At 43.7% G+C, this 57,671-nt stretch carries 37 protein-coding genes (2 of these 37 cut by a window edge); 17 read left to right on the top strand and 20 right to left on the bottom strand.

Translation table 11 applies throughout. The annotated features are described in order from the left end of the window. The 3 genes from O3Q51_13590 to O3Q51_13580 all read right to left on the bottom strand — a co-directional run. A protein-coding gene (locus O3Q51_13590; protein ID MCZ4409848.1) for a cytochrome ubiquinol oxidase subunit I crosses the window boundary here: on the bottom strand, window positions 1–340 show its beginning. It extends 1,037 nt beyond the left edge of the window; only the first 340 of its 1,377 coding nucleotides appear in the window; its start codon is at window positions 338–340; its stop codon lies beyond the left edge, outside the window. 225 nt (window positions 341–565) lie between these two features. Beyond that, a complete protein-coding gene (locus O3Q51_13585) occupies window positions 566–1,831 on the bottom strand; it encodes an FAD/NAD(P)-binding oxidoreductase (protein MCZ4409847.1) in 1,266 nt (421 codons plus the stop codon). A 126-nt stretch (window positions 1,832–1,957) separates the two neighbouring features. Continuing rightward, window positions 1,958–3,802, bottom strand: a complete 1,845-nt coding sequence (locus O3Q51_13580) for a S9 family peptidase (GenBank protein MCZ4409846.1) — start codon at window positions 3,800–3,802, stop codon at window positions 1,958–1,960. Window positions 3,803–4,170: 368 nt separating this feature from the next. Here O3Q51_13580 and O3Q51_13575 point away from each other — a divergent pair, with 368 nt between their 5' ends. The 3 genes from O3Q51_13575 to O3Q51_13565 all read left to right on the top strand — a co-directional run bounded on the left by O3Q51_13575 (window position 4,171) and on the right by O3Q51_13565 (window position 5,877). After that, window positions 4,171–4,752, top strand: a complete 582-nt coding sequence (locus O3Q51_13575) for a hypothetical protein (protein MCZ4409845.1) — start codon at window positions 4,171–4,173, stop codon at window positions 4,750–4,752. A gap of 78 nt (window positions 4,753–4,830) precedes the next feature. Beyond that, entirely contained in the window at window positions 4,831–5,403 is a 573-nt protein-coding gene (locus O3Q51_13570; GenBank protein MCZ4409844.1) for a uracil-DNA glycosylase family protein, read from the top strand. A 21-nt stretch (window positions 5,404–5,424) separates the two neighbouring features. Further along, a complete protein-coding gene (locus O3Q51_13565) occupies window positions 5,425–5,877 on the top strand; it encodes a GreA/GreB family elongation factor (GenBank protein MCZ4409843.1) in 453 nt (150 codons plus the stop codon). A gap of 1 nt (window position 5,878) precedes the next feature. Here O3Q51_13565 and O3Q51_13560 read toward each other — a convergent pair whose 3' ends face one another. The 12 genes from O3Q51_13560 to O3Q51_13505 all read right to left on the bottom strand — a co-directional run bounded on the left by O3Q51_13560 (window position 5,879) and on the right by O3Q51_13505 (window position 23,832). Next, complete coding sequence (locus O3Q51_13560) at window positions 5,879–6,937, bottom strand: response regulator (protein ID MCZ4409842.1); 1,059 nt, start codon at window positions 6,935–6,937, stop codon at window positions 5,879–5,881. A gap of 22 nt (window positions 6,938–6,959) precedes the next feature. Then, window positions 6,960–7,373: a response regulator gene (locus tag O3Q51_13555; GenBank protein ID MCZ4409841.1), complete on the bottom strand. Its 414-nt coding sequence runs from the start codon at window positions 7,371–7,373 to the stop codon at window positions 6,960–6,962. Then, window positions 7,354–9,696 (bottom strand): ATP-binding protein, encoded by a 2,343-nt coding sequence (locus O3Q51_13550; GenBank protein MCZ4409840.1) that lies wholly within the window; start codon window positions 9,694–9,696, stop codon window positions 7,354–7,356. The genes O3Q51_13555 and O3Q51_13550 overlap by 20 nt, the downstream gene beginning before the upstream one ends. A 295-nt stretch (window positions 9,697–9,991) precedes the next feature. Then, the gene (locus O3Q51_13545; protein ID MCZ4409839.1) at window positions 9,992–11,707 is read right to left on the bottom strand and encodes a T9SS type A sorting domain-containing protein; all 1,716 of its coding nucleotides are present in this window, start codon (window positions 11,705–11,707) and stop codon (window positions 9,992–9,994) included. Between the two features lie 24 nt (window positions 11,708–11,731). Beyond that, window positions 11,732–13,051 (bottom strand): hypothetical protein, encoded by a 1,320-nt coding sequence (locus O3Q51_13540; GenBank protein ID MCZ4409838.1) that lies wholly within the window; start codon window positions 13,049–13,051, stop codon window positions 11,732–11,734. Then, window positions 13,048–14,319, bottom strand: coding sequence for a hypothetical protein (locus O3Q51_13535; protein ID MCZ4409837.1), 1,272 nt, complete (start codon window positions 14,317–14,319; stop codon window positions 13,048–13,050). The genes O3Q51_13540 and O3Q51_13535 overlap by 4 nt, the downstream gene beginning before the upstream one ends. A gap of 181 nt (window positions 14,320–14,500) precedes the next feature. After that, window positions 14,501–15,436, bottom strand: a complete 936-nt coding sequence (locus O3Q51_13530; protein ID MCZ4409836.1) for a porin family protein — start codon at window positions 15,434–15,436, stop codon at window positions 14,501–14,503. A gap of 97 nt (window positions 15,437–15,533) precedes the next feature. Beyond that, complete coding sequence (locus tag O3Q51_13525) at window positions 15,534–18,581, bottom strand: hypothetical protein (protein ID MCZ4409835.1); 3,048 nt, start codon at window positions 18,579–18,581, stop codon at window positions 15,534–15,536. A gap of 108 nt (window positions 18,582–18,689) precedes the next feature. Continuing rightward, complete coding sequence (locus O3Q51_13520) at window positions 18,690–19,409, bottom strand: LytTR family DNA-binding domain-containing protein (GenBank protein MCZ4409834.1); 720 nt, start codon at window positions 19,407–19,409, stop codon at window positions 18,690–18,692. 153 nt (window positions 19,410–19,562) lie between these two features. Then, entirely contained in the window at window positions 19,563–21,278 is a 1,716-nt protein-coding gene (locus tag O3Q51_13515; GenBank protein MCZ4409833.1) for a T9SS type A sorting domain-containing protein, read from the bottom strand. An 11-nt stretch (window positions 21,279–21,289) separates the two neighbouring features. Beyond that, window positions 21,290–22,552, bottom strand: coding sequence for a hypothetical protein (locus O3Q51_13510; GenBank protein ID MCZ4409832.1), 1,263 nt, complete (start codon window positions 22,550–22,552; stop codon window positions 21,290–21,292). Window positions 22,553–22,557: 5 nt separating this feature from the next. Continuing rightward, window positions 22,558–23,832 (bottom strand): hypothetical protein, encoded by a 1,275-nt coding sequence (locus O3Q51_13505; protein MCZ4409831.1) that lies wholly within the window; start codon window positions 23,830–23,832, stop codon window positions 22,558–22,560. Between the two features lie 390 nt (window positions 23,833–24,222). Here O3Q51_13505 and O3Q51_13500 point away from each other — a divergent pair, with 390 nt between their 5' ends. Further along, window positions 24,223–25,164 carry a CPBP family intramembrane metalloprotease gene (locus O3Q51_13500; protein MCZ4409830.1) on the top strand — a complete coding sequence of 314 codons (942 nt, stop codon included), beginning with the start codon at window positions 24,223–24,225 and terminating at the stop codon, window positions 25,162–25,164. 89 nt (window positions 25,165–25,253) lie between these two features. Next, entirely contained in the window at window positions 25,254–25,991 is a 738-nt protein-coding gene (locus tag O3Q51_13495) for a hypothetical protein (protein MCZ4409829.1), read from the top strand. 26 nt (window positions 25,992–26,017) lie between these two features. On the opposite strand, the gene O3Q51_13490 is transcribed toward O3Q51_13495, so the two are convergent. Then, window positions 26,018–26,962: a T9SS type A sorting domain-containing protein gene (locus O3Q51_13490; GenBank protein ID MCZ4409828.1), complete on the bottom strand. Its 945-nt coding sequence runs from the start codon at window positions 26,960–26,962 to the stop codon at window positions 26,018–26,020. Window position 26,963: 1 nt separating this feature from the next. Then, window positions 26,964–27,851, bottom strand: a complete 888-nt coding sequence (locus O3Q51_13485) for a T9SS type A sorting domain-containing protein (protein MCZ4409827.1) — start codon at window positions 27,849–27,851, stop codon at window positions 26,964–26,966. 66 nt (window positions 27,852–27,917) lie between these two features. Here O3Q51_13485 and O3Q51_13480 point away from each other — a divergent pair, with 66 nt between their 5' ends. Genes O3Q51_13480 through O3Q51_13470 form a run of 3 tightly spaced genes read left to right on the top strand, consistent with a single transcriptional unit; the run spans window position 27,918 to window position 31,485 of the window. Continuing rightward, entirely contained in the window at window positions 27,918–28,343 is a 426-nt protein-coding gene (locus O3Q51_13480; protein MCZ4409826.1) for a PaaI family thioesterase, read from the top strand. Between the two features lie 11 nt (window positions 28,344–28,354). Continuing rightward, window positions 28,355–30,745 (top strand): DUF5686 family protein, encoded by a 2,391-nt coding sequence (locus O3Q51_13475; protein MCZ4409825.1) that lies wholly within the window; start codon window positions 28,355–28,357, stop codon window positions 30,743–30,745. Between the two features lie 29 nt (window positions 30,746–30,774). Continuing rightward, entirely contained in the window at window positions 30,775–31,485 is a 711-nt protein-coding gene (locus O3Q51_13470) for a Yip1 family protein (GenBank protein ID MCZ4409824.1), read from the top strand. Between the two features lie 66 nt (window positions 31,486–31,551). On the opposite strand, the gene O3Q51_13465 is transcribed toward O3Q51_13470, so the two are convergent. Beyond that, entirely contained in the window at window positions 31,552–32,574 is a 1,023-nt protein-coding gene (locus tag O3Q51_13465) for a DUF481 domain-containing protein (protein MCZ4409823.1), read from the bottom strand. Window positions 32,575–32,785: 211 nt separating this feature from the next. Between O3Q51_13465 and O3Q51_13460 the strand changes: the two genes are divergently transcribed. After that, the gene (locus tag O3Q51_13460; protein ID MCZ4409822.1) at window positions 32,786–33,289 is read left to right on the top strand and encodes an NAD(P)H-dependent oxidoreductase; all 504 of its coding nucleotides are present in this window, start codon (window positions 32,786–32,788) and stop codon (window positions 33,287–33,289) included. Here O3Q51_13460 and pulA read toward each other — a convergent pair. Then, window positions 33,286–35,190 carry a type I pullulanase gene (gene pulA, locus O3Q51_13455; protein ID MCZ4409821.1) on the bottom strand — a complete coding sequence of 635 codons (1,905 nt, stop codon included), beginning with the start codon at window positions 35,188–35,190 and terminating at the stop codon, window positions 33,286–33,288. The two genes, O3Q51_13460 and pulA, sit on opposite strands and share 4 nt — an antisense overlap. A gap of 471 nt (window positions 35,191–35,661) precedes the next feature. Here pulA and O3Q51_13450 point away from each other — a divergent pair, with 471 nt between their 5' ends. Beyond that, window positions 35,662–36,327 carry a BT1926 family outer membrane beta-barrel protein gene (locus O3Q51_13450; protein MCZ4409820.1) on the top strand — a complete coding sequence of 222 codons (666 nt, stop codon included), beginning with the start codon at window positions 35,662–35,664 and terminating at the stop codon, window positions 36,325–36,327. A gap of 44 nt (window positions 36,328–36,371) precedes the next feature. Continuing rightward, window positions 36,372–37,286: a hypothetical protein gene (locus O3Q51_13445; protein MCZ4409819.1), complete on the top strand. Its 915-nt coding sequence runs from the start codon at window positions 36,372–36,374 to the stop codon at window positions 37,284–37,286. 44 nt (window positions 37,287–37,330) lie between these two features. Here the strand turns inward: O3Q51_13445 and O3Q51_13440 are convergent, their stop codons facing one another. Next, the gene (locus tag O3Q51_13440; protein MCZ4409818.1) at window positions 37,331–38,392 is read right to left on the bottom strand and encodes a PA0069 family radical SAM protein; all 1,062 of its coding nucleotides are present in this window, start codon (window positions 38,390–38,392) and stop codon (window positions 37,331–37,333) included. Between the two features lie 90 nt (window positions 38,393–38,482). Here O3Q51_13440 and O3Q51_13435 point away from each other — a divergent pair, with 90 nt between their 5' ends. The 6 genes from O3Q51_13435 to O3Q51_13410 form a co-directional block, all read left to right on the top strand. Continuing rightward, complete coding sequence (locus O3Q51_13435; protein ID MCZ4409817.1) at window positions 38,483–40,321, top strand: tetratricopeptide repeat protein; 1,839 nt, start codon at window positions 38,483–38,485, stop codon at window positions 40,319–40,321. Further along, complete coding sequence (locus O3Q51_13430; GenBank protein ID MCZ4409816.1) at window positions 40,297–40,911, top strand: response regulator transcription factor; 615 nt, start codon at window positions 40,297–40,299, stop codon at window positions 40,909–40,911. The genes O3Q51_13435 and O3Q51_13430 overlap by 25 nt, the downstream gene beginning before the upstream one ends. Before the next feature lie 421 nt (window positions 40,912–41,332). Beyond that, a complete protein-coding gene (locus O3Q51_13425) occupies window positions 41,333–44,224 on the top strand; it encodes a T9SS type A sorting domain-containing protein (protein ID MCZ4409815.1) in 2,892 nt (963 codons plus the stop codon). A 146-nt stretch (window positions 44,225–44,370) separates the two neighbouring features. Further along, a complete protein-coding gene (locus O3Q51_13420; GenBank protein MCZ4409814.1) occupies window positions 44,371–44,874 on the top strand; it encodes a DUF4399 domain-containing protein in 504 nt (167 codons plus the stop codon). Window positions 44,875–45,166: 292 nt separating this feature from the next. After that, window positions 45,167–53,965 (top strand): autotransporter-associated beta strand repeat-containing protein, encoded by an 8,799-nt coding sequence (locus O3Q51_13415; GenBank protein ID MCZ4409813.1) that lies wholly within the window; start codon window positions 45,167–45,169, stop codon window positions 53,963–53,965. A 651-nt stretch (window positions 53,966–54,616) separates the two neighbouring features. Continuing rightward, window positions 54,617–57,671, top strand: the 5' portion of a protein-coding gene (locus O3Q51_13410) for a T9SS type A sorting domain-containing protein (GenBank protein ID MCZ4409812.1). The gene runs 1,523 nt beyond the window's last position; only the first 3,055 of its 4,578 coding nucleotides appear in the window; the start codon lies at window positions 54,617–54,619; its stop codon lies off the right edge, out of view.

The raw sequence follows: 57,671 nt of genomic DNA, 5'->3' as shown, positions 1-57,671 counted from the left end.
GAAGAATGCCCAAAAATCCCGACTCCAATGCAAATGCAAAAATCCCTTCGGCAGCCAGAGCCGAGCCGAATACATCACCAACATACCTGGAGTAGACGGCCCAATTTGTTCCGAATTCAAACTCCATCACAATTCCCGTAGCGACGCCAATACCGAAAGTCAAGGCAAATATCTTTACCCAAAAACGGGTCATATTCTCATACACCTTCTTACCCGTACGCAGGTACATACCCTCCATAAACACCATAACCAATGCAATACCAATACTCAATGGAGGGTAGATGTAATGGAACGCTACCGTAAAGGCAAACTGAATTCGAGCTAATATTTCAACATCCATAGATTTTGCTAAAAAAAAACGCCCGAATGATCGGGCGTTTAAATGATTTCAGAATTATTTGAAAAAAGGAAGTTGGTTTCGCTACCAAGCGATAAACGTCCTCTGTCGATCTCTGTTTTGTTTCTCTCAACACATATGATTCACGGCTTCAAAGGTACAAGACATCTCTTTCTCAATTGTGATTTCAATCACTGTTTTTTGGGAAAGAAAAAACTTAAAAGAATATTACATTTTCCCCTTCATCATCTGATTCCAATAGAGATAAGGAAGTCCGTATTTTTTGAGGATCCACATACTGTATTGCTCTTTGGTAGTATCCACAAACTTGCTGAGGAATGGATCGCTATCGCGCACGTTTCCATACTTGAATTCGGCCAATACCATTTTTCCATAACCCGTTACCAATGGACAGGAACTATATCCTTCGTATTTCTCCTGCGGCTTGCTGTCGTGGTTCATGATATGGATGATATTACCTACTACAACAGGTGCTTGCTTTCGAATAGCTGCTCCTGTTTTTGCTGTGGGCAATGCCGCCGAATCGCCCAAACCAAATACATTGGGATAATCAGGGTTCTGCAAGGTGTTTATATCTACATTCATCCAGCCTTTATTCGCACCTTCTTTAAATGAAAAAGGAGAGTCCTTAATGAAATCGGGGGCTGACTGAGGCGGAGCCAAATGGAGCATATCGTAAGGCATCGCAATCACGGTTTCACCTTCGAGTCGCTCATTAATCAAATTTCCTTCGTTTATCACACAGCCATTCTCTCCTGGCTCTGAGTAATGAAAGTAGATGGTCTTATTCGGTCCATCTATCCTCGATGGCGCATAGTAAGGCTTGAATATGATATCCCTTTCCAGAATGATCTTATTCAATGTTTTCGCAAATTCTTTCACTCCGAAAATCACAGAGCCCGGCGTAGCAAATATAACGTTGGACATATCTCGGAGGCCATTCTTACGCAAATAGTGCTCCGCCAAATACATGATTTTTTGAGGTGCACCACCGCACTTTATTGGAGTAGCAGGTTGCGTGAATACGGCATTTCCTCCAGCAAATTTCTTGAGTACTTCCCAAGTATAATTTGGATCTGTGTAATTACTGCAAACCCCATCTTTTCCCAGTGCTTCTTTCAGACCTGGAAGGGCGTCCAAGTCCATTTGAATTCCCGGGGTCAGAACTAAATAATCATAGGTGAAATCTCCGGATGACTTGGTGCTTACTTTATTGTTTTCAGGATCAAAAGTCGTTGCGAAGTCTTTTATCCACTCTACCCCCTTCGGAATTTGATCTTTCTCGGGTCTTATTGTCGCATCGTAATCGAAAGTTCCCGCTCCTACTAGCGTCCACGCCGGCTGATAGACGTGATCTTTTGCCGGTTCGATAATAGCTACCTCAGTGTTGGGTCTCTTTCTTTTTAACTGAGCAGCAGTCATTATTCCTCCCGTTCCACCGCCTACTATAATTACTTCATAATGTGATTTCATCTCGATAGGTTTTATTCAACAGCTAAAGATAAGGAGTAGAATTCAGGAAAATGTGACCTGAGTTACTTGAGGCAAATAAAGGAGTTAGAAAAGGTCTAATTAAGAGATATCTTTCTCCGTCACGTTTTATAAATGCCCCGCGAGAAAGTGCTCCATCGCCCTGTAAAATTCAAAGCGGTTCTCTTCATTTCTGAAGCCGTGTCCTTCGTTCTCCTTCACCATATACTCCACCTCAACTCCTCGCTTTTTCATTGCTGCCACCATCTGATCGCTTTCATCCACATTTACGCGTGGATCTTTTGCTCCTTGAGCTACGAAAAGAGGTGCTGTGATTTTATCAGCATGAAAAACAGGGGAAGCTGCGCGGAGCATCTCTGCGTCCTTTTCGTCTTCAGGATCGCCCACCATTTCGTACATCATCTTTTTAAACGGCTCCCAATACGGAGGGATAGTTCCCATAAAAGTGAAAAGATTCGACACGCCTACGTAGTCAATTCCACAAGCGTACATGCTGGGTGTAAAGGCCATTCCTGCAAGGGTAGCATACCCGCCATAGCTGGCGCCATAGATAGCCACGCGGTCTTTGTCAGCGATACCTTTTTCTATCAACCAGTTCACACCGTCGGTGATGTCGTCTTGCATCTTCTTTCCCCATTCGCGGAAGGAGGCTTCCCAGAACTTGCGACCAAATCCCGTTGATCCACGGAAGTTCATTTGCAATACAGCGAAACCTCGATTGGCCATCAACTGAATTTCGGGATTGAAGCCCCATGTGTCTCTGGCCCATGGTCCTCCGTGTGGATTGACCACTACGGGCAGGCCTTTAGCCGAATCCATATCGTAGCCTGCCGGCAAAGTAAGGTAACCGTGAATGGTCAATCCATCGCGGCTTTGGTATTTGATTGGCGTCGCCGAAGCCATATGTTTTTCGTCAAGCCAGGGTGCCGTATTGCCAATAAAAGTCAGTTCACCATTCGCCTTATCATATAAACTGTAAGCACCGAGTGACTTGTCGCTATGTGTTCTGATGATAAATTTATCCTCTTCATCATTTCTCGAGACAAAGTAAATTTCCATCTCGGGGAACTCCTTTTGCAACTTCTCGTGCATGGCTTTCCTCTCCTCGTCAAAGAAATGGTATTTGTGCTTGATGCCCGTGTACGAAACGGCGGTGAGCTTTTTCTCTTTTTGGCTAAAGCCCAATCCGCTCACATCGAAGTCAGGATCTTCGTAGAGCACGTTTTCCTCTTTTCCCGTTTTGGGATCGAATACGACGATGGCCGATTTATCTCGGCCCAAATTACTACTTGCGTAAAGTTTCTTGTTGTCAAAAGTGAAAAACTCAGGGCTGAGTGTCTCCTTAAAGCTGGTGGTGAGAATGGTTTCGAAAGACTGATCTTCTGAATCGCGGTAGAGCAAGGAAGTATTCACCCCATCACTGGTCATGGCCACGCGGAGCTTGCCGTCGTGATCGGTCATCCAGCCCGTAATGTTACCAGGATTCTCCATGATCAATTCCAGATTGCCCGTTTTCACATTGAGGCGGTAAGGATCAAAAAGCTGCGGGTTGCGCTTATTCAGCCCCACGATCATGTGTTCCTTGTCTTCTTCCAAATCGTCGATGATTTGGGTTCGCACTCCTTCTATTCTCGTGAGGGGCTTTAGATCACTTCCATCGGGATCTAAAGCTACGAGGTAGAAATTCTCATCCCCGTTGTCATCTTTAAGGTAAACGATTCGTTCTGCACTGGCCCAAAAACAATCTTGGATATCGCGATCCGTTTGGCCGGTAATTCGTTTCGCCTCATCGCTGCCCACTTCTTTCACGAAGATGTTCATCCTGCTCTTCCACGGCGCTAAATACGAGTAGTATTTCCCATCGGGCGAAATCCGAAAGGCGGAAATCTCGGGGTTTTTAAAAAAGTCTTCTACCGGAATCTCGGGAATTACCGAGAGAGCTGAGTTTGTCATTTCTTGGTATCTATTTTTTGAACGGAGGATACTCCGCCATCTTTGAATGCATTTGAGATGAATACCGCCATTATCTTTCCGGCATTTTCACCAATGTTGAGAAGTCAACAAACATGACAATAAATTGATTTGGCTCGGGTTAAAAAATGATAAACGTTGGTTGTACTGAGTCACTCTTCACTTTGAGAAAGGTGAAGGCTCCTCACTAATTCTCATGATTTCCACCTCACTAAACCTGACTCATGATCACTCTAAAACATTATTCTACAACTAAATATACACCAAAGTAATGCACATGCTCTAAACCTAGTCCATTTGCAAATGGAGTCTATGCGTTTAGTTTTGTCCAAAATTCAAAAAAATAAAACATGAAGAACAATTTCATTTGGGCTGTGATGATGCTTTTGTGTGTTGGATTGGTGAGCTGCAATGACGACGATGATGACAACGGGCCTTCTAACCCACCCACAAATACCGGCTTTAGCTTCGTAAGTGGGACTGAAGGTTCCACATTTGACATTACTTATCCCGATGGCACAACAGTGAGTACAGGTGGCACAAGTGTAAATGACGCAGATGGACAACTTTTGGATCTGGATTATTACAGACAGTTTCTGATCAGTACAGATACGGCTACTTTTTTCTTTCGAATCAGTATCCCTCAAGATACTGCTTCCAGTGATGCGGTTAATAAGGATCACACGTTGTTCCCGTTCCGCTTGGACTTACAAGATACCGGAGGCATGACCGAAGTATTCTCAGAGTTCTACTCAATCAGTGGGTCACCTTTCACCGGAAACGCAGAGGGTACCATCAAGATTTCAAGAGACGTGTCAACAGCTGCAGGAGTTTATTCTGTAATTGGAGAAGTTGACGCCACTTTCAATGCATTTACCAGTCAAGAAACCAATGTTGTGGGATTTTTCTGGGCAGAAGAATTCCCTTGGTAGGCATCATTTATAACAACCATTAAATGACCAAAGCTCGAATCGTTTAGTTCGGGCTTTTTTCTTTTTCTTGGTGCGGCAATGAGCCTAATTCATGACATCCGCCAATGCACCATCTGCTGTGAGCACCTTCCGCTCGGGCCCAAACCCATCTTAAGCGGGAGTAGTAAGAGCAAGATTGCCATCGTAAGTCAAGCCCCGGGTAGGATTGCCCATGAGGCGGGTATAGCCTTTATGGATCCTAGTGGGAGAAATCTGAGGAAATGGCTAGGTGTTGATGAAGCTACTTTTTACAACGAAGATCTATTTTCAATAGCGCCAATGGGCTTTTGCTATCCGGGAAAAGGAAAAGGCGGAGACCTGCCTCCACGACCGGAATGCGCAGCGACCTGGCACGATCAATTATTCGATACGCTGGATGGCTTGGAGCTGAAGCTGCTCATTGGCCAATACTCTCAAAAAGCTTACTTGGGCACTAATCGAAAATCGACCCTCACCGAAACGGTCAGAACCTTTAATGACTACCTTCCCGAATTCTTTCCACTCCCCCACCCGTCGCCTCGCAACGGAATATGGATGCGAAAGAATCCTTGGTTTGAAAAAGAGGTCGTGCCCGCATTACAAGAGAAGATAAAAGCTGTCATCAATCACTAATAATTCCTGCAAATTGACACTATGACCACTGCACCCAAAGTTGAACTTATTCGGTTTTTATTGGAAAATACCAACGAGAAAATCAAAGAACTCCAAGTCCAAATCGAAGGCTTGGAGGAATCACGCAATTCAGAATCGAAGAGCACCGCAGGCGATAAACACGCCGTCGGCCGCGCTATGGCTCAAACGGAACTCGACAATCTGAGCAAACGCTTGATTGAATTGAAGGAACAAGCCAACTCCCTCAAACACCTGCCATCGGAAAAATCAGCATTCGTCCAAACAGGGAGTTTGGTAGAAACCACATCGGGCGTTTATTTCATGGCAATGGGCATGGGCAAGGTTGAATTAGATGGCAAGATCTACTTTGTCATCTCCCCTGCATCTCCAATCGGTCAGGCCATGTTAGGAAAAAGAAGAGATGAGAGCGTGGAATTCCGAGGTCAAGAAATCACTCTGATTAGCATATGCTGACTCATTTGTTTGAATGGACTCTCCACATTTCCATCAACCCCTTTCCCTTGACCTCTAACTTGCCTCTTGACTCAAAATGGAAATTCAAATTGTCTTTCACCAAGTCGTAGGTTGTGCGGCTAATGTTCACCTCACCTATTTCTCCGCTACTTTCCATGCGGCTGGCGGTGTTGACGGTATCTCCCCAAATGTCGTACTGAAACTTCTTTAGACCAACAATACCGGCCACTACCGGCCCCGTGTTTATGCCAATTCTTATCTCAAAATAAGGAAGACCATTTTCTATTTTTCTCCTTTTGCCTTCGGCTACAAAATCCCTCATCTCAAAAGCGGCATTAATGATATCGGTGGCATGGGTTTTATTGGGTGTTGGCAATCCGCCAGCCGCCATGTAAGCATCTCCAATCGTCTTTATTTTTTCTATTCCGTACGCCGAAGTAATTCTATCAAAAGCTGAGAAACATTCGTGAAGGTCTTTGACCAATTGCTTTGGACTAACCTTTTCACTCATCGCTGTAAACCCCTTGAAATCAGTAAATATTATAGTGGCCTGATCGAATTCTTTTGCTTCAGCAAAACCATTTACTTTGACTTCTTTCACAACTTCTGCCGGAAGAATATTCAACAACAAATCGTCGCTTTTTTTCTTGGCTGATTTCAGTTCTCGTTTCAGTTCGTGGCGCTCAATGGCATATAGCATCGACCGTATAAATAGCGTAGGGTCGAGCTTGTTTTTAATCAAATAATCCTGCCCACCCATGTTCATGGTTTTAAGAGCCAGTAGTTCGTCATTGGTACTGGTCATCACCACAATGGGAAGATGGTCTGATATTTCAGGTATTCGAGAAACGGTGTTTTCGTGGTCTGAGTCGGGAAGGTTTAAATCCAGCAGAAGAACATCATACGACTTACTACCCAATGCGGAGATACCCGATGCCAAGTCAGTGCATACATCCCACTTGAAATGAGCAGCTTTTGAAGCTTCCATATGATCTTGATAAACCATCGTGATAAACGGGTCATCTTCAATAATCAATATATTTAACTCTCGGCTATCCATAGGTTTTGTAGGAGCAATCTCTTTAGCTTAAGGCCCTTAAAATTTTTTCAATTTTTTGAAACGCCCCATCGTCCTTGATGATGTATTCTACTGCACCCGTCGAAATGGTTTGTAAAGCTTTGCCGTATTGTTCTTGAGATGAATACATGATTACTTTTATGGTTCGATCGTAGGATTTAATTTGCTTCAACACCTCAAGACCATTCATTGCTTCGGGCTGAATTGAATCCAAATTGAAATCCAAGATAATCACATCAGGGGTTTCTTCCTCATCCAAGATTTTTAAAAAATCCTCACCCGTAGGAAATGTTTCTATGAAATACGACGGGTTTTTGGCGAGATGATCTTCCAGCATCATGCTGAGCATCTCGTCATCATCTACAATGCAGATGCGCTTGGTGCGATTGCCCGTAAATTTATTTGCTAAGCCATTCATTTAGTTCGCCTTCAGATTTTTTACATTGATTTAAAATTGTTTGTGCCGCCTCAGGTACAAATGACTGATCAGCTTCTTCTCGCACGGCACTTTCAATATTCCCTGCAATTTCAGCTGCCTTCTTCATCCCCATATAGTTGAGGTGTGGCCTCATGGAGTGCAGTACTTTTACGAGCAATTCATTGTCATTTTGAGCAGTGGCAGCTTCGATCTTCTCCAGATTCCCGGGAAGAAGCTTCAGGTACATACCCACGTACTTTCTCATTCTCGTTTCGTCGCCTTCGGCAAATTCGCGCAAGAATTCCAGATGTGTAACCATACCATTTTGAGGTGCAACAATGGCATTCTCTGATACCTCAGATGGAGTTTCTTTGGCAGGAACCGATTGTTTCTTCACCTCGGTTTTTGGATTCGCACTTTCATAATATTTGGCCAGCGTACCGAGTAGTTCATCGCGTGTAAAAGGCTTGGGAACGAAATCGTCCATTCCCGCATCCAGACATTTATCGATATCGGCTTTGTGCACGCTTGCGGTTAGGGCTATGATTGGGATTTTAGATTTGTCGGAGTCTGCTAATTTTCGAATCGAACGTGTAGAATCCAATCCGTCCATTTCGGGCATTTGAGCATCCATAAGAATCGCATCATACTCATTGGTCGTTGCCATTTCCAGAGCAATCAAGCCATTCTCGGCAATGTCTAGGTGTACATCAGGAATCAACGATTCCAAAGTGTCATTTACCACAATTTGATTGTACTCGTTGTCCTCTGCAATGAGGATTCTCATGCCAGTCAATGAGCTGTAGTCGGACTTTTTATCGCCATCCAAACTCTTAACATCATCCACATCACCCACTTCGTATGGAATTTGCACTGAGAATTCGGATCCTTTCCCTAATTCACTTTTCACTTCTACCTTTCCACCTTGCAGTTCGATCAGTGTTTTTGAGATAGAAAGTCCCAACCCTGTACCACCGTACTTTCTAAACGTACTTGAATCTACTTGCTTAAAGTTGCTGAAGAGCAAGTGCAATTTGTCTTCGGGAATTCCAATTCCTGTATCGATTACTCGGAAAGAGATAAAATGGCTATCCTTGGGCTGATCCACACTTATGGTAATACGTCCTTTTTCGGTGAACTTGATGGCGTTGGAACATAGATTGGTGATAATTTGATTGAGCCTGGTCGGATCGCCTTTTACTACATCGGGTATGTCGGGACTGATGTTTATTTCGAAGTTTAAGCCTTTCTCTTCTGCTTTAAATCGGTTTGTTTCACTCACATTTTCAATGACATCTCTTATGCGAAAAGGGATCCGTTCGATTTCCATTTTACCCGCTTCGAGCTTGCTGAGGTCGAGAATATCGTTGATAATAACCAGTAGATTCTTCGAAGAGGTGTTGATAGCCCTGAGGTACTTCACTTGTTTCTCGTTCATGGGCGTATCGAGAAGGAGATTCGTCATTCCCAAAACGGCGTTCATCGGAGTGCGAATTTCGTGGCTCATGTTTGCCAGGAACTGTTGCTCGTGTTTTTCGCTCTGTTCTGCTCTAATCTTCAAAAGATTGAGTTGCTCGTGAGTGAAAGCGTTTTGCAAAGCCACCGAAAGAAAGCCGAGAAGCTGATCGATGCTGTCCTTGTGGTAATCGTTGAAAGCGTCTTTTCTAAAGCTGATGATAGTAATGGTTCCGCGAACGATTCCATCAATGGAAATGGGAAACGACATCAGACTTTGAGCCATCTCTCCACCTTTCAATTGCAGAGGCGTATCCACAAATCGGCCGTAATCAAGTTCGGCGTCATTCAAGAAAACCACACGGTCATTCTTAAGCACCCAAGTTGCAAAGTGATTATTGTACTCACCCACATGAGGCTTTTCCAGATTGGAGAAAACCGACCATCTTTCCATCTCTTCATTGTACACGCCCAATTCCAATGCGGAAGCATCCATTAAGGAGTTGAGGGTGTGGTGTAGGTGATCGAAGGTGTTTTCAAGTTCGAGCGAAGAAGTGATTTTTTGCCCGAGTTCATTGATGATAAGGGTATTATTGAGTCGTTCTTTTATTGTAGTATCAATGTTTTCATCGACTGCAGGATCACTTGTAGACTTTTCGATCTCCTCTTCTTCCTGTGTTGACTTGATCAGTATTGCAATTTCTCTAGCCCGATCAGGCATTCCAGCTTCATCGGCTATCTGACCTGTAGCGGAGGCCTTCAGGAATTGCAATACAGAGCTCTGCTCTTTCGCTGCCTTTGCTTTGGACACAAAAAAACCAACTGCTATGCCTGCCAAAAGAAATACTACGATGAATACGATAGTCATTTACGGTTTGATTTAAGAAGCTCGCCTATTTTTATGTCTCTAGAGGATACCTCAATACAAGTATGCCACTTGTTAAGCGGAATTACAAAGATTCTTAACAAGTGGCATAGATGGTTTAATAAGTGGGGTAATCTTCGTTTTCCGACGCCACATCCTAAAGATAAATTTGCCTTTCCCTGCTGTTGAACCCCTCAAACCTTATGGCTTGAGTTCAATTCAAAAAAAGTGAAAGCCACCAAAGTGGAGGCTTCCTATTCAAAGTCTTAATGATTTCTGAAAGTGCAGCAAGTGCTGCTTACTTATTGACAATAAATTTGCTCACATAATGAGCTTCTGCCCCTTGGATATCCAAAACATAAATTCCGTTTTCGAGGAAAGACACATCCAAACGCTTCACCTTGCTCATCCTTTCATTGGCTTGATAAACAACACGACCATTCATGTCGAAAATGGACACCTTGGAATTACCTCTTTCAATGGATGGTAAGTCGATGCTAAGTAAGTCGCTAGCTGGATTTGGAAAAACAGAAATTTCCTCGGCATCGTTCCATTCGATAAGCCCCGTAGTGAAATCCAAATTACCCAAGAAAAAATCATTGGTCAGAAACCCAATATTTTCAAGCGTTTCGCCACCTAAGCTTAAGCTTGAGCTATTGTACGTTCCAGCCACCAACAATTGACTCGACGACATCAATCTCAATCTTGAAATAGATTCATTCTCTACATCCCCTATTTGCAGTGCGTAATTGGTGGCCCCATTTTCATCGCATTGGATTAACACCGCATCGGTCGTACCCGTTGCTCCACCCATGTTGGAAAATACATCCGTACCTATGGTTATTTCCGGCGTTGTGAAATTCCCAGCATAAAAGTAGTTTCCATTACCATCTGGAATGATGGTCCCTGAAGGTGTCAATTCAGCAATGAATTCAACGGATGCCAGCTGTCCCTCAAAGTTATATTTTGTCATCAACACTCCATTCTCACTGATTTCTTCTCCGCCAATCGTGATTGGATTATAGACACCCGAAAGGATCATTGCACCACCATCTGCTGCAGGTGCAATAGCTGCGGGGTTCACAAGAAAAGGGTTAGAACCACCAACGGCTTCTCGGCTTAGAAGTATTTCCTCTCCATCTGAATTCAACTTTCCAATCCACCGATCAAAATTGTCACCCACCAATGGGTCGTCGTTTACGACAACTAAGTCACCCAAAAAGAGACTATCCCCTGACCAAGATCCACCGAGAAATATACCATCGTCGCTTGCCACGCTTAAGGTTAAGAGTTGTTCTGTATTGGAACTCCCGAAACTTTTGGCCCAAAGCACATTTCCATCTGAATCAAACTTACTTGTGAAGTGGTCAAAATGATTTCCTATCACTGATAAAATTGTACCATCTAAGTCCAATGTACCTGTAAAAGAACCACCAAGAATAAGATCGTCATTACTATCTATTCCGAGAGAGGGGTTTACCGTTATTAGGAAATCGCTTCCCGATGCACTAAATGTCTTGATCCATACACCGTTTCCATCAGCATCAATTTTACATAAGAACGCAGAGTTTGGCGGGTTTGCGATTACTTCAAACCCGGCAAATGATACCATTAAACCAGGTACAGTAGGTTGAATAATTCCGCAGAGATAGGTATTACCTTCAAAGTCATTTACCAATCCTGAAAAATATGAAAGTTGAGTATTTGGATTGCCCAGATTTATGGACCATACCGTGGTTCCATCTGGACTTAATTTTGAGAGAAAAGCATCTGAACCACTTGGGTTCTCGTTTTCCGAATACTCAAAAGATTGACCTGCGTATGAAAAATCACCTGAATAATTCCCCGCAACAAAAACATTTCCATCCTGATCTTCTGATATCAGTCTAGCCGTTTCACTCTCCGCACCACCCGACTCTGTTACACTTTGCCATTCAGGCGTTTGCGCATCTACCTGCATGGAAAGACTGGAAAGATACAAAGCACTAAATAGACAATAGTTAATTTTTCTCATGATTTTCATTTTTGCTAAATCGGATTATTCTATAATTCCCGATTGATTGATTCGTAAAAAGAAAGGCTTATTCGTTTGACCGAGGAAACGTTGTGAACCAGTGACTAAGTAGCCTCCCCCTGATTCGATTATATCTGCGCCAAGTGTAGCGTATTGCATACGTGGAAAACTCAACCACTGAAGATTCAAGGACGGATCTACTTTGACGATGAGCAATTGGTAATTTGAAGGAATACCCTGATTATCGTTTACTCCGCAGGTGCCAACCATAATGTAGCCGCCGTCACTTGTACTTCGTAATTTCTGAATTATTGCATTGGAAGGATAACCGCTGATTTGCTTTATCGGAGCTTCCACTTCATTGCTATTGACATTCCAAAGCTCAAACTGCGGAGCACGCATAAAAAACTCTTGATCTCTCAAATTAAAAAGTGGCTCATAAAGACTATCGTTTGGATTGCGCAATGAAGACACAAAAACAGGATAACCAATAGGATCAAGGGCAATATTAGATGCAATTTCACCACGGGAGTTTCCTTCGAAAGGACCTGGAAAAGGAATGCTTAAAGATGTGATTGCCCGAGAACTGATAACATCAAGGCTACTACTTAATTTGATAATGCCCATGAACGGGTTCTCCGATCCCACGGTACGTATCATGGTTCCTGCAATAAGAAGATCTCCGTTAGAGTCTTGCTCAATGCTAAATTGCCTCATCCCCCGATTTTCCAGATCGTCCAGATTCTCGTAATTAATGTCTTCAAGAGCAAATAGTTGATCGTCTAATGAGACGACACGCAGAACGGCATTACCATTCTCAGTAATACGGTTTGGGATCACCAAAATAATCCTGCCATCTTGAATTTGAATCGCATCTACGGTGCTTCTTGGACCGTCACTACTCGAAGTGGATAATTGATTGAAAAAACTTGTTGTATGCAATACGGTACCTTCAGAATCCAAAATTACCGCTCCAACCATTTGGGAGTTGCGCTCATTGTCATATCCAACCGCCAGAATGTGTCCATTGCTCAACGAGATGCATTTCCATAGTACGTATACCTCCGGTGGTAATTCTATTACCCATTCCAATGCACTTTGACCGTCATACTTGGCAAGTAGGGAGGGTCTAGTTCCGTAATTCCCTGGATTCCCTTCATCTTCCTGCCCCACACAGCCCATAAAAACTGAACCATCAGGAAGTGTTAATATGGTTCTTGCCAAATAATCTGTACTGGTATCAAGCAATTTGATAGAAGAGAAACTCCGACTTGAATCGGAATCTTTGGAACATCCCCAAGTAATCAAAGCGAATAGGCAAATCAATATTTTCAACCCGCTCATTTGTTGGTAATTAAAATGAGCCGCACCTCATTGTTAATACTCGCTTGAACTCCGAAAATCAAAGTATTCCCATTCGACAGCAATGCAATAGCGGTAAAAGTATTCGACAAAGACCGGTTGACATACTTCATATCTTCAATTCTTCCAAAAGCATCAATAGTATAGACATAACCGAAATTTGGAATTTCGTAATTGATGGGGACATTGATTTCGTTAGGAAGAACAGTCCCTTCAATGCTAGCAATAGGGTTTATAATTCCGACAAAACAGTTTTCATTTGTTTGCACAATACCTTTTCCGATACCGGGATGTGCACCACCGGCGGCATTTGAGTCGGATAAATCAAAGAAAATGCTGTCGACCACAGCCCCCGTTTCATCTAAGATAAATCCCTTCGACCGCCGATCTGCCATAAATTCATTTGGTGGTACCATAATATACATGGTTTGCTCATTGGCTAAGGGGATCAATTCCCTTCCAAGTATTGCTTCGTAGCTGAAAGGGTAAAAGAAATCCGTAGACAAAGTGCTGTGGTTCTGAGCCCAAACTAGCTTACCACTAGATGAAATTTTAAGCAGGTAAAATTGGTTATTACCTGTTCCTGAAGTCACCGAATAATAGCCACCCAACATATAAAAACCATCTTGCTCGACAGCTCCGGTTATACCCATATTACCACCCGTGTCGATAAAATAAGTCTTAGAAAATATAACATCTCCTTCTTTGGAGTACTTCGTATAATAAGCCCTTGTATTGCCCGTTCCTACGCGTATACTTCCTGTGACAAGGTACCCGCCATCACTGGTCACAAATGCGTTTAGGATGCTTATAAAACTAACTCCACTAGAAAAAGCTGATAGGAAATCAGGATTGTCATAGACCACTTCTCCCTGTAGATCTATTTTAAAGAGTCTGCGGTGAGAAAAAAATACAAATGTGCCATCCGTATCGTATAAGCCTTCTTCTATAGCGAGTGATTCTTCTGACGCAATTAGCCCGGTTTCTTCACTGATGTTCTTGGTCCAAAGTTCTGCGCCTTCATTTGTCATCAATTTAGCAATGTATTGAGATTCGACATCGCTAAACAGTAAAATATAGACGCCATTTCCAGCAACTACGGTATGTGAATTTGCCACATTCCAATCCCCTAGAATCTTGACTTGAGAAATCTCTTGAATTCCATCAGATGGATCATCACTCTTCTGGCAACCGCTGAAAAGAAGGCTTACAGAAAGAAAAAAGAAGACTTTGTATGTGCTATTCAGCATTTATCATTCCTGTTAGTCTCAGATCGTGTTGAACTTAGTGCTAGCTTTATTCACCACACGATGATACAAGCATTCCACAGAGCAAACAAATATTCCTTAATAAGTGCTAGGATTCCTTTTACAAGTGGAAAATTCGCAAGAGCTGAACCCATTAAAACGAATAAAGCGGAGAGACAGGATATCATTTCGCGGTCTTAAATCCTAGGTGGTACACCACACCCGCTTTGACCTGCAAAAAGTCGATGGTAAAATCATTGTCGAGGTAGTAGTACCTAAAAATGCTTTCCAAGTTTTCGTAGCGGGTTCCTTCTTTATTAACCTCTTCGGGGTAGAACATATAGTTTGCCGATAAGCGGAAAGAAAGGTTGCCATATTGATAGGCTAGTCCAGCTCCACCGAAAAAACCAACCATCACATCTTCCCGTTGGATGTCACGATCAACAAGATCTGAAATATCGTCACGACTAAGCTCTCCCACTGCCGAAGCCAAAAAGGAGACCTGTCCGCCTGCAGTAACGAAGGGCTGTAATTTGGAATCAAGAAAATAATAATTCAGGCTCAACGGTATATCAAAGTAGTTCAGGTCTTCACTGTAAGAAATGGTCCTTCCCTCTACATTGGGTACAGAATTGGAATAGGAAGATCGCCGAAAGCTCAATCCCGAACCTACCCAAAGCTCCATCCAAAGTCGGTATTCAGCTGTAGCGCCAATTTGAAAACCTACCTCTGATTCATAGTTGGCTAATCCGGGTGTATCATCATCGGTAACAATAGAATAAGTAGCCGATGCCTCGACGGAAGTACTATTGATTCCACCAGTCAATCCCGCCCTGAATGTCACTACCGGCTTGTACTTCTCAAAAAGTGCGATCATCTCGGCAGGATCGCGCAATTTGTCCGCCTTGTAATTGGGATTGATTTTTATGATGGCTTCCGCCGAGGCATCGGCACTTTCCAAATCATCAATTTCGAAGTAGGCTAGTATCAAAGCTTTGTGAGCCGTGATCTTGTCTTCTGACGAGAAGTTGCAGTTCTCAAGGGCATCTTTTAATAGATTGATAGCCTCATCATTTCTCCCCTCTTCTATCAATAGTCCCGCATCTTTCAGTTTTGTCATACAAGGACTGTTCTGCGCAATCATCGTGTGAAACAGGAATATTCCAACTGCAATTGTTATAGTTCGATATAGATGTAGTCTAGTCATGCTGTTTTACTTATTCTTTTTCAATAAAAGTTTCTCGCTCTGCCGCAGTCAATTGGCGACTCACCAAACTTTCCAGCTGGTTGATCCAATCTTGATTTCGAACGGGGTATTCTTTGAGTTTACGGTCTGAGGTAGCAATGATGATCGCTTTTTTTACAGGACAAAAAGCCACTGCTTCGATCGGTCTATTGTCTCTAACTTCAATAGGCAATGCGGTAGGATTGCTCAATTGATAAATGAAAACCGCTTTTGCACTGGTGCCTACAATCAAGAGGTCGTCACCCTCAATTAGTTCCAGGAATTTAATGCTTCCTACATGTGGAATTTGTGCGATTTGGCCTCCGCTTTTTGAAAGAAGTTCAACAATTCCGTCAGAGTACCCTATGGCTATTCTGTTTCCGCTTGTAGAAGAAGAAAGAGTTTCAGCGCGAACGCCACTCCGAGAAGAAAAATCCATTTTCCTCTTATCGTTAAGCTTAAACTTTAATGTCTTTCCACTTTCTAAGGCAATAAGAAACTCATCTTTGTTTCCAAGTCTCGTCAAGTCTCTCACTCGAGAACCTAAATCGTTTGAATACACTTCAGAATTCCCGTCCCATACTTTGATGAGTCCATCCCTTCCTCCTGTGATCAATTGAGCACCATCAGCCGTTTTCGCCGCACCTCTCAAAAATCCCTCATGTCCGCTGAGAACAGTTCCTTCTGAAGTCTTGATGTTTAAATTTTGTAAACCGATCGCATACGAAAGGTTAGCACTAAGGAAGACAGCTGAGTTGAGCTCCTCTCCTGCCTTGAGCTTCGTTTCGGAGACAATTGTAGTGTAGTCATTGTTTACATTGAAGGTGGTAAACGAGCCTTCTTTATCTATGACAGCAGCCTTTGATCCAGCAACACTCATTGCCACGACACTGGTATTTAATTGTTTTTTGATAGGACTGTAGGAACGATCTATATTCTCCAGAGCTCTTTGTGCTGATGCGTAAAGGGATGGATTGTTAGGGTCTCCCCCATTTTCGCGAGCCAGTTTAAATGACTCAATGGCCAGAAGCGCTGCCAACTCAGGATCTGCGGTAATTTGGGCCGACTGATATGCCACGTTTTCACTCAAGGCTATCATGCGCAAACGGTAGGCCTCATCTCTTGCGGAGTCAGCTTTTTGTTTTTCTGTAAGTGCCTCAACCGTTTTAAGGTCGGCCAATTCCTTCTGCTGAAGGGCTTTTTCTCGCTCAGTCATTGCCAGAGCTGCGGCCAATTCAGCTTTATTTCTCTCTTCGCTGGCAAGACTTTCTTGCTCAGCCGCTATTTTAGCTTGACGCTCGGCCCTTGCGGCCTCTTCTTCCGCGGTGAGTTGGGCCTCTTCAGCCAATTGAGAAGCTTCTACTGCACGCTCTTTTTCCGTTTCAGCTCGCGCTTTTTCGTTCAATGCCTCCTCACTTTTTGCCTGAGCTTCCAGTGATTTTTCAGTAGCGATATTTGATTGGTAAAGTGCCCAAGCAGATAGGCTAGTAACCACCACTACAAAAACCAATACGGCCGCCCGAACCAATAGTGAGCGTCGTTTTTTGGCTGCTACCTCTGCCGCTTGCCGGTCGTGACTTTTTTCCAGAAAACTCATGGCATCAGAATACCCTGAATGATAAAGCGAACCCCAGGCATCATTTGGCTTTTGGCGCGCTTTCCAATCTTCAGCCAGTTGCAATTCGGGATCTCTCCAGAGCGCGGCGGCACCTTCTTTATGCAAAGCGGCCGCTTCTGAAATGCGCACATAAAGTGCAGCAGAATCCATCTCCTCTTCCGTCCAGTTTTTGAGGCGTTTCCAACCGCGCATTAAGCTTTCGTGGGAAATATCGAATATGGTCGAGTCATTTACTTCGGCCGTCTCACCAGGCGATACAAAACTTCTTCCTGACTTTCTGAAAGGATTTAAAGCCGATAGTATATGGTCGCTCGAAGCTTCTGTCACTTCTATTAATTGACTAAGGCTCATAGGTCTTCTCACCCCACGACTTCCTTCCGCCTTCACGGTTAATGCTTTAAATATTTTTGCAGCAAGCTTCTGCTGATCTTGACTTAGCTCATTAAAAGCTTCGTCGGCATGGGTTGACAATGCTTGATTTATGCCTCCCGTTTGGTCGAGATGTTTCACATCAATTGGTTCACCCGTCACTCCTGCAGATTGCCAAACATCATAAGTTCGCATTAAAGCATGCTGCAAAATGGGCAGTCGGTCGGAGTCATTGCCCATCTCCTGAACCACTTTCTGCACCACACGAGGGGAAATTCTACCTTCGGCTAATGCTATCGGGCCCGTAATGACCCGCTTGATTTGCTCTTCGCGCATTCGCGGAACTAAATAATGACCATCATTAATGGCTTCGGGTAAGCCCGCGAAGCGCACACAGTCTCCTAAAAAGTCAGATCGAAGTGTTAGAATGAGATAAATCGGAATATCGCGCTGACGCATCGTATCGACCAAAGTCTGCACAAAATGATTGTACACCTGCATGGCGTCTTCAGATGCGTCGGTAGTAAATCGAAAAACCTCTTCAAATTGATCAACAAGAATTAAGAGTCGCTCATTGGATTCCATGATTCCACGCATGGCCTGAACCAACCCCAAGGAACTCCTCTTGATCAAAGTCAGCGTTTTATCCTCGTCTAAGCTTTGGAACTTACCAGAAACAGATTTGGAAAGATTTCCAAGTGGGTCATTCCCTGGCTTCATCGAAACAATATGCCAATTGGGAGACTCGTCATTCTCGTTTTCGGAAGCTATCGAAGGCAAAACACCTGCACGAATCAAAGAACTCTTTCCAGTTCCAGAAGTGCCGACTACTGCGACAAAGTGATTGGATTCGAGCTTTGCTCTGACATCAGAAACGTGTTCTTCCCTTCCGAAAAACAATTGACTCTCATTTGGGTCGAAAGCTCGAAGACCGACAAATGGATTGGAATTCCCTTCCATCAAATTAGCGTGAGTGGTAGATTGGTTTTCCACCAAAATAAAAGAATTCTCCTTACCTGAGAGCTCATTCGATGTATTATCTCTTGTTTCCACAAGGCAAGTATGGGAAAAGAAATCCCTAGTACAATGCTGTGCTTAATAAGTGGCGAAGTTCATTTAACAAGTGGAAAGAAGAAGCAAAACACCACTAGCACAGGCAGTTCAGACTCCAAGTACCGAGAGGAAATCTTCCTTTTTTCTGCGAGATACGGCTACTATACTTTTGTCTGAGAGTACTACGTGGCCTCCTTCTCCTCTCACGTAATTGGCCACGTGATTCAAGTTCACAACGTGACTATGGTGGACCCGAAAAAAGGAATGATGTTTTAGTGACTCCTCATAGAAACCCAGGTTCTTACTCGATACTTTCTTTTGTCCACCTGCAAGATGAAGGGTAGTGTACGGTCCATCCGATTCAAGACGAAGAATGTCTTCAATTTCTACCAAAATAAGCCCTTCTTGGTTGGGGATAACCAGTTTATTTGATTTGACTGACTGCTGATCAACTTTAGGAACCTTTTGAGCAATACGTTTTTCAAAGCGACGAAACGCTTCTCTCAATTCTTGCTTTTCCACCGGCTTGAGCAAATAATCCAGCGCAGAGTGCTTAATTGCTTCCAACATATATGTTTCATGGGCGGTGGTAATGATCACCTCAAAGGAAATCTCACCTATGGCCTGCAAGACGTCAAATCCTTTTCCATCGCCTAGTTCCATATCGAGAAATAATAAGTCTGGAGCTGAATTCCGAATACCTGTGATAGCGCTCGATACCGAATCGAAAACCGCCGCCACTTCAATATCGAATTCACCTCCCTTCAGTAGGTCTGAAAATGCCTCTGCAGATAATGAATCGTCTTCTACTATAACGGCTTTATACAAGTATTTCGCTTTTAGACAAAAGCAACAAATATATAACTGTAAGTCAAAATGGCTCTTTCTTATCCAAATCTATGGAACCAAAGCCCGATGAAGAAATCTAAACTGTCCTTATCAATGTGATAGCTTATCCTGATGTTCTCATTGATCCAGGGCTCAGTTTTTCAAAAATTTGCCCACAAACTGATCATTTCCTTGAACCCATTCAATTAGGTAAGCACCTGTCTGTAAATGTGATACATCTATCAGGTTATTTGGCTTCGCAGTTCGAACGATTTCATCGATTAATCTACCTTCTAGCGTATAAATGCGAACTAGAGCAGGCGTGCCATTTTGAAGTTGACCCGAAATCTGAATATTGTCTACAGCCGGATTGGGGTAGATCAAAAGATTGCTGCGATTGAATGAGCTCTCAAATAATCCAAGAGGTAAGGACAGATTGGCTATGAAGAAGTCAGAAGTGAATTCACCCGAGTTGACTAGAGTGGTCTCACCTAATGTTATTTCACTACTACTAAAGGCTCCCGAAATCAATAAATCACCACTAGGTAATAAAACGGCAGGAGTGAAATAGTCTTGATCATCACCCCCATAAGAAAAACCATCGGTCACATCTCCTTCGCTGTCTATTTCAAGTAATAAGCCGTCGTATGAACCTGATTCTCCTCCTTGATTCTCAAAAACTTCACCACCAATTTCTATTGTGTTGGAGGCAAACGACGTCGATAGAAAAAAGGTATCCCCATCTCCTTCGAGAAATAGAAGTTCACTGTTAGCGCCAACCTCAGGAGCAATTAGTTCTTTTACAAAAGCCAAATTACCCCCATCATCGTACTTACTCGCTGCTATTGCACCTGTTTCAAAACTCTGATCTCCAATTTCAATTGGATCATATGCATAGGAAACTGCCATAACCCCCCCATCTGAAGTTGTTTTTAGAACAGCCTCAGCTTCATCGCCTAAACTCGCTTCACGAACCAACCATTCACCTACTCCGTCTAAATCAAGTTTGGCTATCCATCTATCAAAATTGCCCCCGATCACAGGATTGTCATTAGTCACCGTTAATCCACCTATGGAAAATTCCTCTCCAGACCAATACCCTGACATGAAATAACCACCATCATCAGCTGGCTCCGCTACCACAAATTGATCTAGCTCAACAGAGCCAAACCTATTGGCCCAAACGAAATCATCATTTACGTCAAGTTTTGCGGCAAAAAGATCCAGACCAGCACCTCCGTCTGAAAACAAACTGATCTCGTCAAATTGAGCCTCACCAATAAAGTTTCCCGAAACCAAAATATTGCCATCAGAAAGGAGCGTTAAGTTTGCGTTAGCCACAGAGCTAGCATCACCTGTGAGCGTTTTGCTCCAGATGCCGTTGCCATCTTGATTGATCTTAACAAGTATGCTCGTATCGCCTGCACCTGGCAAATGATTGAGGGTAAGACCTGCAAATTCAAATGAAAGTGGAAGATCCGCCACGAAAGGAACTACAAAAATCAGGACATATGAAAACCCTTCATCATCGACCGTAAAGTCACGCACTGCTAAAAATACAGTGCCAGGATCGCCGAGGGGGTGAATCCATTGAGGCTCTCCCGATGGACTCAGTTTACCAAAGAATGAATCCAAGAAAAGCGAACCTTGGGGTTCGAGTAGGACATCACCAATCATTACATTTTCACTCCCACTGTAACTTCCTGAAATGAAAATATTGCCTGAGTCATCTGTCTCCATTTTATTTATGCTCTCCGACCCTTCACCTTGAGAAGTCAGAGAAACTGACCAGGAGTTTACTTGTCCCTGAACGGAGAAAGCTAAAATAATTGCAAAGCCTGTTGTGATGTAGAATAGTGGATTTTTCATGTTCTGATTTATTAAAATTGACCCATGATATCTGTTTGAATCAAGAAGGGTTTATTGATTTCTGAAAAAGTGTATTGTGTGCATGTTACTAGGTAACCATCAGCTAATTCTAGGATATCGGTTCCTATGGCGGGCACTCCCAAAGATGGGCTTTGAATCCATTCGACGGCTAAGTCAAACCTCAACTTTACCAATAAAATTCGGTAGTCAGATGGAAAGGTTTGATCGCCTACAACATTGCATGTACCCAAGAGCACGTAACCACCATCTCTGGTTCTTTTAACCGTTTTGATGTAGCCACCTCCGGGAAACGAACTGATTACAGTTGCCGCAAGACTATCGGCTTCGCTACTCGTTTGAAAAACCGATATTTCAGTACCCACGCTGAAGAGATCCATACCGTTCGCAGAAAAAATACCTGCGTCCTCATTGTTACCGGCGGCGCACCAAATAGAACGGCTTAACTCAGATGACGCAACCCCTGATGGATAGTTTCTGATATTACCCTTTGTCACGTAGCTGTTGGTTTCTTCTATGGTCTCTCCATCTAAGGTGATATTCATGACGAAATAATTCATGTCGGGATCAGGCGGTGATAGCTTTCCGTGTAGGTGAATTTGAGTCTGATCATCCTCATCAATGCCAATTTGAAAAACTGAACCCGGATGACTTAGGCTCGCATTAATATCAGTATAAATCTCATCACTAATCATTTCTAAGCTCGAAGTAAAACGAAGTAACCGAGGCACCAGATCTTGACCTTGTCCTGGAATAACGGGCACAACTACGGCTATCTCCGCATTCTGTCGTTGAAGTCCATCTATACTTCTCCTGCTCTCCAAAAATTCAAAAATTCTGGTTTGCGCTGTGAAGGTTACCTCTTCCAAAACCTGAGCATCAGGACTTATGAGCACCAAGGCGGCCATTTCAGGAAAAAGATCTCCAGAGAATCCCAGTACCAGTATATTTCCATCTGCCAATGCTATTACTTTCCAGCCTTCATTCAGTGATTCGGGGAGATCCAATTCCCAAATAAAATCACCTTCAGGTGAATAGCGAAAGAGTTTACTCGGTAGGCTATCGTTGGATTGACTATCATCCAATGGCAGAGTTAAAGTAACGGTGGAACCGTCTGGCAAGAAGGAAGTATTTCTGGATATGTACGATGCATCCGTATCAATAACTTTTATTCTTTTTATATCCGAAGGTCCTTCCGAAGATTCTTTGGAACACGAAAACAAGGAAATTAAAAGAATCAGCCATATGTACTTCAACAACCTCATTTTAGCCAAAGAATTGAAAGTTGTGGTTTGGTTCCAAAGCTCATTGAAGTTCCTGCAGCTACGATCTTACCATCAGATGTTTTATCCAAACACGAAATGTAATTGAAGACTTCTCTTTGTAGGTAGGAATAGCTGGCTATTTGTCCTGTGGTGTTTAGCTCGTAAATAAATGAGTATCTCGGGTTGTTATAATTCGGATTGAATCCCGTAAGTCCGGGAGTTTCGTCTTGAAGCAGGCTTCCAAAATCGGCATTACCAACCCCTATATGAGAACCATCCCGTAGTTTAATAATCCCTTCACCAAAAAAAGGACTGATTCCAGGCAAATAGTTCTCTTCTAAAAAGTCAATTTGATTCGAATCGAGAAATTGACCCTCATTTGAGAAATTAAAAATTAACGTCGGTTCTGAATTTTGATCTGATCCGTTCGAACTAATTAAATAGCTAAAGGAGCCGTTTAAGTTTTTAATCAATTCTCTGCCAACCGGAAAAGGGTTCAAAAATAAGTCGCTATTAGAGATAGGAGTATTCACAAACTCTTCTGATACTAATTCGCCCGAAATTGAGTATTCGACTAAAAATATAGAACTAGATACGACTTGACTATTCGACCTAAAATACCCTCCCAAATAATAGCCCCCATCTATCTCCTCTAGACCCGAAAAACCTTTTGTACCTCCGCCGAAAGGAGTATAGATAGATCTGAAAACGACATCACCGGCTGGAGTGATTTCTGCGAAATAGCATCGATTATCAGAACCCAAAGTGATGCTTCCGTACAAAACATAATTTCCATTTGAATTAAGCTGTACCCCAAAAATCTTGAATGAGGATGTATTCTCATTTGTGAAATTTTCAATTTCGGAAATGACACTTCCCGACTTATCTATTCGAAGGATGCGAAGATTATTGTCTCCATTTTGAATGAAAAATGTAAACACGCCATTTTCATGGATGACTTTGCGCAAGTAGCCTTCGGCAGAATAATTGGTGGTTTGAATTCCGAAGTTCGAAGATGCATTTACTGTCCATTTTTCCACACCTTGATTGTCTGTCAGTTTAAGGTAGGAAGTGTCCGCGTTAGTCGTATAAACCAATAAAATAGAACCTTCCCCAGCTACCATTCCATTTACGGCAAATATTTCTTCATCTTGAAAAACCTTGATTTTCTGAACAGAATTTTCCGATGGGGCAACTTCGTCTTTTGCACAAGAAAGCCATAGAAGTGAAACAGTCAAAAGAACAATCGGATATTTGAGTATTCTGTGCATTTCACAATGTCTTCGCAAAAGCAAGTTATTGAAATTTGAGGAAAGCCGTGTGCTCATTTGAGGTCAAGAATAGCAAGTCGTATTGAGTTTGCCAAGAATTCGTTAACAACTGGTAAGGTTGACTATATAAGTGGCAACACTCGCGGTAAACAAAACAAACATCGGGCAGATCAAAGCGCAGATGACCTCAAAAGTATGTGAAGAATGAGTGTGGACTGAAATCTGCATAAAGCTTTGGTTCATTATCGTCGTTAGGTATTTTGCTCTCAAAGGATCCACTTCAGCTATCGCTGCTTTAAACATTCACTGCGCAAAGTGAATGGAGTCAGCAGAACTCAAAAACAAACCTTTATCAGGCAGAAAATAGTATTTGTTATAGCTTTACCCTCCTTGAAATCCATCGCCAAAGAACTCATCCGTTTTACCCGAGAATACAGCCATCTAGGCTTTCTCACCTCTATGAGCTTGCTTTTGGCAGGACTGGTCGCTTTCAATTTCACGTATGACTTTGAAGATTCGGTGATCGATTCTTACACGGGCTCTTGGCTAAAAGGGCTCTGGATGTTTTTGTATGAAGGCATTCCCTACCTCATCACTGTTGGCTTGCTGGCTATTTTCGGTTTAAAAAAGGACTGGATCAAAAAGCCGGGATTCTGGGTTCATTTCTCGATCGGTTTTGGGATACTTGCCTTTGATAGATCATGGTATCTCTGGCCTCATGTCAAAGATCTACTGGACCCCTCTGAATCAAGATTCATCTACAAAAACCTATCAACTGTAAAAGGTCTTCTCGCTGTCGTACTACCACTAATAGTCTTATACCCCATTTTAGAACCCAAAGGTAAAACAGAGTTTTATGGCTTGCAGTTCAAAGGGTTCACTCCTCGGCCTTATTTCAGTATTCTGGCAGTGGCGTTGGTATTCATTTTCATCGGTGGATTCTTCAGTGATCTACAAGAATATTACCCCCGCTACCTCAAAAGCGGCGGTAGCGTTTTCGCTCTGCACAATGGCATTCCCGAATGGAAAGTAGTAGCGGTTTACGAATTCTTTTATGGCCTCGATTTCATTTCTACAGAACTGATTTTTCGGGGATTTCTCATCCTCGGCATGCACAAGTATTTAGGCCCCTATGTGGTTTATCCCATGGTGGTAAGCTATTGCGTCTTACACTTTGGCAAGCCAATGACAGAGGCCATCTCTTCCATATTTGGCGGGTATATTTTAGGAATCATTGCACTGTATCACCGCAATATTTGGGGTGGTATCATCATTCACGTCGGCGTAGCTTGGGGCATGGAAATAATCGGCTATCTGCATCGCGTACTGTGAAAGTCGGCATGGAAAATGGAGTGTTAATCAAATAATATTTTGCCATACCACCTTTTCTCGGCTAACTTTGAATCAACCAAAAAGACCTCATGAAAAATCTGATTATAGCACTCTTAATTATTGGCTCTACCCTTTCAGGAAAAGCCCAAGACACCATCTTCTTCGCTCCAGAGGGATTTCCGGTTTTTACCTGGATGGATGCCGAGACATATTCTGTTTTCACGAAAGTAGATACGGCTGACCTCACCCTTGAGACGGCTTACTACCTCGATCGCTCCTTGAAACGCCAATGCACTTACGCCGACTACGGCAAAAACATCAAACACGGCAAATGCATCGAGTATTACGAAGGAGGAAAAACTTGGTATCAGTCCGAGTATAAAGAAGGAATCAAAAACGGAAACATCATTAGCTTCCACCCCAATGGCAAAATGAAGAGACAAGATTTCTACCGCAATGACACATTGATTTCGGGTTGGAACTACAACGAAGATGGAAAGCGGGTAAAGCCCTACCCATTTGAGGTGCCTCCAGGTCCGCAAAAAGGACAAGATGCTTTCTTGGCGGAAATCGGGAAGCTGCTGAAACTGACTGAAGAAGAAAACGAAGATGTGGTCACCGTTGACGTTGAGTTTTGGATCACACGCGATGGAGATATCCGAGCAACTGAGGCCAAATCAGAAAATGCCGAAGCAGCAAAAATGGTGGAAAAAGCTTTTTCCAATTTGTACTCATGGAAATCGGGATTGCGCGATGGAGAGCCTGCTGTTTTTCGGGAGTTTATGACGATTTATCTCGATCCTGAAGTAGCATCAGGACGCAAGTAAAAGCTTTTCGTTTTGTGCAGCCCGTATTATTGAACGATTAGTTTCTGACTGAAAATACCGTTACCTCCTGTCATCACCACTGTGTAAAACCCCCTTTCTAATTCAGAAATGGAAACGGAAGAAACTCCGGCAATCTGATTCTTTTGAAGAACCACTTTTCCACGTGCATCGAAAATTCTCAATTCGTCAATCTGCTTATCCCAAAAAATACTCTCTGAAGCGGGATTGGGGTAAATCAAACCATGATCGACTTGTTCAACTTCATCCGTGCTGAGGATGAAACACGGACTCCCACCGACTCCGTAAACCAATTCACCATTTTCGAGAAAGCACTGAAATCTAGCTTCATAGGTAGGGAGTATGACGAAATTAGAATTACCTATAAGATCTGATGCAGAACCGACAGGACCGATACCTTCAATGATCGGCGCAGTAAATAAACCGAATGAAAAAGCCGAAAAAACAGGATTATAGGTTGGAGATGTGTATACAACCCGCCTGTTTTGAATAGGTGATTCAGGAATTTCCATCCAAAAATCAACTGAATCAACTACCACTTCGAATAGCAGCACATCTTGAGGCTCTTCGCCGGGAAAGGTGTATCCATGGTCTTCCTCTTCTTGAATAGTCCATACATCTCCCGATTCAGCGCCAAAATCGAACAACATATGCCACTCCTCACTTTGCAAGGAATAGCGCCATACCGTATCGCTCTCATAGCGCAGGTATTCCGTGCGTACGTCCGCTTCATTCCATCCCTCTTGAATTTCAGTTCTTGTTAACACGGCGGCTTCTTCACCACCAATTGTTTCTTCTCCGACAACTGCATAATGTATTGTTCCGCAATCAATCGTGGTAAGACAAAAGACCCTGTAATACCACTCCTGTCCAGGCTGGAACCATTCGACTTCGTCTTGTGCAAAGCCTTGAAAAGAAAAAAGGATGAGTAAAAAAGTAGGAAGCCGTTTCATATCATTCGATGATTATTTTTTGGCTAAAATTGGTATCCCCGTCTTTGATTAATACGGTATAAATTCCAGGTGGCAGATGCTCTACTGACAAGTATTGCTCACTGTTAATTTGCTTCTGTAAAATGAGTTTACCCGTGACATCAAACAAGGAGATTTGATCGATTGGTTCGGCCCACGAAATGCTTTCGGTGGCAGGGTTAGGAAAAAATATCTGACGATTTTTTTGTACCTCATCCAAGGAGAGGGTGCAGGAAGAAAAATCGGGGTTGAGGTAATCTAAAGAGGGCGAAGTAAAGCAGCGCAATTCCAAATTTGTTTCAATATCGCAGATCCCGAATTTTCCGAAGGGAATGATAAACATGGCTGGGTCGCCCATATATTCCCAAACCGTGCGTGTAGCAGGAAACATTTCTATCATCCCTTCGAATCCCGATAAGTGGCTGTAAGTAACCTGCAATACTGCCAATTCTTGCCCGTCAATGGTTACGGTAGTAAGCCCGGAAACAGTTGCGCTCATACTCTCTTGCGTTCCATTCAAGTCCACGGTATAAATCCACTCTGCTCCGTCGCTGTAAATCATCCCAATGGCGAAAGAGTCCATTTCTTGGGTAGCGTAATAAACGGTGTCGTTTGATTCGTACATGTAGTAAGGCGGCTCATTGTGCAAGCAGCCCAACCCCGAAGGAAGCGGTTCGATCTTACTGCACGGCTGTCCCAAGAAATCAGTAAGCTCAGTGACAGAATAAGTGGTAGTTATATCTTCTTGACTGATATCGCCTACACTGTTCCAATTGTAAACCCAAGTAGTTCCCAACTCAAACCACTCGGCATCTTGAGCCGAAGTTGAGATGGAAAAAATGAAAAAGACAAAAAAGAAAAACGGTTTCATAATCTAAATTCTAAGTTTGTTTCTAAATCCTCCTACTTCCAATCAACTCCTTTCGAAAACAATATAATGAACGAATCTCATTTCAAAAAACTAGAAGAGCTCTTCCATAGTGCCAAAATCAACCGAATTCCCTTCGAGGGAATGACCTTGAAAGTGAGTGAAGGGGCAGCAGAAATCACCTATCCGGTGTCTTCCGATTTTTTTCACAAAATGGAAGCCCTACACGGATCGGTCTATTTCAAAATGCTGGATGATGCGGCCTATTTTGCCGTGAATTCGATCGTACCCGAATACTTTGTGGTAACCACATCATTCTCAATCGATCTGCTAAGACCCGTCACGGGAGGAACACTTAGCGCAAAGGGCACCTTAAGCTTCACTTCAAAAAACCTATGGGTAGCTGAAGCGGTTTTACTGGATGAGCGAGGTCGAAAAATTGCTATCGGAAAGGGAAGATTTGTAAAGAGTCGGTTTATCTTGTCGGAAGCTTAGCGGAAAACTTCATGAGAAAAAACGTTCTGATTCTGTTTGCATTTCTTCCCTTTTGGGGATTTGGACAGGAAGTAATCAAAGGTAAAATCACTGACTCCAAATCAGGCGAGAGTCTCCCCTTTGTGCATATTATTTCGGCGAAAGCCAAAGCAGTAAGCGACATAGAAGGTAACTACACGTTGCGTGTACCTCGCAATACAAACCTCGCTGACAGCATTGAATTTTCCGTGATTGGCTATGCAAAAAAGAAAATCACCTTTAGTGATTTGGCGGAAAGCCCAAAAGTGAAAATGGAAAAATCGGCTCTTGATCTGGCTGTATTCACGGTGGTAGCGAAAGAGGATCCCGCGTATGCGATGATTCGAAAAGCAGTTAAAATGCGGAAGCAAAACGACCCCGAACAGCTCCCGAAATTTCGATACCATTCATACAATAAGGCCTACTTGGATATGGATCGGAGCGACGAGCAAATAAAGCGAGAAATAGATTCCTCCAACTTTGCCAACGCGCATTTCATGATGTTGGAAAGTGCCACCGAGGTAACTTTCGAGCAGCCGAATAAAGTGAAAGAACGGGTCTTAGCCAATCAAATTTCAGGGTTTTCGAATCCGTTATTCTCTCTCCAATCCAATTCGTTTCAACCATTTTCAAGCTACTCCGCCTATCTGAAATTCATCGATTTTGATTTCCTCAATCCGATAAGTCCGAATAGCGACGGACGGTATTTGTTTCAATTGGAAGACAGCGTCGAAACCGCAGAGGGAAAAGCTTATGTCATTGCTTTTCAGCCTAGAAAAAATGCCAATGGAAACCTCCTTGAAGGAAGCATCACTCTCGACGCCAATGAGTGGGCTATCGTGACCATTCAAGCGAAGAACTCGGGAGAGCACAACTTAGCGAGTTTTGAAATCAGGCAGCAATACCAAAAGGTGAACGGTCATTGGTTTCCCGAGCAATCAAGTTCTCGGTATATTTTCACCGAGTCCGAGCCACCAATATGGGTGATCAGCAATACCTACATCGATTCGGTGGAGTACGAATTTGACCCGGGACGCTTTGGCATTGCCAATGTGGAAATAACAAAGGACGCGAACAATCAAACCGCTGAAAGCTGGAAGCCCTATCGGCAAGTAGACCTTACTGACGAAGAAAGCAATACATACAAAGTTTACGATACACTTGATACGCGAATCTTAAAAGCATTTGATTGGACCATGAGCCAATCAGCCTCCCTCGCCCGAGGCCGTTTTAGCATTGGTAAGGCCGATATTCTTTTGCCGCACATTTTGGGATTTAATCAATACGAGGGTTTGCGCTTGGGTATCGGTTTGTCCACCAATGACAAACTCATTAAATGGATGAGTCCTGAAGCCTATTTCGCCTATGGTTTTCGCGATAAAGAGATGAAATATGGTGGCGGGTTGCGCTTCAGAATCCAGCCAAAGCGAGAGTTTGAATTCTATGTGGGTTACGAAAACGATGTAGACGAACCGGGTAGATCAAGCACCGAAAACATGGGTGGATTCCTAAAATTGGGAGAGGTCGAGCGTGACTTGTTCATCCGCTTTATGAATCCTTACGAAGCATATAAAGCTGAACTCAAGTACCGCCCGATGCGCGACGTTCGAACAACCCTGAGCATCCGGAATGAACGGCGGAATTTTGAAAGAACGAATCGTACAGATGCCTCTTTCGAGGAGTACAACCTCACGACAACCGAAGTTGGAATCTTGGTAGAATACAATCCAGGCGAAGCGCTCATGATGGTCGGAAGCACCTTGGTGCCTCAAGGGGTTTCGTACCCTCGTATTTCGCTGGAAGTAAATCAAGCCATCAATGAGCTTTTCGAAAGTGAACAAGAATATACCAAAGCAGAATTGCGCGTGATGCATGAAATTAATGTGGCGCGTCTAGGAGCTCTTCGCCTATTTGCTACAGGAGGAAAGATCTGGGCGGACCAAATCAACCAATCCAATTTGATACTTAGCCGCGGTATTTCGGGCGAACGAGATTTGGGAATTGTTGGCTTTGGGTATTTCCACACGATGCCGCTCTATTCTTTTATTAACGATCAATACGCCCAAGCGGGAATTTCCCAAAACTTCGGAAACCCTTTCGGAATGGAATGGGTCTTTTCCAGACCTGAAATTCGACTGATGTATCAAGCGGCAATCGGGAATTTGGAAACGCCTTCGACCTTCGTGCCAGATATGCCACAAGTTACCATGGACAGAGCCTATCTGGAAGGAGGAATAGTGATTGACAATATCTTGCGCTACAAGGGCGGAAGTCTCTACTATTCGGGTCTTGGCATAGGCGTTTTCTACCGACACGGCTATTATGAGTTGCCTTCATTCGGCGACAATCTGGCTTATGCAGTGAGCTTCGCAATCAGTTTTTAAGCTATATTCACTTAGCAACTTTTTAGAGTATGAGCGAAAATGAAATTGAAATACTAGATTTTGAACAAAATCAGGAAGAGGAACTGATTGAAGGCATTGAAGGCATTGAAGAGAGCAAATTACTGCAATCCATTTGGCTGCGACCAAAAGACACGTTGAGGTACATCCTCAAGAAATGCCCCGATAAGTACATCACCCAACTTCTTATAATCGGAGGAGCTGTGTCGGCTTTAGGAAATGCCTTGGATGGTGCGCCACTTTTTGACTTGGGACCTTGGTTCTCTTTGGTGGTCATTGTCATAATAGGAGCCATACTTGGCCCTTTGGCCAATATGGTTTTTGCAGCGATTCTGAGCATGGTCGGGAGATGGATCGGAGGAAAAGGCAATTACAGTAGAACACTCACTATTGTAGCATGGTCTATGGTTCCAAATATTGCAGGAGTGGTCCTTCTCTTTTTTCAAATTGGCTTTTTTGGACCCTATTTCACGTTCTACTCCGGTGATATTGAGATTGTCGTACTGGGGCTGACCAAGTCTGAAATGATTCTGTACTTGCTCGCTTTTCTCAGTATAGTTGTCTCGATTTGGGCCGCCGTATTACTGGTTATAGGTTTGAGCCTGGCTCATAATTTCGGAATCGGAAAGGCCATTTTAAATCTGGTCATTCCAGTATTAATCATTGTAATTCCAATTGGCATTTTCGCATTTATTATGGGAGATTTATTCAACACTTTTTAGCAAAACAAAAGATCGCTCTCAGTTTGAAGCTGGAATACTACTAGTTAAAATAGCTTCAAGGGCGGTTTATAGCTCCCAGCCAAAACCAGTAACAATCACATAATCGGTTTGAGAAGCCCCGGGTGCGGGCTGGCTATCGTAATTGAGTGTTAGTCCCGTTTTGATATAAAAATCAAATGGCAAGTCATAGGATAAATCGAAGCGGTAGTCGATACGATTACGACCTTCTTCAGTAAAACTCGGATACCAAAGTACATTGGTAAAAAGGTTCAGATCCCCAACGTCGTACATGTTAAGTTCGGTACCCAATACGCCTTCTAAACTCTCCCTGTCTGAAGATACTTCTTCAGGCACCTCCAAAAAGTTTTCGTTGTTAATGGCTACCCCGAGAAATCCATTCCAATACATGTCGTTGTTTCTAAGAATGTAGTATCCCGCGCCTACTGATCCGGTGGTACGCAGATCGATTTGCTGCTCCGTATTGGAGAGAAAGTTCAAAGCTGCACCAAAGAAAATCCCGTTTCGCAATGAATAGTCACCGCCAATTCCTGCCTCTGTTCTACGTATCGGGTCCACATCATCTTGATTCGATCGCACTTGTCGGTAATGTCCGTTTACCGTCCATTGATCCGTCTTGTAGCCCAAGTTTGCAGAAGCATTGTACTGTCGTAGATTACTGGCTTTGGTCAAGCTAAAACCCAAATCTACCGAAGCTGACATCTTACTCCAAAACGATGAATCCAATTGTCTCAGATATACAATCTCATCAATATTCACTTCACGTGTTTGAGCCTCGCCGACTATTTTGAACTTTCCGTTTCCAAGATTCTCAATCTTCGCTTCAGTGAGCAAAGTTCTGTCATCTAAATTGACGGTATACAGTTGATCGCTATAAAACTCCGAGATCTGCTGCCATTCAATCATGAAGTCACTATCGCTGTATTCGGTCTCAATGGTCAGAACCCCGCGGGTCATTTCTTTTACCTCACCCACCATGGTATTTCCATTTCGAAAAATCAATGAATCAGACTGTGCGCAAACAGATTGCGCCAAGGAAATAAATGTCAGAAAGAATAAAATCTTTTTCATTTAGTTTGGATCATACAGGTTCAAAAAACGAAACTAAAAAAAATACGGAACAGGCCTTGTAAACAATCTGATTGACGGTTAGTTGTGAGACTCGCAAGTTCTATGCAGCGCGATTAATAAATTCTCAACACAAGCTCGAAGGTTTGAGAAACTGAGAACCATCCTTACATTTACACCTGCACCTTTTGCAAATAATAAGATTCATACGAATATGAGCGATACGATAATACTACTGGGAAGTGCGAGAAAAGACAGTCATACTCGTACGCTTTTACGAAACGTGTTCAATGGTATTCCACACGATTTAGTGGACTTGCTCGATTTCGAAATTGCACCTTTCGACTATAACGCCAAGTACCCTTCTACGGACCAATTTCAAGAGTTGGCAGACAGAATGGTGAACGCAAAAAGTATCATTTTTGCCACTCCGGTTTACTGGTATTCGATGAGTGGAATCTTAAAGAATTTCATGGACCGATTCACAGACTTGATCAGTGTAGAAAAAGAAAAAGGTCGAGCGCTTGCGGGCAAAAATGTTTTCCTTTTTTCAGTTGGTGCAGACCAGTTTCACCCGGATGGTTTTGAAGTTCCTTTTCGGGAAACCGCCAAATACTTGGGCATGAGATACCACCGTGGAGTTTATATCAGTTCACGTGCCGAAAACTTTGAAGCTGTACAATTGGCTCAAAGCACTTTTCAAAATCACCTGAACTAGCGCCTTTCAGCAAAAATATATCCCTGCCTTGGAGACAATTTTCCTTTTAGAAAATTGACACTAACGTTATTCTCAGGGTAAACCAAATCCCAGTCCCCTGCAGGAACATTCCAATCCACCAGCGCGTTTGTGGCATTAATCACAACTACAACTCGCTTCCATTCATCTTCTTTAGGCGATTCGATTCGGTAGGCTAGAACTCCTGCCGGCGAATCGAGAAAAACCACACGTCCTCTTACTTCATGAGCGGAACCCAAACGAAATGAGGGATGCTCTTTGCGCAGCTTGATCAGCGCTTGGTGCTGCTCCACGTGATACAGATTGAGAGACTTTTCGTCCCAATCCATTTGATTGATGCTATCAGGAGATTGATACGAATTCTCTACTCCGTCCTTAGTTCTTAAGTACTCCACACCCGCATGTAAAAACGGCACTCCCTGAGAAGTCAGGACTACAAAATTGCTCAGGAGATGCATCTCGCGAATCTCTTTTTCACTCGCATCAGGATTGGCAATTTTAAGTTTGTCGTAAAGCGTATGGTTATCGTGACACGAAACGTACACCATGCATTGGTGCGGCTCTGCAGCCCAAGCTGTGTCGGTATTATTCACCGCGGCGTAGTCTATCTGCGGATGCTCTATCCCTCCTACTATTCCAAACTTTACACTTTCGTTCAAATCAAAGTTTCCGCTCACATAACCTTTCGATTCATGGCTACTCCAATGTCCCTTCAAGCCATCGCGAATCTCATCGCTAAAAGCGGCAATACCCGGCATTTGATAGGTATGTGATTTCAATGCTCTTTGTTCAATCGGAAGGGGCGAATCTCCCGCTGTCCATCCTTCGCCATACAAGAGCACATTGGGATTGGTGATCCTCAATTCTTTTTCAATTTCTTTCATGGTCTCCATATCGTGAATGGCCATGAGATCAAAACGAAACCCGTCTACATGGTATTCATTGGCCCAGTATTTCAGCGATTCGATTATGAACTTACGCATCATCGGTTGCTCCGAAGCAGTCTCATTCCCGCATCCACTGGCGTTTCCCAGCGTGCTGTCGTTCCAATGACGGTAGTAATAGCCGGGAACCAATTCCTCGAAAGAGAGACCATCAGTGCGGGAAGTATGGTTGTAGACCACATCCATCACGACGCCTATTCCCTCTTCATGGAGCGATTGCACCATTGCTTTAAACTCTTTGATCCGAATTGCCCCATCAGCGGGATTGGTGGAATAGCTGCCTTCGGGGACATTGTAATTTTGTGGATCATAACCCCAATTATATTGTGGTTCGTCCAGCCTGGTTTCGTCTATGGTATGGAAATCAAATGAAGGTAAAAGATGCACATGTGTCACGCCCATTTCCTTGAGGTGATCAACTCCCGTGCTGAAACCTTTTGAATTTTTTGTTCCCCTTTCGGTGAAGGCCAAAAATTTCCCTTTGTTTTCCATTCCCGAGTTTTCAGAAATCGAGAAGTCACGGACATGAACTTCGTAAACCAAAAAGTCATTGGGCTTCATACCCGAGAAATCAGGCTTGGCATCTGAGGACCAATTTTCGGGATTGGCTTCAGAGGGATTGATCAGCTGGCCTCGTTTTCCATTTCTACCCACTGCTTTGGCATAAGGGTCAGGAACCTCATCGCTCCAACCATCTCGGTGTTCTGCTTGAAAAGTATAGTAAAGTCCTGTCTTGTCATTGGTCAATTTTGCCTGCCATACTCCATTTTCAACTTTACCCATATCAATGACCTCAATAGGCTGAGTCACTCCTAAGTCACTTTTGTATAAATTAAGCCTCATTGATTTTGCCACGGGTGACCAAACTTTTAGGATCATGGCTTCCGGTTGAAAGGTCAATCCCAAATCAGACTTCCGGTAAATAGGGTATTCGCTCACTTGAATTTGTTTTTCCGCTCTTTCTTGACAGCTTGTAAAGAGTATTGTGCTAAATAAAAGAAAGACGTAGGTTAGAAGAATAGAAAACTTCATAAGTTAGTTTAATGAGGGCTCGTGAATTCCTGATTTCTCACCAAATCTAATCAATAGAAAAAACAAAATGATAGAATCATATTTCACCGCTACTCATCATTACTTGGTTTATTAGGAGAAGGCATTGAACATCCGCCGATCAAAAAAATGACCATGACCAGGAGCTTTAAACGGAGTCAAAAAACAGTCAAAAAGTGTTCATTTAATGTTAACTAATGACAGCCAAGCATTGTTGAACCCTATATATCAACACCTTAAAGTTTTCAACAAATTAACTATTCATTGTTAATTACTTCGGAATTCGACTAGAATATTGGGGATTAAGTTCTGTTACTTCGATTTTGATAAAACTCAACAACCTAACTTAAAAAAAGAGTTATGAAAAAGTATTTAGTTATAGCAGTTGCAGCACTGCTAATCGGCTCAACAGCCAACGCACAAGATGTATTTAAACAACAAGGTGGTGAGCAGAACATCGAGTTCTTGTTTGCTCCCCTAGGCGGAAGCCCGATTGGAATCAACGGCATCAAGTACAGAAAATTCACATCAGCTACTACAGCTTTTCGTGCAACTGTTTTCTTGGGTTTCAGCAGTGAAACTGACATAATGCTAGCGGAAGATGAAGATCAGACAGAATTGAAAATGAACATGTCTGAATTCAACATCACTATCGCACCTGGTATTGAAAGACATTTCCCGGGTACTGACAGACTTTCTCCTTACTATGGAGCCGAAGCACTTATCGGTTTTTCTAACATGAGACAAAAGGACGAAGTGTTAGTTGGTGATGACGTAGAAGAGAACACGACTAAAGACGGATCATTAACACTTGGTGCTAACGCTATTTGTGGTGTTGACTACTATTTCCATGACAATATTTACATCGGAGCAGAATTAGGATTCGGTCTTCAGTTTACTACTGATTTTGACACGGTTTCTGAATCAACAATTGAAGGTGCTGATACTGTTGAAACGCCAAATGGAAACTCTTTCGGCATCGGACCAAATGTAGTTGGACAAATCAGAGCCGGTTTCTTGTTCTAAGATTCCGTAACTTCGGATATTAAGAACCAAAAGAAATCAGTTTTATGAAACGTCTATTAAAAAGTAGTTCGATCTTGATGTTAGCCTCAGGGCTTCTTCTTGTCACTTCTTGCTCGAAAAATGACGATGCCGTCGTTGGCCCCGCCTATTCTGATACGAAGCAAGTAACTGATAAGGATACACAAGAATCGATAGAAAACCTCGCGGATAAAGTACCTGCCATTTCTTGGTACAATTCGACGATGGATAAAATCATCAAGTTTGATCCGAAAAACAAAACCAAGTCTTTCAGCTTTTCCGACCCGAATCCGGGATGGAATTTTAGCAGTAGCGAAGGTGTCGTTTGGGCTCCAGCCGAAAATGGAGGAGGAATTCTCTTTGTCGGTGCAGGAGCATTCGGAGGAAATGCCGGTGGCGGAGGTTCGGTTGTTGCCGGAAACGCTGTCTTGAATATTTCAAGCACATTTTGTTTCTCAGCATCAGAAGAAGCTTTGGGACTTGACCTCTTCGAATTTGGAGGACCTGAGTTTGATGGTATTTCGGGTGTGATTGGCTTTGCGGGTGACCTCGAAGCATTGGCAACCGGAGACTTTGAAGACCCGAATGAAATCTTTGATTTCTTTCAGGGTATTGCCTACTACATCGTTTACGATAATGAGGCAAATGGAAATTATGACATCCTCAACTGGTTTGATGAGCTCGACGGTGACACCGAGCCTGACGACTTGGGTGGAAATGGTTTTGCTTGGGTATACGAGTTCTCAGCTGACGAATTTGGAGTTTACTTCTCTAAATCAGGACAGTTGAACGTATCAGGTGGGTCAATGTCATTTAACGGCGAGTACTTTGGATTGGTTCTCGGAGATTTCTTCGATGATCCGGACGATCCTGAAGACGACGACATTTTCGAATTCGATTTTGTTGAAGTTGAAGGATTCGGAACCATGGGTTGCCAATAATTCAAGCTTATATTTAAAAAGAGCCCTCCTCGTGAGGGCTTTTTTTATGTCCATAAATTCAGCTGCCCTTTGGGAGGTCTGCGAAAAAGAGAGGTATCAAAATCGGGGATCTTGCGTCCAGGTAAATACCTCTCTCTTGCTATCTCCATCGTGCGCTTAACCATAGATGCGTAATTTCCTTCCCCTTTCATTCTAGTACCGAAGCGACTGTCCTTGAGTTTTCCGCCATGCGCATTGGCCACTTGATGCAATACTTTACCTGCACGATCTGGGTAATTCTCGCGAATCCATTCCTCGAAAATATCAGCGATTTGCCCGTTTAATCTCACCATCGTGTAGCCCACTTTCAGCGCTCCTCTGACAGTCACTTCCTTTACCAAAGGCAAGATTTCGTGGCTGTTGAGTCCGGGGATAATCGGTGCCATCATCACTCCCGTTGGAATACCAGCTTCAAAAAGACTTTCCAGTGTTTTTAGTCGCTGAGCTACTGTAGCCGTGCGGGGTTCCATTTTCCTTCGTAGCTCTTCATCGAGAGTGGTAATACTCAAATAGACGCGCACCAAGTTTTGAGCGGCCAAGTCTTTTAGAATATCAAGGTCACGAGTAATCAATGCGTTCTTGGTAATTATTCCGACAGGATGGCGATATTCCTGAAAAACCTCAAGCAGGGATCTCGTAATTTTTAGCTTTCGCTCTATGGGTTGGTAGCAATCGGTATTTCCAGAAAGGGAGATGGCCACCGGCTTCCAGCTGCGGGAATCGAGCTTCTTTCGAAGCAGCTCAGCTGCGTTTTTTTTCACCATAATTTTTCGCTCGAAGTCCACTCCCGCAGAGTAGCCCCAATACTCATGGGAGTTGCGTGCATAGCAATACACACACCCGTGCTCGCAGCCTTGGTAAGGATTGATGGAAAAATCCATTCCTACATCGGGACTTAAAACCTTGTTGACGATGGTTTTGGGATATACTTCCAAAAAAGTGGTGCGACCCGCATCCTCATCGGGTGGCAAGTCGATTCCCTCTTCGTGTTCACGCGAATACTCCTGCTTGAAAAATCGATTGTGCGGATTAATGGAAGCACCTCGACTCGAATTCTTTTTTATCATATTATTGGCTTGCAAATTTAATTAGTATAAAACTTGTGTCCAACTTTTTGGAGATACACGGACCTAATCAGTACTTTTCCTAACCTCATTATGAAAAGGCAACTTCTTTTGCTTCTATTTTTTCTGGTTTACTCGATGCTAAATGCAGCAGACACCGAGTCAGACATCATTTTGTCCATTAAGACAAAAATGACGGAAGAACCTACAACCGGAGATTTGCTGAGCATATACAACGACCTAGCTTGGGAATATTCTACTAGTAATTTTGATAGCGCCACCCATTATGTACAACTAGCACTTGCACTAGCCGAAGAGGAAAACTCTACCTATTGGCGAGCGGTCTCAATGGAAATGAATGCCATTCTTTTCGAAATGAGTGGGAACTTGGACCAAGCCATAAAGCTATACCTCGAAGTAATTCCTCTGAGAAATGAATTGGGCGGTGAAGGCCTGGAAAACACCTTCAATAATATGGCAGTAATTTTCAGGGTTCAGGAAAACCACAGAAAAGCCTTAGAATATTTCAAAAAGAGCTATGACCTAGAGGTAAAGAAAGGCAGCAAAAGAGGCATGGCGGGAAGCCTAAACAATATTGCTATATCGTATAAAAAAATGGGAGCCCTTGATAGCGTCCCAAACTTGCTCAGAAGATCTCTTCAATTGGCTGAGGAGGCAGGTAGTGAAAGTATCGTTCTGCATTGCCTACTCAACTTAGGTGATTGGTATTTTCAGCAAGAAATAAATGACTCAGCCAAATTTTTCTATGATCAAGCTCTTCCTCTTGCCGAAAAATTGGACGATGAAGCCTCGGGTTGCGTGGCTCGAATAGGATTGGCTGAAATGCTCAGTGTCGAAGGAGATTATACCAAAGCGGTGCGGGAATACAAAATTGCACTTGAGGAAGCCATTGCCCTGCACTCACCTGACTACCAATCCAGAGCACATCTGGGTCTGGCAAGAGTTTACAATTCCAAAAAAGAATATCAAAAAGGATACGAGCAGCTCGAAAAGTATCTCGATCTGAGAGAAAAACTATCGAGCGAAGAGCTAGTACGAAACACGAATGAATTAGAACAGAAATACCAAAGTGCCAAAAAGGAGCAAGAAATAACCGAGTTGGAATTGGCAGCAATCGAACAGAATTTGGCAGCAGCCAAAAATGAAAATCAGCGCAGGCTTTTGTTCTTTTTCGCCATCCTTTTAATCGGAGTACTGGGATTTATGACATACCGTTTTTTCAACCAAAGAAAAGTGGCTAAGCTTTTGAGGTCGAAGAATGAAACCATCGCCGAAGCCCTTTCTGAACGCGAACTTCTCTTGCGAGAAATTCACCATCGGGTGAAGAACAACCTTCAAGTGGTAAGTTCCCTGCTGAGCATTCAAGGTCGCGAGATTAAAGACGAAAAAGCGAAAGATGCTATTAGCGAAAGCAAAAACCGCGTGCACTCCATGGCGCTCATTCACCAATACCTCTATAGCGATAAAGAGCTGGCAAGCATAAATATGGAGGAGTACATCCCGAACTTGTGTAAAAAACTGTTTAATGCCTACAAGCTCGACCACGACCTCATCGATTTAAAAATTGAAGTTGAGCCTATTTCGCTCGACATCGACACGGCTATCCCGCTCGGGATTATCATCAACGAATTGATCACCAACTCCCTGAAGTACGCTTTTGACGCTAACGATGAAGGGCAGATCTCAGTCACATTTGCCGAAAGGCAGAATCAACTGATGCTCACGGTAAGTGACAGCGGGAAAGGAATGCAGGGCAAGACAAGATCTGAACTCTCTTTTGGGATGAAATTGATCAGGGCCTTTGAAGAAAAGCTTCAAGCAAAAATTGAAATTTTGGAAAACGGGGGCTTTGAAGTAATTTGTACCATTGGAAAATACAAGAGACTTTGGCCGAAAAATATCGCATCCTAGTAGTAGAAGATGAGCCGCTTATAGCGGAAGATTTAGTTGGGTTCCTAGAAGAGAACAATTTTGAGACAGTAGGTATAGCTCACAACTACACGTCTGCCATCGAAAAAATCAAGCATGCAAATCCGCAAGCTGTCCTTCTAGACATCAATTTGGGAGAAGAAAAGGACGGTATCGATATCGGGCAAGAAATACGCGATCATTACAATATCCCCTTCATCTACCTCACCAGTTATTCGGGAAAACAGGTTTTAGAACGCGCCAAGAAAACCCGACCTGACGGGTATCTACTCAAGCCATTCGACGGAAGGGATGTGATGACTTCTTTGGAAATTGCGATTTACAATCACCTGGAGAAAACACAGAGTACGCTGGACATCGACAACATCAATCGCTCTATTCCAGTGCCACTTAGCCCCAGAGAGTATGATCTCCTACTCCACTTGCGAGAGGGTAAGACAAATAAGGAAATCGCCGACTCCATGTATGTTTCGGTCAACACTGTTAAGACCCACTTGCTTCATCTTTTTGAAAAGTTGGATGTCTCGAACCGTACGCAGGCCATTTTTAAAATCTTGGAGTTTTTGCGTTAAAGGGATCTGGAAAGCATTAAGTACAAAGTATTAGTTAGTAAGCCGAAAGATTGAGAAGCATCTAAGTGAGAATCGACTTCCATTATCAAGTTTGACCTGCTCTTCACATAGTTTCAAGTGTTGAAGATGATAAAAATGCATTACTTAACAGCCCTTAATACTGATACCTTAACACCTAATAATGTACGTATTAAGTATTATGTCCCGGGCTTAATCGCAATCAAATTTATGACGAGTTCTGCAATTAGACGTGGTATTAGGATTTAAAGGTTACGGTGATCCAAGCTTACGCACAACTCTTCGTACTGATGTCTTTGTACTTAATACTTAAAAAAGCAAAATCACCCATATGGGTGAAAGCCCTCCCGAATGCATACCGCACCTTTGGTTCAATCAATTTAATAACCAAAGAACAACCATTATGAAAGTAGTAAGCACGTTTCTTGGGCTTTGTGCGATTCTGTTTAGCACAAGTCTTTTTTCTCAACCACTTAATGACAATTGTGCGGATGCCATCACACTTTCAGTTGGCACCGAGTGTATATCGGAAGATTACACCTCCATTTCGGCAACTGCCGAAGACCTGACCATAGCTGAAAATCCAACTTGCGGTTTTTACCAAGGAGGCGATGTTTGGTTTTCCTTCGAAGTGCCGGCCTCAGGAAATTTTAGGATTGACTTAAGTGGAAACAGCTATTCTCTTTATGAAGGTAGTTGCGGTGCATTTACCGAAATACTCTGCGAAAGCAAAGCGGTAAACTTCGCAAGACCTGACCTAAGTGGGGAAACACTTTACATCAGAGCATTTCGATTTAACAATGCATCAGGAAATGACTTTTCTTTATGTGTCTGGGAAATCAATCCACCCGCCAATGACAATTGTGCGAACGCCACTTCGTTAGCATTGGGCACTGAATGTATTTCCCAAGACTATTCTACGAAGGAGTCTACCTCGGAAGACGCAAGTATCGCCGCTAACCCTTCCTGCGGATTCTATCAAGGAACCGATAGCTGGTTTAGTTTTGAAGTTCCTGCTTCGGGAAATTTCAGAGTCGAGTCGAGCAGCACTCAATATGTATTGTACACCGGATCATGCGGGAGCTTTACTGAAATCGACTGCAACTCAGGATCATTCAATTACCGAGAGTCAGGTCTCGCAGGTCAAACCGTATATCTGCGAACATATCGCTTCAATAGCTCACAGGGCAGTGACTATTCGCTTTGCGTTTGGGAATACTCGCCCCAACCCAATGATAACTGTGCCGATGCGATCACTCTCCCTATTCAGACAACTTGCAACTACCAGACTTTCAGTCATACCTTAAGTACGGCCGAGGATGTGTCCGTAGCCGAAAATCCTTCTTGTGGTTTTTACCAAGGAGGCGACACCTGGTTTACATTCACGGTACCTGCTTCGGGGCAATTCAGAATTGATGCAACCAACTCGTATTGGTCTTTGTATGAAGGCAGTTGTGGTGGCTTTACCGAACTGGTCTGCGACAATGGAGCGCTGAATTTTAATGACCCTACCCTAGCGGGAGAGACTCTTTATCTCCGAACTTTTCGATTTAACAATGATCAAGGGTCGATTTATGACATCTGCATCACTGCCATTAATACTCCCGCAAACGACAATTGCGCCAATGCATTGGAAATCGCTTTCAGCGATACTTGTTTATCCGAAGCCTTTTCCACTCAGTTTACGACGGCTGAATCCGAAGATATTGCGCCAAATCCTTCTTGCGGATTCTTCCAAGGAGGAGATATTTGGTTCTCATTTCAGGCACCACCGATGGGACAATTTACATTGAACAGACCATCGGGAACTCAACAGTTGGCTTTTTATACGGGTAGCTGCGGCGATTTTACCGAAATATTGTGCGAAGGTGATGATGAAATTATTTTTGATGATCCGAGTCTTGGTGGCGAAACAATCTTTATACGTGCTTTCCGATTCAATAACCGCCAAGGCTCGGACTTCGAATTGTGCCTGCTAACTGATGAGCTCTCGCCAAATGACGATTGCGCAGACGCTATTGGACTCAACGTAAATCCATCGGAATGCAACTATAACTTTTTCGGATCATACAACGCTACGGATGAAGTGGGTGTAGCCGACCCGAGCTGCGGCCAATATCAGGGAGACGACATCTGGTTTACTTTTGAAGTTCCGGCCAATGGAAAGTTTGCCATTCAAAGGCAAAATGTTGTGGGCAATTTTGGCTACAGCCTTTACACAGGAACTTGTGGGAGTTTTAGCAGTCAAATTTGCGCGAATACCCCTCAGCAGAATGTTTTTGACAATCCTGCCTTGGCCGGACAAACACTATACCTCAGAGCTTGGAACAGAAACAGCACCATCGGTGGAGTATTCGGCTTGTGCATCGTAGAAGTGGACTGCAACAACACTATTGGAGGTACAGCCTTTATCGACAATTGCGACGATTGCGTAGGAGGTACTACGGGCATTGAAGAGTGCGTACCCGATTGCAACGGCGATTTTGGCGGAACGGCCTTTATAGATGAATGTGATGACTGCGTTGGCGGATTGACAGGACTAGAGGCTTGTGTTCAAGACTGCAACGGCGACTTTGGTGGAACCGCTTTTATTGACAATTGTGGTACCTGCGTAGAAGGGAACACCGGACTCGAAGCTTGTCTACCTGATTGCAACGGCGACTTTGGAGGAACAGCCTTCTTAGACACTTGCGAAGAATGCGTAGGCGGAGATACAGGTGAAGAGCCTTGCTGTCCCATCCCCTTCCCTGCTCTGGACGAAGCTAGCTTGACGACTCAGGTCAACGCTACGAATGTGAATATCGGCTGGGGATCTATCTTAGGACAAGTAGGGTGCCAAGTTCAATTGCGCTTGGCGGGTGCTACCTCCCTATTGGGTTCTACCATCGTGGGGGGTGATACTGATGCATTTACCATTCCCGGAAGTGTACTCCAGATCAATCAGAATTATGAATGGAGAGTGCGCTGCGGTTGTTCCCAAACTCCGGTTATTGCAGGTCCATTTAGTTCGTGGCAATTTTTCTCTACAGCGGTGGACGCGAGCATTACGGCAGCTCCAAACCCCGTGTCAGACAATACTACAATAACCGTCAAATCAGACTTTGCAGACAATGCCACAGTCGCCGTATTTGATTTGAACGGAAGACAAGTAGCACAACTTTACGCTGGTGAAATCCAAGCAGACCAAAGCTACCGTTTAACCTTTGACGCTTCTAGTTTACCCAATGGCGTTTACATCTGCCGGTATACCGGCCAATCTAAAACAACCATAACCAAGATCATGGTAGCGCGCTAACCGAGCATCGGTTATCACTAGTGATGATGGCCGCAGCCCACTTTGGGCTGCGGCCATTTTTTTACAAGAGTTTGTTCGCAAAGAGGTGAATGTGATATTTATAATGTCATTCAATGATTACCTTTACGCAAACGAAAAATTTGAACATGAAAAAGCTGTTTATTCCCTTAATTGCCTTTGGCCTTTTGACCGCTTGTGGAGGAAATACCGAGACCACTGAAGAAAATGTAGAAGTAGAAACCATGGTGGATGACCACGCAGGTCACGATCATGGTGATGAGATGTCGGGTCCTGAAATGCCGGCGGTACCTGCGGACTCAAAAATTTTCTTTGCCAATATGAAAAATGGTGATGCCGTCGCATCTCCCGTTTACGTTGAATTTGGTGCAGAAGGCATCGCAGTAGAGCCAGCCGGTGAAGTGAAGGAAGGCTACGGACACCACCACATCATTATCGATGGCGACTTTATTCCTATGGGCGAGGCCGTTCCTGCTGATGATACGCACATTCACTACGGTGGTGGTCAGACGGGTGACACCCTTAACCTGTCTCCGGGGGTGCACACACTTGTTCTACAATTTGCCGATGGTTTGCACAGATCTTATGGCGAAGCCTTGAGCGCAAAGATTCAAGTGAAGATTTTGGAATAAAACCAAACGAGATTGAGTTTAAAAAACGCTCCGGAAACGGGGCGTTTTTTGTTTTTACTCCACTCTATCAGGGCTCGTCACGAACCATAATAAAGCTTTGCGGTTTTTACTTTAAGGGCAAACTATTCGTCCTATTGTCTTCTTTGCGAATGGAGTTCATCTACACCTTTCGTATCGAGAAAAAATGCTTTGGTCGAATAGTCGTCGAAAACGTGCTTTAGCTTTTTGACAAAGTGTAGATTTTACACTATTTTAGGAGGCTCTGTTAACTAGTTGTTTAAACCGATTGTTGATGCTTAGATTTTTATTGCGAACTACATCATTGTTACTTCTTTTGTTTGCGGTCGTTGAGGTGCAAGGGCAATTCAGTTTTTCTGATAATGCAACCAACTACGGCGGTAGCTGGACGAATGGCTCAAACAACGGTACAGGATACAATGCTTGGTCCATCACATCCGGTGGAGGAACAGCAGGAACATTTATAGGGGACCCGGCGGCAAATGGAATGGGTACAATAGGGATTGGATCAACTGCCTTTGGATTATTTGGTCATTCTGGAGTTTTCGTTAATGCCGTTAGATTCTTTGGTGAAAACGGCACGAACGTTTCAATGCAAATCGGTGACCAATACAGCTTTTATTGGGCTATGAATTGGGATGCAGGAAGTGGAAGCAAAGGGTTTGATTTGAGAGCAGGAGGAGCAACTGTCTTCAATGTAAATAACGGAAGCTCTGCAACTATCACAACCACTAATGGGGTAGCTGATGGTGCATTTGGTACGAGCCCAATGTTGGTAACTCTGACCAGAACAAGTTGGACAGAATATTCTTTTTTAATGACCAGAAGAAGTGATGGCTCCACTTACTCTACCACCATTTCGAGTTCTCAAAACATTGACAATATCAATATTTACATTGGTGCTCAACCTGATCCTAACGGAAATCGAAACATTTTCTTCAATGATTTTTCGTTCATCAAGGCTCATAATCCATACGAGATTCAATCCAATGTAATAGAGCCTCGCACCTTAACTGGCTCGTCAACTTTAACTAAAACAGGTACGGATATTCTAACATTAGATACTGACAATCCATACACGGGTGTAACAACAGTATCTCAAGGAACGCTCGAGATTTCGGGAAACATGGCCAGCTCCGAAATCATCGTGAACAGTGGAGCTACTTTAAGTATCCAAGGGAATGTTTCCATCAATGACCTCACCATAAACTCGGGAGGCACGGTAATTCAAAACGGATTTACACTCACTGTCAATGGTGATATTAATTCTTCGGGAACCTACGATTTCAATGGCGGTGGCTCACCACTCATCGTAAACGGGGACTTAAATATCATCGATGGCAACTTTAGTCTCAGCTCAAATTCAGGAGGTGATCTTCAACTTACAGGTGATTTTAACAAAACGGGAGGAGCATTCAACTGCAACAACAGGCAAATTCAATTTAACGGAACGACGGATCAAACATACCAAAGCAATACTTCAGAGGAAATTGATTTTTTTCTGAATAGCAATACCGCAGCCACTTTGACCATTCTTTCTGACGCCACTGTTTCGGATTTCGGTAACAACTGGATTTTTGGTGCTTCGTCAAACACCATTATTTCAGCGGGAGTAACGATTACCCATGGAGATAATGCTGTTTTCACAGCAAACAATGGTGGAGCGTTGGTTCAAGTTTTCGGAACGATAAGAAATGCAGGAGGTCGGGGTGCCGATTATTTTTCGCTCGCTTCCATACTGATCATTGAGTCGGGAGGTGTATACGAACACAACATGACGCGATCGGTAAGAACCTCCCTGGGAGAGATCCCCGCAGCTACATGGAGCCCGGGCTCACTCTGTCTAATAAATGGCCTCACCAATCCGAATAACGGGGTAGATTTCTCCTCGAGTTCTGAAGAACAGCCTTTTTCTTCTTTCGAATGGAATTGCCCGGCTCAATCAGCCAATGTTAGCCTTACAGGAAGTACCATAACCACAGACAGTTTTACTATGACCTCGACGGGGACGGGGGGGCTCGGTCTTGGAGCTGGTACAAGCGGAACTATAGATTGCACAAATTATACTCAGACTGGCGGAACGATCAATTTCGCCTCAGGCTCAGGCGCCGGCCGAATTTTATGCTCCGCGCAGTACTCGCACACGGGAGGTACTCTAACTGAAACCAGCTCCGGATCGGGTTTGGTTGAATTTGACGGAACGGCTTCTCAGACAGTTACTTCTACAGGCGCGGTTAATAATGAGGTGAGCTTCCGAGTAAACAACCCGGTTGGAATCAACATTCAAAACGGAAGCACGATAAACATCAATGCTGATGCTTTTTTCTACCGAACGCAAGGAGCCGTAACTACCACAGGATCAGGAAGCATTTTATATCAGCCCGACGGAAGACTGTCTTACGATGGCATTGCTGCAATAACTACAGCAAACGGAGAATTTCCTTTGGCAAATGGTCCTTCCTTTTTAGAAATAAACAATGCAGCAGGAGTCTCATTACATGCCGGTAGAGCGCTGGCAGGTGGGCTCTTCTTCACGGATGGCCTCCTATCGTTGGGTGCAAATGACTTGGAATTGGAATCAGGTGCAACAATATTAGGCTCCCCTTCCGCTAGCTCTCATGTAAACACTAATGGAACAGGAGAGTTGGTTAGAGTCTATGGAGCATCTGAGTCTGGAATTTTCGGATACCCAATTGGAGAAAATGGTTTTGCACCCGTATTTCTCGATCTTTCCAACGGAGGTACGCCTCGTGATATTGGTTTGCGAGCAGTTGATGGAAATCACCCTGACCTCAACAATCCCGCTGCACAAACAAATTACCTCTCCAGATATTGGGTAGGATCTAATTCGGCTGGCGGGAGTTATTCATACGACCTTACTCTTGGGTACGAGACCTCAGATGTAAACGGAACAGAGTCCCTGATTAAAATAAACCGATGGAACGGAACTGTTTGGAGTCATATTGGATCTACCGCCAACACGGCTGCCAACCTCCTTGCTACTGATGTAACCCTCGACGAGGTCTCTGAACCCATCAGCGGAACTTTCGAATTAACCGGTCGAGTTAAACCGAGAGAACTTACAGAAACTTCGGATTTTGATGAGTTTACTACCATAGAACCAACGCCCTCCCCTGAGCAGAGCTTTGATATTTCGGGAACCGCTCTAACGGGGGATGTAACCATTACAGCGCCCACTGGATTTTCTGTTTCATTGACTAGCGGAGGACCGTTTACCGCTTCCGTGAGTATCACTCCACCCGGAGGTAACCTTGCCGCAACCACAGTCTACGTTCAACTCAATGGAACCACGGAAGGAGCGTTTTCAGGCAATTTAACACTGGCGTCTCCTGGACTTACCTCCGTGCAGATTCCTTTGATCGGAACGGTATTGAGTCCGAATACGGTGATTATTGATTTTGATGATGTTACTAAATGGAATGCGGGTAGCAGTGGAAACATAGATACTTATTCCAATGACCACACTTACTTAGATAATGATTGGGAATTTACCGGAGGGCCTGCAAGGAGAAGAAATACTGTTGATCAAGATGGAGTTCCATCTGCCCTGGATAATACGAGTTGGAATTTACAAAACAACTCTAGTGTTGTATGGACAGCAACATACTCTTCCGATGGAACTGCAAACTCTTTCGGTTTTAAAGTTCGCAGGTGGGATGATTCTCCTCAACCAAATTTCATTGTAGAATATAGCACGAATGGAGGCTCATTATACAACACAGCTATACCAGTTTTAAATAATACATTTTTAGGCAACACTTCGAAATGGAAAACCTTCAATTTTAATCTTCCGACTCCAGTCACTATTGGTGTTAACGAACTAATCATTCGTGTTTCTGCATTGTCAAGTACAGGACACATTTTTATCGATGATTTCTCATTCGATGTGACACCCAATAGCTGTGCGCAGCCCAACTTATTCTTTAGAAGCAAGAACTCAGGAAATTGGACCAATCGTGGAACTTGGGAAACCAGCACCACGGGTCTGGGAGGATGGAGCGATGCCCAATGTGCGCCCGACTCTGATGCTTCCCAGGAAATAACTATCCGAAATAGCCACACCGTAAATGTAGGTTCGGATATTGATTTCGAATTTTTAATTATTGAAAATGGTGGTAGACTCCTTCACGAAGGTGGCGATATAACGATGAATCCAGGCACTGGGCCAGCGGAAATAGTGGTAGAAAGTGGTGGGATCTATGAACTCGACGGAGGCAATGAACCCATTTATAATGGAGGAGCAGAGATACTGGTTCAGTCAGGAGGTGTGCTCCGCATTTCTAATGCGGTGGGTGGAATATCTGACGCAATGGCTGGTGATGGTAGCTTGGATCGGGTATTCTATGAAAACGATGCCGTTTTTGAATGGAATGCCATCGGATCATTTGCAACAGGCAACCAAGATTATTTTCCCAATGCCACACTAGCTGAAATTCCGATTTTTAGGCTCTCGCAAAATGTAGGTACAGTAGGTGCAGGAACGGCCACCACCGTAAATGGAATTTTTGAAGCTAATGCAAACATCTCTTGGCAAAATAGTGGCATAAAAACCTTCAGAAACGGCATTACTGGAAGTGGAAACGTCACTCAGTCCGCCTCACCTGCATGCGGTACTTTCAGAATTACGGGAGATGCTGTGTTAGGTGGAACAGGAATTCTGAGCCTTAATAACAATGATTTAGAAATTGCTTCAGGTGCTATAGTTGATTTAACCTCTGATAAAACGATCAATTCAACAGGTTCGACCAATCCCAACATCACGATAAACGGAATACTCAACGACAATGGCTTCTCCATTCCGGGAGACTACAATTCCGTTACCATGAGCAATGGTTCAGAGGTTAATGTTGAAAATGAGTTTGGCTTCGCAGGTACAGGTGGAACTTTCGCCAACACATCTGCTATCTTTAATTTGGCTGATGCTTCGGTAGTCGATTATCAACGAGCAGGAGCCCAAGAGATCAGCGGCATCAATTATGGAGATGTCGTTGTGAGAGGCTTGGGACTGAAATCATGCGACGGGTTGGTAGAGACAAGAGGAATTGCAATTGCCGAGTCTGCCTCACTAGGTTCCGAGGCAGGTGCCGAGCTCAGGGTTGAACACCACTTCATTTTCCAGTCGCCTGCTACATTTGATCAATCTGCTTACGATGAATTGACTTTGTCAATGGTCAGCACAATCGATGCGTCAGTAAATTCATGGACGGACGTTCGTTGCCTCAATTTCACAGCTAATACTTCAAACGACATAAATCTCATCGGTGGATTTTCGCAGCTAGAGATCAAGAACAGTTGGGACAACGAAATGACTTCAAGTGGGGTATTTACCGATAATGGAATTGAAATAATCGTTGGAGGTAATGCTTTTGTGAAAGGTGGCGTGTCAAACTACAACCTAACAGGAACACTTCGTTTCGTCGGAGAGCAGAGCACTCAATCATTACAAGGAAGTACATCTACAGCCCAAGTATTTGCCGAAATAAATGAACTCGTGGTGAGCGGCGGGCCAAATCCTCCGAATGTGAATATCCCCACAAGCTCAGGAATTACCGTGAAGGGAGACGTCACCATTGCTGAAGGAACATTAGCCATGGGTTCAGGTATTCTGACACTCGGAGGAAACTGGACCAATTACAATCAAAGTGGATTTTCCGAAGGAATTTCGAGGGTTTTATTCAACGGTACCGGTTTCCAAGACATTACTTGCCCTGGAGGCGAAGTATTTTCCAGCATGACCACTATCAATGCAGACCCTACTGGTGGAATAAGACTTCAAGATGGACTCAGCCTAACCGGAATAAACTCAAATATTCTCGACATGATTTCGGGATCAATAATCGATATCCAAGATCATACTCTGGCTATTAATGGATCAAATGGAGGGGCTGCCGGCACAAATCTTCGGGTCAATGACGGGCTTTGCACCATTCTATCTACCAATCCATCAGTGGATAGTAGAGTCCTTATTCAAAATGGAACGAAAGAGGTGCTATCAGTAAATGGCGGTAGTCTTCAATTGGAAAATCCTTTAACGGTGCGACTAGAGTCAGGTCTTAACTGTGGAACACCAGATATAACAACTGTATCAGGAGTTTTAGAAATTGCCAATGGTGGTTTTATTGAAACCAATCCTCCGGTCTACACCCCTATTTCATCCCGTTTACGCTACGTTGCCACACCAAATTATACAAAAGGAAGTGAATGGAATGCTACTTCCGGACAGGGTTTTCCCAATGATGTTGAGGTAAGAGGAACAAACCTAAGTATGAACATAAATACGCCCCATGAAACAGCGAGACATCTGCAAATATCTGAAGGCGGTACGCTTAACATCGGTAACAACGGGGGAACCGGAAACCTTACAATAGGAGGGAATGTCGAAATCGGTACTACCGGAACGGGAAATCTTATTTTGGGTAATAACTTCGGAGGAGACCTATTTGTAAAAGAAAATTTCTCTCTGCTATCAGGAACGTTTAACCCCAATGATAGAGAGGTGATTATGATTAATGGAGCCTCTTCAACTAGCTCCATTTCCGGTGTCCTTACATTTGATTTTCTTGCGGTAAACTTCACAGGCGGTACCGTGAGTGTAACAGATAACCTGACCATTAATAATAGATTAAGGCTTACTGAAGGTGCCTTCGATTTTACGACAAGTAATGCCAACCTTATCATGGAGGATAATTCTAAAATCCTTCGTGAAGCTACCTCATCCACGATTGACAAAGAGCCATTGGTAGTTGGATCAGATCAATACGATATTGAATATACCGGCACCATGACCAGCTCGTTTGAGTTCTCATCAGATGTCGATGCTGTTGACGAGTTATTCCTGAACGGAGCTTCAGGATCGATATCGGTAGCATTGAATGACGATCGCACCTTCAACGGCGATCTTCGCATGGTGAATTCCACATTGGATTTAGGAAACAACACACTTTCGGCAGCTGAGAATGTAGCAGGTGCTGGTGCTTTTGATGCGCAAATCATTGTGGATGGAGTTGACACTTGTCGTGTAACGGGATCTCCGAGTAGCGTTTTTCAAGCTATTGGTACAGGTGGAACTGACCCTGGATTTAGAACGAAGCAAGTGGTTTCCCAAAATAACACAAAACTACTTTTTGAGGAAGATGTACTAGTCAGAATTGGAAACGGAGGCTTTGATTTTGGTACAGGCAATCCAACCAAGATCGACGGAATACTTGAGGTAGCCGGAGGTGGGTACGCCATCCTCAATTCTTGTTATTACGGAAATTCATCATTACTTCGTTTCGCAAACGGTTTCAGCTATGTTGTCGATGCAGATGATGTAACTTGGGATAATGGAGACATTGCCTCAGGAAATCCAGGAATTCCATACAACGTAGAAAGCTCGGGGGATGCGAGTACTGACCTAACACTAAATAGCCCGCGTTCACTGAGGAACGATCTAACCATTACGGGAAGTCAGTTTACGCTCACGACGAACTCAGGGACATTCGAAATAGGTGGAGATTGGAATCGATCAGGCGCAACGAGTGCATTTAACCCAACTGGGCAAGAGGTTATTTTCAACGGAACTGAAAGCCAGACCATTAATACTTTTGGAGGAGTAGCTTCAGAGGTATTCTTTAAATTGACTTTTGCTAATACAGGGGTGAAAACGCTTCAAGAAGACGTAACTGTTCTGGATGAGCTGAAGATTGAAAGCAACGGAAACCTCAACATCAATGGTCAGGAGTTATTCCTCGGTGGAAATTGGAACAATCTCGCGGGAGAAAGTGCAGTTACCGAAACGGGCACGGTTCATTTTGTAGGTTCTGAAGTTCAAACCATTTCAAGTGTGGGAGAAGAAGTTTTTGACGATATCGTGATTCAAAATACTTCAGAATTGGCGGAAGGCGTGCAACTGGTAAGTGATATCCGCATCAATGGCAATGCCGATTTCCTAGGAGGTATTATCCACCCGCTAGGAGGCGAAGAAGTAATTTTTGGAAGCAATGTCTTACCTAGTGGTGGAGCACTCAATTCTTATGTTAATGGAGTGGTTCGAAAAGATGGTTTTGCCAGCACTGTAGGTATTTTCCCAGTTGGATATTTTGAGGTCGTTAGCCCTGGTGATACCGTATCCGTTTGGAGCCCTGCGGGTATAATCGCATCATCAACCAATGCGGCACTTGAATTCAGTATTGAATACATACACCAAAACTATTTGCCTGGAACCAGCTTCCCAAGTAATCCTCCACCATTAGGTCCGGGATTAGTCTCGGCTTCGACTTGTAATTATTGGGAGGTCAATCGTTTTGGCCCTGCAATCGACGCTCAATTGCAGCTTCAATGGAAAGATTCTACAACGTGTTATGATATTCAGGATCCAGCTGACTTGAGAGTAGCACGATGGAATGGAAGCGAGTGGGAGGATGTAGGTGGTTCCGGTATCGCTCCTATTCCATACACCGTAGGAGCTGTGACCTCTGGAACAATCTCTTCGTTTAGTCCATTTACAATTGCTACATCAAATACAACAAATGTCCTCCCCATCACCCTCCTTTCCTTCCAAGCCGAAGTCAAGGACGATTTGGTTCATACCAACTGGATCACTGCTTCCGAGATCAACAATGACTTCTTTACCGTAGAACGATCCAAGGACGGTAGTTCTTGGGAAGAAGTGGGAACGGTAGAAGGTGCCGGTGATTCGAATACGGAGTTGGCTTATGCTTTTGTAGACGACGCCCCTTATTCGGGTATTTCCTACTATCGATTGCGTCAAACTGATTTTGACGGAACGACCACCGTAAGCGAGATTAGAGCAGTCGAGATTCTTCAAGGAAGCGACTTCGGTCTGGACAAAGTTTACCGTGGGCAGGACGGTCTCAACTTAGTTTACCGATCAACGGCGCCTTATGTAGTAGTAGAGATCTATGATCTACTCGGAAAGCGCATCCATGGTGAACTCCTAGAGAATTATGGAAACGGATTCGCTACGATTCATCCCGACTTGGCACGCGGAGCTTATGTACTGAAACTCTCACACGGGAGTGAAATGGATACTGAGAAGTTTGTTTGGTAGTAGTTCGAAGGGCGCAATTCGTAGCTCGTAGCTCGATTGGGCGTGCTGAATTTTCTTACACCGAGGACGCGGAGAGGTCTTGACAAGCAAAGCCTGAAAGACGAGGGCACTGAGCTCGCTAAAGCTCGGTGGAGAATGAGGCGTGAAAAGGTTGTTTGGTAAATTGGGACTTGGCTGCCAGCTGCAAGCAAATCGTCATGAGATAAGGGAGATTTGGGGCGAGGTCGATGGTCGATGGTCGATGGTCGTAATTAAAATTTCACAATCTATCCGGAATAGTGATTTGACAGAATAATTGGGAAAGATTGTCTGCAATTGTCCAATTATGACCCGAACGGGATGATTTGAGACCAAAAAAGGAAATGAATAGGAGTTGGTTAGGGATAGGTATGGGATAGGTATGGGATAAGTATACTTGAGGATAGGTGTTGGAGGTGGGTTTGTGGGTAGCGGGCTTCAGGCTTTGTGCTGTAGGCTACAGGCAGTATGCTGCAGGCTTCAGGCAGAAAGCTTAAGGCTCCTGATTTCCCATGTTTCTTTGGGATACTGTTTATAAAAATGAACGAATCGTTTACAATACGGTAATGTTAAGGCCTTAGCGGTCAGGGTTAAAATGGGTATCTTCGTTGGATAGTACTTAACCGATTGTAAATGCTTATTTCGTCATTAACTTCCGTCGAGAGGTTTTTCTTTCTATTCATCTTTTTGATTTTTGCTGAGATTGGACAGTCACAAATATCAGAAGGTTTTGAAACTGGACTCCCAGGCTCGTATACAACAGGAAATGTGAGTCTCTCTAGCGGTAGTTGGGAGGTTAGGAATGTTTTCAGAGAGTCTTCTGGAAACTCCAGGACTGGTACAGCGGCTGCTCGAATTAATGACGACATTCCAAACTCATACCTCACCTCTCCTGCTCAAAATGGAATTGGTGATATCATTTTTTGGTACCGTGAGTTGAATTCTGGTGGAGGGACTTTTGAAATTCAAACTTCAACTGATGGTGTCACTTTTTCTACTGTAGCTACTCAGGCATATTCAGGTCAGTCTTATCAACAGTATTCGTATTCTATTAATAACGGAAGTAGTAATCTGCAGGTACGAATCCTCAGCGATGATAACCCTGGACACTTGATTATTGACGATTTGGAACTATCTGTTTTTAGTGGCTCGAGCAACCCCGAACCGACCAACCACCCCACCCTCTTTTCTTGCACCACCTTCTCTGATGATCAGATTGACCTTACCTGGACGGATGCCATAGGAACTGATCTACCAGATGGCTACCTTATCAAATGGTCGGATGTGAGCTATGCAGCCATCTCAAATCCCACTGATCTTTCTGATTCAAACGGTCCAAATTCAACAACGGTAAATCAAGGAATAGAATCGGCCTCAATCAGCGGCCTAGATCCCAATACCCAATATTTCTTTAAGATTTGGTCCTATTCCAACTCAGGATCAACCATTGATTATAAAACCAGTCCTGCCGCTCCTCAAACGGACTGCACAACGGATAATGGGCCAATATGTATTGCGATTCAAAGTTTTGAAGTAGGGGATTCGTGGAGCTATACAGCCTCACCTGTGCCTTATAATGTATCGGGAGATGTCTGGGACATTGAGGGCTCTCCTTTTCTTGGGTTAAATGCAACAGATGGCACGAATCTCTGGGCAATGCAGGATTTGAATAATGGAAACGGAGGAGGAAGTTTTCGTCACGAATTGACTTTCAGCAATCAAAATATAGCGGGCTATACCGCCGCCACCATAAGTTTTGACTATAAAGTATTTGAATTTGACGGAGGTGACGATCTTTTTTATGAAGTATTCGAAGATGGACTAAGCATCGGCGAAGTCCAATTAGTGGATGGAACGAGTAATACTTCTGCAAGCGGAACGGTTACTGTTAATCTATCTCCTGGAACATTAACGGCATCTATTGTTATTGGTGCTGAACAGAATGGAGGCGGAGATTATGGTATTATTGACAATGTAAAAATATGCGGAATTGCCCCTTCCTGCACGCCAACTCATGCAATTACATCAATCCTTCCAACTTCAGGCCCGGCAGGAACCCTAGTCACCATTTCGGGTAGCGGATTCACTGGTGCCACAGCCGCCTCGCTTAGCGGTATCAATGCCACATCAATTACTGTTATAGACGACAACACCATCATTGCAGAAATTCCAGAGAACGCTACCTCAGGGAGTATCGGAGTTACGGTCGCGGGATGCGAAACTCAATCAGGTCAAAATTTCACTTTACTCGTGGATGATGGAGACTGCGGTGCCTCAGGTGGCGGTGGCTCCTTTGCGAGCGACCTCTTTATAAGTGAAGTGTATGACGCGAATTCAGGAAGCCTGAGTTACGTTGAGATCTTCAATGGGACCAATGCTACTGTAAATCTGGCAACTGATAATTATGTGATTCGAATACGCACCGGAACCTCTACCGATAGTGATTACCCGATGACGGGGAATTTAGCGAGTGGTGATACGTATATCTTACGCTTAGGATCAAGTTCATCCACCTGTTCAAATTTTAGTCCGGATCAAGATCTTCCCTTAGCCCCCGGTTTTAACGGCGATGACAGAATCTACCTTAGAAAAAACAATGCAGACCTAGATTACGCACCCAACCCAAACCATCCCGATGCTGGCGGAAGCGGTGGCTCTCAGCCTGGTTTTAGTCAGTCCAGAAACGGCAGTGTTACCTCTCCCTCGACCACCTATATGGCAGCCGACTGGACTATCGGAGCAAACGAAGTGTGCGACGATCTAGGTATCGCACCTTTCGTCCCAAATGGGTCTGATGTTACCATTAGTACGCAGCCATTGGATGTTGATTGCTCCGCATTGACGTTTAGCGTGACCGCAACGGCAGACCCAATATTTAATCCCACTAACCCTTACGTGTGGCGTTACAATGAGCCTGGCACGGATACATGGGAATTGGTCAGCTCGTTAAATGGTGTGAATGGTTTGATCGTCACTGGCTCAGGGACTTCATCGATTACCATTACCGGAAACACCGCAAGCTTACTCGATTACCAATTTTATGTAGACATCACAGCAGATGGCACTCCCGACTGTACGAGGTCTAGCAACGCTGCCCAGTACACTTACGAAACCCGTGCTTTCTATCGTTCAAACGGCAGTGGTGATTGGACCAATGTCGCCAATTGGCAGATGAGCGATACGGAGTTTGGAAGTTATGTGGCGGCCTGCCAATACCCTACTGAAAGTGGTTCTTCGAAAGTGAATATCTTGAGTGGAGACTCAATCTTTCTAGACAATGTTGCCATCACCATTGATGAGTTAGATGTGAATTCGAATGGTGTTTTAGCAATCGGCGAGGGAGGTGAACTCTTCATCAATAATGGAGAGGTGAGTGGGGCAGATTTCACTATCAACGGCACTTATTTCGATCAAGCTTCTTCGCCTGATGGAATTGAATTTAATACCGACGCCACTTGGGAAATTGCGCCAGGTGCTACCATCATCAAAACCAACACCTCATCGGTAAGTCGATATAGAGACAATTACGAGACGGGTATCGTAAACATCCCGGCTACGGCTAACTGGATATACAGAAGAGAAGCGGTGAACGAAGTTTCTGTTGCCTCTACTGACATGTATTATCCCAACCTCACTTTTGAAAATAATGTTGGCGGAAACTATACTCCCGGATCTAACTTGTATTTCT

It is taken from the genome of Cryomorphaceae bacterium 1068 (genome assembly GCA_027214385.1).
GTDB lineage: Bacteria > Bacteroidota > Bacteroidia > Flavobacteriales_D > Cryomorphaceae > JAKVAV01.
Note: the sequence above shows the minus strand (reverse complement) of the source record. Positions and strands in the feature narration are given on the sequence as shown.

Coding starts and splice junctions, on each gene's coding strand:
- O3Q51_13465 (MCZ4409823.1), bottom strand. CDS start 32,574: ATGAAAAAGATTTTATTCTTTCTGACATTTATTTCCTTGGCGCAATCT.
- O3Q51_13420 (MCZ4409814.1), top strand. CDS start 44,371: ATGAAAAAGCTGTTTATTCCCTTAATTGCCTTTGGCCTTTTGACCGCT.
- O3Q51_13580 (MCZ4409846.1), bottom strand. CDS start 3,802: ATGACAAACTCAGCTCTCTCGGTAATTCCCGAGATTCCGGTAGAAGAC.
- O3Q51_13505 (MCZ4409831.1), bottom strand. CDS start 23,832: ATGCACAGAATACTCAAATATCCGATTGTTCTTTTGACTGTTTCACTT.
- O3Q51_13540 (MCZ4409838.1), bottom strand. CDS start 13,051: ATGAGCGGGTTGAAAATATTGATTTGCCTATTCGCTTTGATTACTTGG.
- O3Q51_13575 (MCZ4409845.1), top strand. CDS start 4,171: ATGAAGAACAATTTCATTTGGGCTGTGATGATGCTTTTGTGTGTTGGA.
- O3Q51_13445 (MCZ4409819.1), top strand. CDS start 36,372: ATGAAACGTCTATTAAAAAGTAGTTCGATCTTGATGTTAGCCTCAGGG.
- O3Q51_13470 (MCZ4409824.1), top strand. CDS start 30,775: ATGAGCGAAAATGAAATTGAAATACTAGATTTTGAACAAAATCAGGAA.
- O3Q51_13490 (MCZ4409828.1), bottom strand. CDS start 26,962: ATGAAACGGCTTCCTACTTTTTTACTCATCCTTTTTTCTTTTCAAGGC.
- O3Q51_13550 (MCZ4409840.1), bottom strand. CDS start 9,696: ATGACTATCGTATTCATCGTAGTATTTCTTTTGGCAGGCATAGCAGTT.
- O3Q51_13440 (MCZ4409818.1), bottom strand. CDS start 38,392: ATGATAAAAAAGAATTCGAGTCGAGGTGCTTCCATTAATCCGCACAAT.
- O3Q51_13535 (MCZ4409837.1), bottom strand. CDS start 14,319: ATGCTGAATAGCACATACAAAGTCTTCTTTTTTCTTTCTGTAAGCCTT.
- O3Q51_13555 (MCZ4409841.1), bottom strand. CDS start 7,373: ATGAATGGCTTAGCAAATAAATTTACGGGCAATCGCACCAAGCGCATC.
- O3Q51_13425 (MCZ4409815.1), top strand. CDS start 41,333: ATGAAAGTAGTAAGCACGTTTCTTGGGCTTTGTGCGATTCTGTTTAGC.
- O3Q51_13460 (MCZ4409822.1), top strand. CDS start 32,786: ATGAGCGATACGATAATACTACTGGGAAGTGCGAGAAAAGACAGTCAT.
- O3Q51_13450 (MCZ4409820.1), top strand. CDS start 35,662: ATGAAAAAGTATTTAGTTATAGCAGTTGCAGCACTGCTAATCGGCTCA.
- O3Q51_13475 (MCZ4409825.1), top strand. CDS start 28,355: ATGAGAAAAAACGTTCTGATTCTGTTTGCATTTCTTCCCTTTTGGGGA.
- O3Q51_13530 (MCZ4409836.1), bottom strand. CDS start 15,436: ATGACAAAACTGAAAGATGCGGGACTATTGATAGAAGAGGGGAGAAAT.
- O3Q51_13495 (MCZ4409829.1), top strand. CDS start 25,254: ATGAAAAATCTGATTATAGCACTCTTAATTATTGGCTCTACCCTTTCA.
- O3Q51_13415 (MCZ4409813.1), top strand. CDS start 45,167: ATGCTTAGATTTTTATTGCGAACTACATCATTGTTACTTCTTTTGTTT.
- O3Q51_13565 (MCZ4409843.1), top strand. CDS start 5,425: ATGACCACTGCACCCAAAGTTGAACTTATTCGGTTTTTATTGGAAAAT.
- O3Q51_13570 (MCZ4409844.1), top strand. CDS start 4,831: ATGAGCCTAATTCATGACATCCGCCAATGCACCATCTGCTGTGAGCAC.
- O3Q51_13545 (MCZ4409839.1), bottom strand. CDS start 11,707: ATGAGAAAAATTAACTATTGTCTATTTAGTGCTTTGTATCTTTCCAGT.
- O3Q51_13585 (MCZ4409847.1), bottom strand. CDS start 1,831: ATGAAATCACATTATGAAGTAATTATAGTAGGCGGTGGAACGGGAGGA.
- O3Q51_13480 (MCZ4409826.1), top strand. CDS start 27,918: ATGAACGAATCTCATTTCAAAAAACTAGAAGAGCTCTTCCATAGTGCC.
- O3Q51_13485 (MCZ4409827.1), bottom strand. CDS start 27,851: ATGAAACCGTTTTTCTTTTTTGTCTTTTTCATTTTTTCCATCTCAACT.
- O3Q51_13515 (MCZ4409833.1), bottom strand. CDS start 21,278: ATGAAAAATCCACTATTCTACATCACAACAGGCTTTGCAATTATTTTA.
- O3Q51_13435 (MCZ4409817.1), top strand. CDS start 38,483: ATGAAAAGGCAACTTCTTTTGCTTCTATTTTTTCTGGTTTACTCGATG.
- O3Q51_13560 (MCZ4409842.1), bottom strand. CDS start 6,937: ATGGATAGCCGAGAGTTAAATATATTGATTATTGAAGATGACCCGTTT.